Below are 56,684 nucleotides of genomic sequence, written 5' to 3'. Positions count from 1 at the left end.
CGGGGGCCGGAGGTGCGGCCGGTGACGGCTCGTCGAGCACGGGGGCCTCCACCACGGAGGTCCCCTGCGTACCGATGGCCTCCCCCCGGACCGGCGCCTGCGCCGGCACCAGGCTCGGCTCCCGCACGGCGGCCGGGCTGCGCAGCGGCTCGCCGCGCCGCTCCGTCCAGCGTCGCAGCACGGGGCGCACGAACTCGCCCGCGAGCACCCCCAGCAGGAGGTAGAGGGCGAGGGCGAGCCAGAGGAACCCCGGCCAGGCCAGTGTCCGCTGGAGCCAGAACGGCGCGCCGACGCGCTCGGTCACCAGGGCGCCGATCATCAGCAGCGGTCCGGCGACGAAGACGGCCGTGCCCGCGCGGCGCAGCGGGCCCGGCCCCGCCGTGGTGTCGCGCACCAGGCGGCGCCACACGTAGAAGTGCAGCGCGGCGACCGTCACCAGGACGACGAGCACGACGAGGACCACGACGACGACCACTGGGCTGCTCCCCCGTTCGGGACCGGCTACGGAATCGGACTGCGGGACCGGGCGCGGGCCCCGGCGCCCGTGCGCCGCGGCGCGGACATGGCGCCCGGCGCCGATTGTCCCCGGCGTCCGGCGCACGGGCGCCCACGACGTGCGGAGGCGTACGTACGCGGCGTGCGGAGGCGAGGACGGACACCGTCCGCGGAGGTCTGCCAACGCCGCGTGCGGCACCGGGCGATGAGGCCCCTATGAGGTTCGGCGCAGTGCGCGCAGTCCGCGCAACCCGATGACGCCGATGACCGTCCCCAAGACAAAGGACACGACGGCGAGCGTCAGGTGGACCCAGAAGTACGCGGTGGGGTCGCCGGCGTCGTCGAAGGCGAGCCCGCTGCCGTCCTTCCAGAGGTTTTTGACGAAAGTGACCCAAATGACCCAGCTCCACACCCCGAAGGCGAGCAGGAACCAGGAGACGGGGCGGCTGAGCTTCATACGTTCAGTATCAGGGCCCCTCTCCCGTGACCGACGCCAGGGTGGGGACAGTCACAGCCCCCGGGGTGAGCGGGGTCACGGCCGCCGAGGTGGGGGCGAAGTGACACATGCCACCTCGGCGTCCTCGTCCCCGACGGCTGCCTGTACGTTCTCGTCCGTGCCCGCGTTGACGAAGATCGCCGCCATGACCACCGCCATGGCCGCCTCCGCCGCCCTGTTGTCCCTCTCGGCCGCAGCGCCCGCGCTCGCGGACGGCGAGCCGGGCAAGGACAAGGCGCACCCCCCGACCTCGATGTCGACGGTCGGCGGCACCCGGCTGGGCCGGCCCGGCACCCAGGTCCAGCTCGGGGCGGGCGCCCCGGTGCTGCCGAAGGAGAAGGACCTCAGCGCCCGTTCCTGGATCGTCGCCGACGCCGAGTCGGGCGAGATCCTCGCCGCGCACAACGCGCACTGGAGGCTGCCCCCGGCGAGCACGATGAAGATGCTGTTCGCGGACACCGTGCTGCCGAAGTTCCCGAAGACCACCGAGCACAAGGTGGAGCCCTCCGACCTGGCGGGCATGGGCGTCGGCTCCAGCCTCGTCGGGATCCAGGAGGGCCAGTCCTACAGCGTCCACGACCTGTGGCTCGGGGTGTTCCTGCGGTCCGGCAACGATGCCGTGCACGTGCTGTCGGCGATGAACGGCGGGGTCCCGCAGACGGTCAAGGACATGCAGGCGCACGCCGACGAACTCCAGGCCCTCGACACCCATGTCGTCAGCCCGGACGGCTACGACATGCCGAGGCAGGTCTCGTCGGCGTACGACCTGACGCTGTTCGCGCGCTCCGGGCTCCAGAAGAAGGACTTCCGCGAGTACTGCTCGACGGTGCGCGCGCAGTTCCCGGGCGAGGCGAAGAAGGGCAAGAAGCGCCCGACCTTCGAGATCCAGAACACCAACCGGCTGCTCAGCGGCGACTACGGGCTCTCCCCCTACAAGGGCATCGCGGGCGTGAAGAACGGCAACACGACGAACGCGGGTGCCACCTTCACCGGGGTCGCCGAGCGCAACGGCAGGGTGCTGCTGGTCACCGTGATGAACCCGTCCGAGCCGGTGCACGACGAGGTCTACCGGGAGGCCGGACGGCTGCTCGACTGGGGCTTCAAGGCGGCCGGGAAGGTCACCCCGGTGGGTGAGCTGGTGCCGCCGAAGAGCGCGCGGACGAACGCCGGGAGCGGCGGCAAGGGCAACCACGGGAGCAAGTCCTCCGAGAGCGGCACCTCGGGCGCCTCGCAGGCCGCCGGCCACGGGTCCGGCGGGATGGGCGTCGCCGCCGCCATCACGGGCGGCGTGCTCGTGCTCCTCGCGGGCGGCGCCTTCCTGGTCAACCGCCGCTGGCCGCGGCGCCGTCACCGGGGCTGACGCGGAATCCGGGGACGACGGGCCGAGCCACCGGCCGGGCGGCTCAGGAGCCCGTGGGCTCGGGAGCGGCGCCGTCGTCCCCGGCGGCCTCGGCCGTCCGTTGCGCCGCACCCGGCCCCGTCGCCGTCCATCCGGCGCAGTACAGGAGCAGCTTCGCGGTGAAGTTGATCCACAGCAGCAGCGCGACGGGCACCCCGAACGCGCCGTACATGCTCTTCGCCGCGACCCCCCTGATGTAGCCGCCGAGCAGCATCTTCAGCAGCTCGAACCCGGCCGCGCCCATCAGGCCGGCGGTCAGCAGCGACCGCCGGGTCGGCTGGACGCCGGGCAGCAGCGTCAGGACGTACAGCAGGATCAGGACGTCCGCGAGGACGGCCACCGCGAAGGCCGCCACCTGGAGCAGTACGCCGCCCCAGCCCGCCCGGTCGATGCCGAGCCGGTCCGCCGTCCAGCCGACCGCGGACGACGCGAGCGCCGAGGCGAAGAACGACGCGAGCCCCGCACAGCCGAGCCCGGCGAGGATCCCGGCGTCCTTCACCTTGCGCAGGAGCGGGTTCCCCTCGCTGTCGGGCAGCCTCCACACGGTGCGCAGGCACTCCCGCATGGAACCCACCCAGCTGATGCCGGTGAGCAGCAGCACCGCGGCGGCGATGACGCCGATGGTGGCGGCATTGGCGACGAGCGCCCCGATGTCGAGCTGGTCGGCGATGCCGGGCACCTGCTCGGCGAGCTTGTCCTGGAGCTTGCGCTGGCCCTCGGCGCCGAGGGTGGCGGCGGCGACCGCGGCGGCGACGGTGAGCAGCGGGAAGAGCGACAGAAAGCTGATGAAGGTCATCGCCGCGGCGAGCCTGGTCCACTTCACCTCGTCCAGCCGCTCGTACGCCTTCCAGGCGTGCGTGGTCATCAGCCGGGTGACGAGCGGCCCCACGACGGGCAGTTTCTTCAGCCAGTCCATGGTGTGTCCCTGCCCCCGATCGGGGCGGCGATCCCCGCCGTGCCCGGCGCCGCGATGCCACCCGGACCGGGCGCCGCGATGCCACTCGTCCCCGGCGTCACGGCCCCGCCCGCCTTCGGTGCGCCGAAGACCAGGGTGCGCGTGCCCCAGAAGCGCAGCACCGTCGCCAGGGCCATGCCGACCCCCGCGCCGGAGACCGTGTCCGCGCGCTGCGAGGTGAGGCCTAGGCCGTAGTGGGACACGCCGATGCACAGCAGCTGGACCAGGGCGCCCGCGACGTTCACGGCGAGGAAGACGCCGTACCGGCGCAGCCGGCTCTCCGGCTGCGCCGCCGCACGGCCGCGGTACGTCCCGAGGGCGTTGCCCGTGTACGCGACCGTGCACCCGGCCACGAACGACAGCGACTTGGCGGTGATCGGGTCGAGCCCGGCCGGTCCGCGCAGCCAGACGAAGAGCCCGAGGTCGGCCGCGTAGGCACAGATCCCGGCGGTGGCGAAGCCGGCGAGCTCAGGACCGAGCGACCGCAGCCGGGCCGCGGCCGCCGCCCCCAGCGACCGCAGCCGCACGACGGCGCCGGTCACCAGCCCGCGACCGCGAGCCCGTACATCGCCAGCCAGATCAGGCCGATGAACGCGAGTGCCCGGTCGTGCAGCACCACGTCCTCCGGCTCGCCCGCCGAGCCCCGGTCGGCGAAGACGGCGTAGCGCAGGACCGCGAGGATGAACGCGACCATGGACAGCTGACGCCACGGCAGCATCGCGCCGCTGTGCCCGCCGCCCTCCAGCGCCCACAGGCAGTAGCCGAGCACGGCGACCCCGGCCGCGAGCTGCCAGACGAACCGGAGGTAGCCGGTGGTGTACTCGGTGAGCAGGGCCCGGGTCGCGCCGCCGTGGCCCGCCATCTGGACGGCCTCCGAGTAGCGCTTGGCGGAGACCATGAACAGCGCGCCGAAGCCGGTGGTGATGAGGAACCAGCGCGACAGCGGGATGCCCAGCGCGAGGCCGCCGATCATCGCCCGCATCAGAAAGCCGGTGGTCACGACGGCCAGGTCCACGACGAGGACGTGTTTGAGGCTGAGGCAGTACGCGAGCTGCATGACGACGTACGCGGTCAGCAGCACCGAGGTGAGTGGGGTGCACAGCACCGCTGCCGCGGTGGGCGCGAGGACGGCGAGCAGGCCGCCGACGGTGTACGCGACGGAGACCGGGACCTGCCCCGCGGCCACCGGACGGCGGCACTTGACCGGGTGGGCGCGGTCGGCGGCGGCGTCACGCGCGTCGTTGATCAGGTACACGGCGGACGCGGCGGCCGTGAACAGGGCGAAGACGACGGCGAGTTGCTCGAGCGCCACACGGGTGAACAGATCACCGGCCGCCGCCGGGGCGGCCACGACCAGGGAGTTCTTCACCCACTGACGGGGGCGGGCGGTCTTCAGCAGGCCGAGCGGGAGGGCGAGCCGTCCGTGTGCGGGGCGGGAGGGGACACCGCCGGAGCGGTCACCGGCGCGGGGGGCGACAAGTACGGTGCGCTCAGGCATGGGCGGCGCTCCGGAGCGTCGCCGCGGCACTCGCCGCCGTTTCCGCCGTGGCCGCGGGCGCCCGCATCCACCGCGCGCCGACGCGGGCCGTGAGCGCGCCGAGAGCGGCACCCGCGGCCACATCCGTGGGGTAGTGGACGCCGACGACCAGACGGGCGACGCACATCGCGGCGGCTACCGGCGGCACGAGGCGGGCGCCGGCCGGGCGCAGGGCGCCGTACGCGACGGCCGCGGCCGCCGCCGACGTGGCGTGCGAGCTGGGGAAGGAGTGCCGGCCCGCCGTGCGGACCAGCGGCTCGACATGCCCGGGACGCGGTCGGCGCACGAGGCGCTTGACGCCCATGCTCGCCAGATGGGCGGCGGCGGTCAGGGCCGTGCCGCGCAGCCAGCCGGCGCGCCGCTCACGGTCGACGGCGGCTCCGGCGAGCCCCGCGGCGAGCCAGAGCGCGCCGTGTTCACCGGTCCAGGACAGGACGCGCGCAGCGCGCGCCACCCGCGGGTCCGTGCCGCAGTCGCGCAGCGCCGACACCAACCGGTGGTCCATGTCGTGCAGGTGCTCATACATAGCTCTACGCAACATCCGATTAATTGCGACCGTATTGAACGACACTCCCTGAATCGGCCATTTCGGTGAGCACTACTCCATATTCGACAAACGTCATGGGCGGGGCGATACGGTCGCGGTCATGCCTCCCGCGCAGTCCGCTCCCCCTGCTCCCGATTCCGGTCCCGTTCCCGAGTCCCTCCCCGTCCCCGTCACCGGCTGGGGCCGCACCGCCCCGACGGCCGCGCTGGTCGTCCGGCCCCGCAGCTACGAGGAGGCGGTCGCCGCCGTGCGCGCCTGCGCGGGCCCGGGGCGGCGCGGCGGCATCGCCCGGGGTCTCGGCCGTGCGTACGGGGACGCCGCGCAGAACGCGGGCGGCGCCGTGCTCGACATGACCGGCCTCGACCGCATCCACGCCATCGACGTGGCCGCCGGCACGGTGCTGTGCGACGCGGGCGTCAGCCTGCACCGGCTGATGGAGGTGCTGCTGCCGCTCGGCTGGTTCGTGCCGGTGACGCCCGGCACCCGCTATGTGACCGTCGGCGGGGCGATCGGCGCGGACATCCACGGCAAGAACCACCACGGGTCGGGGTCGTTCGCGCGGCATGTCCTCGCGATGGAGCTGCTGACGGCCGACGGCGAGGTGCGCGGCATCGAGCCCGGCACCCCGCTCTTCGACGCGACGGCCGGCGGCATGGGCCTGACGGGGATCATCCTCACCGCCACGGTCCGCCTCCAGCCCGTCGAGACGTCCCTGATGACCGTCGACACCGAACGGGCCGCGGACCTCGACGACCTGATGGCCCGTCTGACCGCCACCGACCACCGCTACCGCTACTCGGTCGCCTGGATCGATCTCCTCGCCCGCGGTACGTCGATGGGGCGCTCGGTGCTGACCCGTGGCGACCACGCCCCGCTGGACGCGCTGGGGCCGCGCGCCCGCCGGGACCCGCTGGCCTTCCGGCCCGGGCGGCTGCCGGCCGCGCCCCGGTACGTCCCCGAAGGGCTGCTCGGGCGCCGCACGGTGGGGCTGTTCAACGAGCTCTGGTACCGCAAGGCCCCCAAGTGCCGCACCGGGGAACTGCAGAGGCTGTCCACGTTCTTCCACCCGCTGGACGGCGTCCCGCACTGGAACCGCGTGTACGGGCGCAGCGGCTTCGTGCAGTACCAGTTCGTCGTCGGGTACGGCAAGGAGGAGGCGCTGCGCCGGATCGTGGCCCGTATCTCGGAGCGCCGCTGCCCCTCCTTCCTCGCGGTGCTGAAGCGGTTCGGGGACGGCGATCCGGGGTGGCTGTCCTTCCCGATGCCGGGCTGGACCCTGGCCCTGGACATCCCGGCGAACCTGCCGGGGCTCGGCGCCTTCCTCGACGAGCTGGACGAGGAGGTCGCCGCCGCCGACGGACGGGTCTACCTCGCGAAGGACGCGCGGCTGCGCCCGGAACTGCTCGCCCCGATGTACCCGCGCCTCGCCGACTTCCGCGCCCTGCGCGCGGAACTGGACCCGCACGGCACGTTCACCTCGGACCTGTCCCGCCGTCTCGCCCTCTAGGGGGTGTCTCGTCGACCATGCCGGATCAGGGAGCCTGCCAAGCCCCGCGAGCCCGGCCTGATCGGCAGGACACCCCCTGGGCATCCGCTCGCTGGTCCGACCCGATCCGCACGACACCCGCTAGGAGCCGGCACTCATGAAGGACGCCTTCGGTACCCCCCAGTCCCTGCTCGTCCTCGGCGGGACCTCCGAGATCGCGCTGGCCACGGCGCGCCGTCTCGTCGCCCGCCGCACCCGCACGGTGTGGCTCGCCGGACGGCCCTCGCCCGCGCTGGAGGCGGCCGCCGAACATCTCAGGTCCCTGGGCGCCGACGCCCGCACCGTCGCCTTCGACGCGCTGGACACCGAGGCGCACGAGGAGGTCCTCGGCAAGGTCTTCGCGGACGGGGACGTCGACATGGTGCTGCTCGCCTTCGGCGTCCTCGGCGACCAGGCACGGGACGAGTCGGACCCGGGATCGGCGGTGCGCGTCGCCCAGACCAACTACACGGGGGCGGTCTCGGCGGGCCTGGTCTGCGCGAAGGCGCTCCAGGGGCAGGGTCACGGCTCCCTGGTGGTGCTGTCGTCGGTGGCGGGCGAGCGGGCGCGCCGCTCCAACTTCATCTACGGGTCGAGCAAGGCCGGCCTCGACGCGTTCGCCCAGGGCCTCGGCGACGCCCTGCACGGCACCGGGGTGCACGTGATGGTCGTACGTCCCGGCTTCGTCCGCTCCAGGATGACCGCGGGCCTGGCCGAGGTGCCGCTCGCGACCACCCCCGACGCGGTGGCGGCGGCCATCGAGACGGGTCTGCGCCGCCGCTCCGAGACGGTGTGGGTGCCGGGCGCGCTGCGCGTGGTCATGTCGGCGCTGCGGCACGTGCCGCGGACGGTCTTCCGGCGCCTGCCGGTGTGAGGCCGGGCCGCCCGTGCGGCGCCGGGCGCACGGGCGGCGCCGCTCAGCGGGGCGACGGCAGCGTGGTGCTCTGTTCCTCCGGTGCCGACGCCTGCGCCGGGACGGTCGGCCCGCCGAAGACGAACTCGCGCAGCTTGCGCCACACCCCGTCGGCACCCTGCTCGTACAGCGCGAAGCCGGTGCAGGGCCAGGCGGCCTCATACTGCGCCAGCTCCTCGTACGCCCGGTCCATCGCCGCCTCGTCGATGCCGTGCGCGACGGTCACGTGCGGGTGGTACGGGAACTGCAGCTCGCGGGTGACGGGCCCGGAGTCGTCCCGGACCCGCTGCTGGAGCCGTGTGCACTCCGCCGCGCCCTCGACGACCCGGACGTACACGACCGGCGAGAGCGGCCGGAAGGTACCGGTCCCGGACAGCCGCATCGGGAAGGGGCGCCCCGCCCCGGCCACCCGCACGAGATGCGCCTCGACGGCGGGCAGCTCGGACGCCTCGATCTCGGTCGGCGGCAGCAGCGTGACGTGGGTGGGGATACCGTGCGCCGCGGCGTCGCCGAAGCCCGCACGCCGCTCCTGGAGCAGGCTGCCGTGAGGCTCCGGGACCGCGATCGACACACCGATCGTTACGGTCCCCACGTCGTACTCCCGTCGTCCGTGTTGTGGCAGGGGTGGCTTCTGGTGGTGCTGCTTCCCGTGGCTGGAGCTCAGTGCTTGGCGGGCAGGAAGCCCACCCTGTCGTACGCCTGGGAGAGGGTCTCCGCGGCGACGGCGCGCGCCTTCTCGGCGCCCTTGGCCAGGATCGAGTCGAGGGTCTCCGGGTCGTCCATGTACTGCTGCGTACGCTCCCGGAACGGGGTCACGAACTCGACCATGACCTCGGCGAGGTCCGTCTTGAGCGCACCGTAGCCCTTGCCGGTGTACTTCTCCTCCAGTTCCGGGATTCCGAGCCCGGTGAGCGTGGAGTAGATGGTCAGCAGATTGCTGACGCCGGGCTTCTCCGCGGCGTCGTAGCGGATCACCGTGTCGGTGTCGGTGACCGCGCTCTTCACCTTCTTGGCGGTGGTCTTCGGCTCGTCGAGGAGGTTGATCAGGCCCTTCGGCGTGGATGCCGACTTGCTCATCTTGATCGACGGGTCCTGGAGGTCGTAGATCTTCGCCGTCTCCTTGAGGATGTACGGCGACGGGACCGTGAACGTCTGCCCGAAGCGGCCGTTGAACCGCTCGGCGAGGTCCCGCGTGAGCTCGATGTGCTGGCGCTGGTCCTCGCCCACCGGGACCTGGTCGGCCTGGTAGAGCAGGATGTCCGCGACCTGGAGGACCGGGTAGGTGAAAAGGCCGACGCTCGCGCGGTCGGCGCCCTGCTTGGCCGACTTGTCCTTGAACTGGGTCATGCGGGAGGCCTCGCCGAAACCGGTGAAGCAGTTCATCACCCAGGCGAGCTGCGCGTGCTCGGGGACATGGCTCTGGACGAACAGGGTGCAGCGGTCCGGGTCGAGTCCGGCGGCGAGCAGCTGGGCCGCGGCGAGCCGGGTGTTGGCCCGCAGCTCCTTCGGGTCCTGCGGCACCGTGATCGCGTGCAGGTCGACCACCATGTAGAAGGCGTCGTGGGTTTCCTGCAGGGCCACCCACTGGCGGACCGCACCGAGGTAGTTGCCGAGGTGGAACGAGCCCGCGGTGGGCTGGATTCCGGAGAGCACGCGGGGACTGTCAGAAGCCATGCTCACCATTCTCTCAGGTGCGCGCGACAGCTCGGGAACGGATCGTCCACAGCTTCGGAACCGATCTTCACGACGGGTACCGGAGGGGCCGGGCCTGCCCCCGCCGCGCCGCGGCCGCTCCGTCCCGGCGCCGGACGCACGCCAGCGGCCCGGGCTGTGCCGGGCCGCCGGCGTGTTCGGTGCGGCAGGTGCGGTGCGGACGGTCAGGCGAGGTCGATGCCCGGGTAGAGCGGGAAGCCGTCCAGCAGGTCGGACGCGCGCCGGGAGATCTCGTCGGCGACCTTCGCGTCCAGCGTGTGCTGGGCCTTCGACGGGGTGCCCTTCGGGGTCGTACCGGGCTCCGTCGCCGTCAGCACCCGGTCGATCATGGCGGCGATCTCGTCCATCTCGGCGGTGCCGAGACCACGGGTGGTGAGCGCGGGGGTGCCGATCCGGATGCCCGAGGTGTACCAGGCGCCGTTCGGGTCCTGCGGGATCGCGTTGCGGTTGGTGACGACGCCGGAATCCAGGAGCGCGGCCTCGGCCTGGCGCCCGGTGAGGCCGTAGGAGCTCGCCACGTCGATCAGGTTCAGGTGGTTGTCGGTGCCGCCGGTGACCAGGGTCGCGCCGCGCCGCATCAGCCCCTCGGCGAGGGCGCGCGAGTTGTCCACGATCGCCTGCGCGTAGTCGCGGAACTCGGGGCGGCGGGCCTCGGCGAACGCGACCGCCTTGGCGGCCATGACGTGCGGCAGCGGGCCGCCGAGCACCATCGGGCAGCCCCGGTCGACCTGGTCCTTGAGGGACGCGTCGCACAGCACCATGCCGCCGCGCGGGCCGCGCAGCGACTTGTGCGTGGTGGTCGTGACGATCTGGGCGTGCGGCACCGGGTCGAAGTCGCCGGTCAGCACCTTGCCGGCGACCAGGCCCGCGAAGTGCGCCATGTCGACCATCAGGGTCGCGCCCACCTCGTCGGCGATCTCCCGCATGATCCGGAAGTTCACCAGGCGCGGGTACGCGGAGTAGCCGGCGACGATGATCATCGGGCGGAACTCGCGGGCCGTCGCGCGCAGCGCGTCGTAGTCCAGGAGGCCGGTGGCCGGGTCGGTGCCGTAGGACCGCTGCTCGAACATCTTGCCGGAGATATTGGGCCGGAAGCCGTGCGTGAGGTGGCCGCCCGCGTCCAGGGACATGCCGAGCATGCGCTGGTTGCCGAGGGCGCTGCGCAGCTCGGCCCAGTCGGCCTCGGTGAGGTCGTTGACGTTGCGCACGCCCGCCCGCTCCAGGGCCGGGGCCTCGACGCGCTGCGCGAGGACGGCCCAGAAGGCGACCAGGTTGGCGTCGATGCCGGAGTGCGGCTGGACATAGGCGTGGGCGGCGCCGAAGAGCTCCCGGGCGTGCTCGGCGGCGAGGGCCTCGACGGTGTCGACATTGCGGCAGCCGGCGTAGAAGCGACGGCCGACGGTGCCCTCGGCGTACTTGTCGCTCATCCAGTTGCCCATGGCCAGGAGGGTGGCCGGGGACGCGTAGTTCTCGCTGGCGATGAGCTTCAGCATGGCCCGCTGGTCGGCGAGTTCCTGGCCGATCGCGTCGGCCACACGGGGCTCGACGGCCCGGACGACGTCGAGTGCGGCGCGGTACGCGTCGGTCTCACGGGAGGAAGGGGTGCTGGACATGATGGCGGGACCTCCGGATTCCACTACGGCTCACGGGTCGGCCCAGGCGCGCGGCACTGGATCGCCCCGCCTTCTCGAAGGCACGGCGCGGACCGCTCCCTGATGGTCATTCCCATCCCAGCACGCCAGTCACGGTCCGCCCTCACTCTACCGGCAGGGTTCGGCCGCCCAGGTGGTGCCCGGCAAGATCGGCCGGAACGGGGAGCCGGCTGATCCGCGGGAGACACGGCCCCGGGGTCCGACCGGCCTTCGACGTGGCGTTCGAGAGGGCGTTCGACATCGCGCGCCCGCGGCGGACGCGTGCCGGGACCCGGGCCCCCTCGGGCGGCCGGAAGACGCCCCACCAGTGGCGTGAGAGGGCTTCCCGACCGAATGGGTGCTGCCTTTGTTGGTGACCTATTCAGTTTGGCGAGCGACGATACATGTCAGTCAGAACTTCCGACGTGCGGCCGGGTCCCACCCTGCCCGCTGCGGCCACGAGGCACAGAACGGAGATCCCGTTGTCTGCTAGGGATGCAACGAACGCGACGGACCGGGCGATCGCGGGCGCCGAGGCGCACAGCGCCCACAACTACCACCCGCTGCCCGTCGTGGTCGCGACGGCGGAGGGCGCCTGGATGACCGACGTCGAGGGGCGCCGGTACCTCGACATGCTCGCCGGCTACTCGGCGCTCAACTTCGGCCACGGCAACCGCCGTCTCATCGACGCGGCGAAGGCGCAGCTGGAGCGGGTCACGCTGACGTCGCGGGCGTTCCACCACGACCGGTTCGCGGACTTCTGCACGCAGCTCGCCGAGCTGTGCGGCATGGAGATGGTGCTGCCCATGAACACGGGCGCGGAGGCCGTGGAGACGGCCGTGAAGACGGCGCGGAAGTGGGGCTACCGGGTCAAGGGCGTGCCGGACGGCGCGGCGAAGATCGTCGTCGCGTCCGACAACTTCCACGGGCGCACCACGACGATCGTCAGCTTCTCCACGGACCCGGAGGCGCGGGCCGACTTCGGTCCGTACACGCCCGGCTTCGAGATCGTGCCGTACGGCGACCTGGCGGCGCTGCGCGCGGCGGTCACCGACGACACCGTCGCGGTGCTGCTGGAGCCGATCCAGGGCGAGGCGGGCGTACTGGTGCCGCCGGCCGGCTATCTCGCCGGGGTGCGCGAGGTGACCCGCGAGCGGAACGTCCTGTTCATCGCGGACGAGATCCAGTCGGGTCTCGGCCGCACCGGCCGTACCTTCGCGTGCGAGCACGAGGACGTGGTGCCGGACATGTACGTGCTCGGCAAGGCGCTCGGCGGTGGTGTGGTGCCGGTGTCGGCGGTGGTGTCGAGGGCCGACGTGCTGGGGGTGTACCGGCCGGGCGAGCACGGTTCGACGTTCGGCGGGAACCCGCTGGCCTGTGCCGTGGCGCTGGAGGTGATCGCCATGCTGCGCAGCGGCGAGTACCAGCAGCGGGCCGCCGAGCTGGGCGAGCACCTGCACCACGAGCTGCGGCTCCTCACCGGCGGGCCGGGCAGCGCGGTACGGGAGGTGCGCGGCCGGGGCCTGTGGGCCGGTGTCGACATCGACCCGGCGTACGGCACGGGCCGGGAGATCTCCGAGAAGCTGATGGCCCGGGGCGTGCTGGTGAAGGACACCCACGGCTCGACGATCCGTATCGCGCCCCCGCTGGTGATCAGCAAGGAGGACCTGGACTGGGGCCTGGACCAGCTCAGGGCGGTGCTGAGCTAGCCCAGCGCAGCGCTCCCGGGCAGGTCCGCGCCCGCCCGTCCGGCGGCCCGGCGCGGCCCGGGAGCTCGGCGGCCTCCCGGGCCCTGGGTCGCCCGGGGCCCGGGGTCGCGCCCGGTACCGGGCCTAGAGGATCACGTGGGGCAGGAAGCGGGCGTACTCGTCCGTGACCAGCCCCGACGACTCCCGGATGCCGAGCCCCGCCGCCTCGTCCTCGACGACCCACGCGCCGAGCACCACCCGGTTGCCGTCGAAGTCGGGCAGCGGGGCCAGTTCCTGGTAGCAGCAGGCCTCGTCCCGGCGCACGGCCGGGGCGCCCGGTTCGTGGACGGTCACCCCGGCGCCCTCGCGGCCGAGCAGCGGTTTGGCGACGTACCCGCGCGTCGTGGCCAGCTCGCGGGGGCCGTCGAGGTACGCGGGGAGCAGGTTCGGGTGGCCCGGGTACAGCTCCCAGAGGATCGCGAGGAGCGCCTTGTTGGACAGCAGCATCTTCCAGACGGGCTCGATCCACATCGTCGTACCCGTGCCGCCGCCGTTGTCGAGCGTGTCGAGGACGTGGCGGCCGAAGCGGTCGGTGGTGAGCCACTCCCAGGGGTAGAGCTTGAAGCAGCTGCGGATGAACCGGAGCTGTCGGTCGACGAAGCGGCCGGAGAGCCGGTCCCAGCCGATGTCCTCCATCGAGATCGCCTCGGTGTCGAGCCCGGCCTGTTCGGCGGTCTCGCGCAGATACGCAACGGTCATCAGGTCCTCGCCGAGCACGTCGTCGGAGGAGTGCGCGAAGTACAGCGGGCTGCCGGGCGGGAGCAGCGCGGCCTGGCGCTTCCACGCGGCGACGAGGCGTTCATGGAGCGAGTTCCACTGGTCGGCTCCGGGGAATCGTTCCTCCATCCAGAACCACTGGGGGCTCGCCGCCTCCACGAGCGACGTGGGGGTGTCGGCGTTGTACTCCAGCAGCTTCGCCGGGCCGCCCCGGCCGTCGTGGCGCAGGTCGAACCTGCCGTAGACGGACGGGAGTTCGGCGCGGCGCCGCCAGGCCTCGGCGACCAGCGAGGCGAGGCGCGGGTCGGTGATGCCGAGGTCCGCGAACCGGTCGTGCTCGACGATGTGCCCGGCCGCGGCCAGGCACATCACGTGCAGTTCCTGGACGACCTCCTCCAGCGCCTCGACCTCGGGCAGCGAGAAGACGTAGTAGGCGCTCTCGTCCCAGTAGGGGCGCAGGGAGTCGTCCGGGTAACGGGTCAGCGGGTAGACGAGACCCTGCTCCTCGACGGTGCGCTGCCAGTCGTCCCGGGGCTCTGTGGTGCGGCGTTCCACGGCTTCGTCCTCCGGCTCAGCCGCCGTAGCTTCCGTGTCCGCCGCCGAAGCCGCCGCGGTCGACGCCTCCGTGGTAGCCGCCGTGATGGCCGCTGCCGCCGCCGGAACCTCCGGATCCGCCGGAGCCCTTGCGGGGCCTGGTGAAGGAACCGCCGTAGACCCAGCCCTGCTTCTTGTCGCCGCCGTAGTACCAGGCGTCGTCCGCGTTCGACTTGACCGACGAACCGCTGCCGTTGCAGTTGCGGTCGGCGATGACCTTGTAGCCCTTGGCGACGTCGTAACTGTCGCGGTCCACGCAGCGCTTGTCGGGCTCGGACGAGCAGGCGGTCAGCGCCGCCGCGAGTATCCCCATCCCGCCGAGCACCACGGTGCCCGACCTCAGCTGCCGTCGTACGTCCGTCATCGTCCGCTCCCCCGTTGTGTGCCGTCCGGTCTCCTGCTGGTGACCGGCGCCCAGGGTAAGGAGTGGGTAAGGGCTTCGTACAACCGGTTCTCCCTCCCGGTCCTCAACTACAGTCCCTTTGTGCTGCTTGGAATGATCTGTGCCCTGGCCTCGGCGGTCTGCTACGGAACGGCGACGGTGCTGCAGGCGATGGCCACGCGCGCGGCGACCCGTCCGGCGGACTCCGCCGAGAGCTCGGGGGTCGACCCCGCGCTGCTGCTGCGCGCCCTGCGCCAATGGCGTTATCTGGCCGGCCTCGCGCTCGACGGCCTCGGCTTCGTCCTCCAGATCGTGGCCCTGCGCTCGATCCCGATCTACGCCGTGGGGGCGGCCCTCGCGGCGAGCCTCGCCGTGACGGCGGTGGCGGCGTCCCGGCTGCTGAAGGTGCGGCTCAGCGGCGTCGAATGGGGCGCCGTGGGGGTCGTCTGCGCGGGGCTCGCGATGCTGGCGCTGGCCTCCGGCGGCGAGGGCGAGCTGGGCGGGACGCCGGCCCTGCGCTACGCCATGCTGGCCACCGCCCTCGTGATCCTCGCGCTCGGCGCCACGGCCGGGCGACTGCCCGACCGGGGGCGGGCCCCGGCGCTCGGGCTCGGCGCCGGGCTGGGGTTCGGGGTCGTGGAGGTGTCGGTGCGTCTGATCGACGACGTGTCGCCCGCGAGCCTGCTGACCAACCCGGCGACGTACGCGCTGCTCATCGGCGGCGGCGCCGCGTTCCTGCTCCTCACCTCGGCGCTGGAGCGCGGTTCGGTCACCTCGGCCACTGCGGCCCTGGTCATCGGCGAGACGATCGGCCCCGCCCTCATCGGCGTCGCCTGGCTCGGCGACCGCACCCGCGAGGGGCTGACCTGGCTCGCGGTCCTCGGTTTCTCGGTCGCCGTGGCGGGAGCCCTGGCCCTGGCCCGCTTCGGGGAGGCCCCGGCCGAGGCCGCCGTCACACCGTGACGGCGACCCCGAACCGCCGGGTCCCGGGTCCGGGCGCCGGTCCGGCCGCAACGGCCGGGGACGCACCGGGCGTTCAGTAGGCGGCCTTGGCCATCCGCTTGCGCTCCCGCTCGGACAGCCGGCTGCCCGACTCCCGCCGGGCCATGCGGCGCAGCAGGCCGGGCGCCAGCAGGAAGCCCGCGACCGCCCAGGCCGCCAGCACGACGAGGGTCGTCATGTGCTGCCAGCCACCGGCCATTTCGTGCACCCGGGCACCGTCCGGCAGCAGGGCCGAGCGGACCCGCTGTGCGATCCAGCGCAGCGGGAAGAGGGAGGCCAGGTCCTGGAGCCAGCCGGGCAGGTTCCGCAGCGGCGTGAAGGCGCCGGAGACGAGCATCAGCCCCATCGTGGGCATCATGTAGACGGCCAGGGCCTCCCGGGCGGGCGGCAGCACCGAGCCGATGGCCGCACCGATCGGGACGACCGCCACGATCCCCAGGACGATCACCCAGCAGAGGGTCAGCCACCGGGCTGCGCTGCCGGGCAGGGGGGTGTCCAGGAGCAGCGCTCCGCCGACGAGCAGCAGCGCCACCGCGACGACGATGTTGACCAGGACGAACAGGGCCTTGGCCGTGAGATAGGCCGCCATGGCCCCCGGGATGCCCCGCAGCCGCAGCAGCGTCCCGTCCTCGCGGTCGCCGCACAGGAACTGCGGAACGGTCATCAGCCCGAACATGAAGACCGTGGCGCCCACACCGCCCGTGAGCATCAGCTGGGTGGCTTCGGGGCTGCCTCCGCCGGACCGCCAGGACGCCAGTACCAGGAAGAGCACCGGGGTCGTGAGGTACGAGAAGAGGTCCTTGCGGCTGCGCAGCATCTGGCGCAGTTCCAGCAGCCCGCGGGCGACCCCGAGACGGAAGGAGTTCACGACGCCTCCTCTGCGGCGCTGATGTCGGCGGCGACCATGCCCAGGTAGGTGTCCTCCAGGGTCGGGCGGCGCACCTCGAGTCCGGGTATGGGCCCGCCGTGCTGCTGGTGCAGCTCCCAGACGGCCTGGGAGGGATCGGGGGTCACGAGCCGGCGCGCGGCGCCGGTGTCGTCGGTCCAGCGGACCTCCGAGGCGGCGCCGATGGCCGCGGAGAGCTCCTGGAGTGTTCCGCAGGCGGTGAGCCGGCCGCGCTGGAGTATGCCGATCCGGTCGGCCAGTTGCTGTGCCTCGGCCATGTCGTGGGTGGTGAGCACGACGGTCATGCCGCGCTCGTCCCGCAGGCCGCGCAGGAGCGTGTGGAAGTCACGGCGGGCCTCCGGGTCGAAGCCCGTGGTCGGCTCGTCGAGGAAGAGCAGCTCCGGCCGGCCGACGATGCCCAGGGCGACGTCGAGCCGGCGGCGCTGGCCGCCCGACAGCTTGGCCGTCTGGTCCTCGGCCCGGTCCGCGAGGCCCACGATCCGCAGCAGGTCGTCCGGTGCGAACGGGTCGGGGTAGTAACGGGCCAGGTGCCCCAGGAGTTCGCCGACCTGCCAGCGGCCGTGATCGCGGCTGGACTGCAGGACGATGCCGATCCTGGCCCGCCAGGCCGCGTCGTCGGACTGCGGGTCCCGGCCGAGCACGGTCACGTCGCCCGCGGACCGGCGGCGGTACCCCTCGAGGATCTCGATGGTGGTGCTCTTGCCCGCCCCGTTGGGGCCGAGCAGGCAGAACAGTTCGCCTCTGCGGATGTCCAGGTCCACCCCGTCCAGGACGTCACGTCCGCCGTAGCGCATGCGCAGGCCGGTGGTCCGCACGACGGTGTCCCGGGTCTCGTTGTCGTTGCGGGGCGCACCATGCTCCGCCACGGACGGTTCCGTGGCGGGCGGGCGGCCCGTCTGTCGTACCGAATGCATTCATCTCCCCGTTGGTCACGGCCCGTTCGCGCAGCGCGCGAGGCCACGGAGCCCCTGTTCCCGGCCCGTGGCGTCGAGCGGCCGGACCGGTGATCTTCACCCTACGACGGGCGGCTCGGGGCGGTTCCCTCGGGCGAGACCCCGGCCGGTCCGCCGCGTCCGGGGCGGGGCGGGCACGGGCCCCACGGCCACGGCCGGCTCAGGGCAGCGCCCTGCACAGCGCGTCCAGCGCCCCGGCCCACGCGTGGTCCGCCGGGGTGCCGTATCCCACGACCAGCGCGTCCAGCGGCGCCGTGGCGGCCCCCGGGTGGCGGAAGCGGGACAGGCCCTGGACCGCAAGGCCCTGCCAGGCGGCGGCGCGCACCACGGAGTCCTCGGCGCCCTCGGGGAGTTCGAGGACGGCGTGCAGGCCCGCGGCGATGCCCCGGGCACGGACCTCCGGGGCCCGCTCGCGCAGGGCCGCGACGAGCTGGTCGCGGCGGCGCCGGTAGCGCAGCCGCACGGCCCGTACGTGCCGGTCGTAGGCGCCGGAGACGATGAACTCGGCGAGTGTCAGCTGGTCGAGCACTCCGCAGGACCGGTAGCCGGCGTTCGCGTCGACCACGTCGGCGGCGAGAGCGGGCGGCACGACCATCCAGCCGAGGCGCAGGCCCGGCGCCAGGGACTTGCTGGCCGTGCCCAGGTAGACGACCCGGTCGGGGTCGAGCCCCTGGAGGGCGCCGACCGGCTGGCGGTCGTAGCGGAACTCGCCGTCGTAGTCGTCCTCCAGGATGAGCGCCCCGGTGCGCCGGGCCCAGTCCACGGCGGCGGCCCGCCGGTCGGGCCGGAGCGGGACACCCATGGGGAACTGGTGCGCCGGGGTCGTCAGCACGGCGCCGCACCGCGGCGACGCCCCCAGTTCCCGTGTGGACGTGCCGAGTTCGTCGAAGGCGAGCGGCGCGGTCCGCAGACCGGAGCGGTGCAGCAGCTCCCAGTGCACGTCGAGGCCGTACGACTCGACGTGCACGTCCCGCACGCCGCGCTCGCGCAGCACCGCGCCGAGCAGCATCAGCCCGTGCGTGAAGCCGGAGCAGACGACGACCCGGTCGGGGTCGGCGCGCACGCCCCTGGCCCTGGCCAGATATCCGGCCAGGGCGGTGCGCAGCTCGACACGGCCACGCGGATCGCCGTAGCCGAGGGCCTCGTTGGGTGCGGCGGTCAGTGCCCGACGGGCCGCCCTGAGCCAGTCGGCACGCGGGAACGACGCCAGGTCGGGGGTGCCGGGCGTGAGGTCGTAGGCGGGCCGGCCGGGCGTACGACGGCGGGGCGCGGGGGCCGACGGCACGGGGATGTCCCGCTCGGCGACCCGGGTGCCGGAGCCCTGCCGCGCGGTGAGCCAGCCCTCGGCCACCAGATCGGCGTACGCGTCGGCGACGGTGTTGCGCGCGATGCCCAGGTCGACGGCGAAGACGCGCGAGGAGGGCAGCCGGGTGCCGGGGGCGAGGCGCCCGCTGCGCACGGCCTCGCGCAGGGCGTCCGTCAGCCCCCTGCGCACCCCGGAACCGGACGGTTCCAGATGCAGATCGACGCCGAGCGCCGCGGAAGTGGCCCATGATTCCGTCACGTAAATGGACCATACTCTTGGGCTGCCCCGTTCGTAGGCTCGCCCATATGACGACGAACGAGACTCTTGCGAACAGCACGTACGCCCCCGAGCACAGTCCGCGACTGGAGCTGGCCAAGCTCGCTCCCGACGTCTACAAGGCCATGGCCCGGCTGGACGCGGCGGCCCGCCAGGGCGTCGACCCGGTGCTCCTGGAGCTGGTGAAGATCCGCGCCTCCCAGCTCAACCACTGCGCCTTCTGCCTGGACATGCACACCAAGGACGCGCTCGCCGCGGGCGAGAGCGTGGAGCGGATCATCCAGCTCGGCGCGTGGGAGGAGTCGCGGCACTTCTACACCGAGAAGGAGCTCGCGGCGATCCGGCTGACCGAGGCGGTCACGGTCCTCACCGACGGCTTCGTGCCGGACGAGGTGTACGAGGAGGCGGCCGGGCACTTCGACGAGACCGAGCTGGCCCAGCTGATCTCCGCGATCACGGTGATCAACGCCTGGAACCGCTTCGCGGTCACCACGCGCATGGTGCCGGGGCACTACACGGCGGGAGACCACAGGTGACGGCCCGGATCCGCGGGGGGAGCACCCGGTGGTGACCCGTGCGGAGACGTTCCGCCGGCTGCATCTGCGGCGCCCGCCGGGTGACCCCCTGGTGCTTCCGGGTCCGTGGGACGCGGCCAGCGCCCGGGTGTTCGCCGAAGCCGGCTTCCCGGCCCTCGCCACGCCCAGCGCGGGCGTCGCTGCCTCGCTGGGCTACGAGGACGGGCTGACCCCGGCCGACGAGATGTTCGCGGCGGTCGCCCGGATCGTGCGGTCCGTCGGCGTCCCCGTCTCGGCGGATCTGGAGGGCGGCTACGGGCTGCCCCCGAAGGAGCTGGTCGAGCGGCTGCTGGAGACCGGCGCGGTCGGCTGCAACCTGGAGGACTCGGGGCCGGACAAGGCCCTGAAGGACCCGCACGAGCACGCCGCATGGCTGGCCGAGGTCCGGGCGGCCGCCGGTGACCGGGTCTTCCTCAACGCGCGCGTGGACACCTTCATCCGCGGCGTCGCCGACCCTGACCGGGCGATCGAGCGGGCGCGGTTGTACGTCGAGGCGGGCGCCGACTGTGTGTATCCGATCGGCGCGCCCCACGACGTCCTGCCGCTGCTGCGGGCGGGCATCGAGGGTCCGCTCAACGCGGCGGCGAAGCCCGACGGCGCCTCCGTGCGCGAGCTCGGCGAACTCGGCGCCGGCCGCATCACGTTCGGGCCCGGCCTGCAGCGGCTGGCCACCGAGTCGCTGCGCGGGATCACGAAGGCCCTCGGAGCGCCGTAGGGGTGCCGTGCGGAGGGGCACCGGGCCCGCGGGCCCGGCCCGGTCCGTGAGTCACCCCGGGCGCCCCGGCCGGTCCCGGGCGATACGGGGGTACGCCCGGGACCGGTCTCCGGCGGCTACTTGGGCATCCAGGCCCGCCATGTCGACTCGTGGGTCTCGACCCACTTCTTGGCCGCCGCCTCGGGCGTCAGCTTCTGGTCGGCGATCATCAGGGAGACCTGGTTCTGGTCCTCGGTCGTCCACTTGAACTTCTTCAGGAACTGGGCGGCCCTGCCCCCGTTCTTGGCGAAGTCGGCGTTGAGGTACTTCTGCAGGGGGGTGTGCGGGTAGGCGCAGGCGACCTTCTTGGGGTCGGCGTCGCAGCCCGTCTTGTACTCCGGCAGCTTCACCTCGGTCATCGGCACCTTCTTGAACAGCCACTGGGGCTCGTACCAGTAGCTGAGGAAGGGCTTGTGCTGCTTGGCGAACTGCTTGATCTGCGTGATCTGGGCGGCCTCCGAACCGGCGAAGACGACCTGGAAGTTCAGCTTGAGATTGCCGACCAGCGCCTTGTCGTTGGTGACGTACGACGGGGAGCCGTCCATGAGCTGGCCCTTGCCGCCGCTCTCGGCGGTGCGGAGCTGACCGGCGTACTTGTCGAGGTTCTTCCAGTCGGTCACGTCCGGGTGCTGCTTGGCGAAGTACGTCGGGACGAACCAGCCGATGTGGCCGGTGACCCCGAGGTCGCCGCCGGGCACGATCGTCTTCTTGTCCTTGACGTACCGCTTCTCCTGGTCGGGGTGGCCCCAGTCCTCCATGATCGCGTCGACCCGGTCCTGGCTGAGCGCATCCCATGCGGGGATCTCGTCGACCTGGACGGTGTCGACGCGGTAGCCCATCTTGTGTTCGAGCAGATACTTCGCGACGGCGACGTTGGACTGCGCGCCGACCCAGGACTGGATGGACAGGGTCACCGTGTTGGCGCCCTGCGCGTTGGCGAACGGCGACCTCTGCTTGGTCATGTCGGCGGCACCGCAACCGGAGAGGGACAGCGCGAGCGCCGTCGCGCTCAGCCCCGCGGTCAGCAGCTTCGTGCGTACGCGCATGTCACGCTCCCTTCTTCGCGCGGCGTTCGGTCGGCTGGGTCACCCGGTCGAGCATCAGGCCCAGGCAGACGATCGCGGCACCGGCGACCAGACCGGTCGCGAGGTCACCCCGGGCGAGCCCGGTGACGACGTCGTAGCCGAGTGCGCCACCGCCGACCAGACCGCCGATGATGACGACGGCGAGGACCAGGACGACGCCCTGGTTGACGGCGAGCAGGAGCGACCGGCGGGCCAGCGGGAGCTGGACCTGGCGCAGTTGCTGCCCGGGCGTCGCGCCCAGCGAGCGCGCGGACTCCAGCGCGGCGGGATCGACCTGACGCAGGCCCTGCGTGGTGATCCGGACGACGGCGGGGAGGGCGTAGACGACCGCCGCCGCCACGGCGGGGGCACGGCCCACGGCGAAGAGGGCGACGACCGGAATCAGGTACACGAACTGCGGCATAGTCTGGAAGACGTCCAGGACCGGGCGCAGCATCCGCTCGACGCGCTCGCTGCGCGCCGCCGCGATGCCGATGCCGAAGCCCAGCACGAGCGTGACCGCGACCGCCGCCAGCACCTGCGACAGGGTGTCGAGGGACGGCTTCCAGACGCCGAGCACACCGATCGCGGCCATGGCGAGGACCGCGGTGAGCGCGGTCCGCCAGGTGCCGATCACCCAGGCGAGCGCGGCGACGATCAGCAGGACCGACCACCAGGGCAGCCACAGCAGGCCGGAGCGCAGCGGGTCGAGCACCCAGGTCGTGAAGTGGCCCGCCCAGTCGGCGGTGCCGCCGATGTACGGGACGCCGCTGTAGAGGTGGTTGGTCATCCAGTCGACGGCGGTGTTGACGGGCTCGGCGATGTGCACCGTCCAGGAGCCGGGCCAGTCGAGCCGGCCGGCGATGCGGCCCACGACGGCCACGGCGACGACGGCCACCGCGGTGACGGCCCACAGCACACGGCGGTTCCCGGTGTCGCCCTCGTCGCTCCCGAGGCGCTCCCCCGCCGCTCCCGTGACCCGGTCCAGGACGACCGCGAGCAGCACGATCGGGATGCCCGCGGCGAGCGCGGCGCCGACGTCGACGGAGGCGAGCGCCTGGTAGACGCGGTCGCCGAGACCGCCGGCGCCGATCACCGACGCGATGACGGCCATGGACAGGGCCATCATGATCGTCTGGTTGAGGCCGAGCAGGATCTCCTTGCGGGCCAGCGGCAGCCGCGCGGTCAGCAGGCGCTGACGCCCGGTGGCGCCGAGCGAGGCGACGGCCTCCATGACGCCGTGGTCGGCGCCGCGCAGACCGAGCGAGGTGAGCCGGGCCATCGGCGGGGCGGCGTACACGACCGTCGCGAGGACGGCCGCCGGGACGCCGATGCCGAAGACCAGGACGACCGGCAGCAGGTACGCGAACGCCGGCAGCACCTGCATGGTGTCGAGTACGGGCCGCAGTGCGCGGTCCGTACGGTCCGACAGGCCCGCCGCGAGGCCGAGCAGTGCACCGAGCACCACGGACGCGACGACCGCGACCACCATGAGCGCCAGCGTCTGCATGGTGGGCACCCACATGCCCAGCAGTCCGCAGGCGAGGATCGCGACGGCGGTGCCCGCCGCGAGCCTGACGCCCGCGACCCGCCAGGCGACCAGGGCCGCCAGCGCGGTGACGCCGGCCCAGCCGATCGCGAGCAGCACGAGGTAGACGCCGCGCACGGACAGGACGACGGCGTTGGAGATGTAGCCGAAGAAGTACAGGAAGATCGGGTGGCTGTCCCGGTTGTCGATGATCCAGTCGCTGGTCTTGCCGAGCGGCCCGGAGACGTCGACGGTCAGCGCGTGCGGCCAGGTGCCGCTCGCCCAGTGCGCGTTGGCGAGCGGTACCAGGACGGCGGCGGCGACGGCGAGCATCAGCAGCTTGCCGAGGGTGCGGTGTCTCAGCAGCCCCGAGAGCCCGGCGGGCGCGCCGGCCGTACCGTCGGGGGCGGTCGTGGCGGCAGCCATCAGACCACCTCCTCACCGCGCGGGTCCGCGGCACCGGGCACCGTCCCGGCCGCCGTGGCGGCGGGCTCGTCACCGGTCTTGTCCACCGGTACGGCCTTCGGGCCGGGGCGGCCCGGGCGCGCGCCCGGGATCGCCTGTGGGTCACCGGCCGCGGCGTCCCCGTTCGAGTCCGCCGTGCCCGCCACCACGCCGAGCAGCTGCTCGTGGTCGACCACGCCGAGGCAGCGCCCGTCGTCCATGACGCGGGCGGGGAACCCTGTGCGGGCGACCGCCTCGATGGCCTCGGAGACCGTGGCGCCGGGAGCGACGGCCGGGCCGCGGCCCACCTCGTCGGAGTCCGCGGGGCGCATGGCCGTCCGTACGGTCATGACCTGCTCGCGGGGCACGTCCCGGACGAACTCCCGGACGTAGTCGTCGGCGGGCGAGCCGACGATCTCCTCGGGCGTGCCGAGCTGCACGATGTGGCCGTCGCGCATCAGCGCGATGCGGTCGCCGAGGCGCAGGGCCTCGCTCAGGTCGTGGGTGATGAAGACCATGGTGCGGCCCTCTTCGTGGTGCAGGCGGACGACCTCCTCCTGCATGTCGCGGCGGATCAGCGGGTCGAGCGCGCTGAACGGCTCGTCGAACAGGAGGACCTCCGGGTCCACCGCGAGCGCCCGGGCGAGGCCCACGCGCTGCTGCTGACCGCCGGAGAGCTGTCCGGGCCTGCGCTGCTCCAGGCCCTCCAGGCCGACCTTGGCGACGACCTCGGCGGCCTTGGCCCGCCGCTCGGTCTTGCCCATGCCCTGGATCTCGAGCCCGTAGGCGACGTTGTCGATGACCGTCCGGTGCGGCAGCAGCCCGAAGTGCTGGAAGACCATGGAGGCTCGATGTCTGCGCAGGTCCCGCAGCCGGTTCTTGTCCATGGCGAGGACGTCCTCGCCCTCCATGGAGAGCGCGCCCGACGTCGGCTCGATGAGCCGGGTCAGACAGCGCACGAGCGTGGACTTGCCGGAGCCGGACAGGCCCATGACGACGAAGACCTCGCCCTTGTGGACGTCGAAGCTGACGTCACGTACGGCGGCGGTGCAGCCGGTGCGGGAGCGCAGATCGGCCGGGGCGAGCCCCGCGAGGTCGGGGTCGCCGGGGATCCGGTCGGCCTTCGGTCCGAAGACCTTCCACAGATTCTGGACGGAGAAAACGGGCTGCGTGCTGGTATTCATCACGCCTCACCTCCCAGCAGCTCGGCACACTTTTCCCCGACCATGAGCACCCCGATCATCGGGTTGACGGCGGTCATCGTCGGGAACACGGACGCGTCAGCGATACGGATGCCGTCCAGGCCGCGGATCTTCAGCTCCGGGTCCACGACGGCGAATTCGTCGGTCGGCGCGCCCATCCTGCAGGTGCCCGCCGGGTGGTAGACGGTGTGCGCGACCTTGCGCGCGTACTCACTCAGCTCCTCGTCCCCCGTGACCTCGGGGCCGGGGGCGACCTCGCGCTTGAGCCAGCTCGCCAGCGGCTCGGCCTTCGCGATCTCACGGGCGATACGGATGCCGTCGACCAGGGTGCGACCGTCGTAGTCGTCCTCGTCCGTGAAGTAGCGGAAGTCGAGCGCGGGCTTCACCGACGGGTCGGCGCTGGTCAGGTACAGACGGCCGCGGCTCTTCGGCTTGGGGATGTTCGGGGTCATCGACACACCGTGGGCGGGGCGTTCGTAGCCGAGCCGCTCCGGGTTGTCGGTGAACGGGACCTGGTAGAAGTGGAACATCAGGTCGGGGCCCTGGTGTTCGGGGTCACGGCGCACGAAGAGGCCCGCGTCGCTGTCCATCGCCGAGTTCTCCGGGATGGGCCCGTCGGTCTCCCACACGATCACCGACTCGGGGTGGTCGAGCAGGTTCTCCCCGACGCCCGGCAGGTCGTGCACGACGGGTATGCCGAGCTTCTCCAGGTCGGCCCTGGGGCCGATGCCGGAGTGCATCAGCAGCCGCGGCGAGTCCACGGCGCCCGCGCACAGCAGCACCTCGCGCTCCGCGCGGACGAGGATCTCCTCGCCGTCCTTGGTGCGCACGTGCACGCCGTCCACGTGCGTGCCGTCCAGCTCAAGCCGGTACGCCCAGGTCTCCAGCATGATGTGGAGGTTGGGACGGTCGAGGAACGGGTGCAGATACGCGACGGACGCGCTGGACCGCTTGTTGTTCTCCGGGTGGTACGCCAGGTCGAAGAAGCCGACGCCCTCGTGGAACGGCTTCTTGTTGAAGCCTTCGACGCGGGGCACGCCGATGGCGTTCTGCGCGGCGTCGACGAAGTCACGGGCGATCGCGTTGCGGTCCTTCTCGTCGACGGCGACGACGTTGTTCCGGAGCCGCGCGAAGTAGGCCTCCATCTGCACGGCGCCCCAGCCCTTGGCGCCGGCGGCCTCCCACTCGTCCCAGTCGGACGGCAGCGGCTTGAACGCGATCAGCGTGTTGTGCGAGGAGCACCCGCCGAGCACCCGGGCGCGGCTGTGCCGGATGTGCGAGTTGCCGCGCGGCTGCGGGGTGGTCGGGTAGTCGTAGTCGAGCTCTCCGCCGAGCAGCCCCATCCAGCGGCGCAGGGTGAGGACGTCCTCACGGTCCACGTCGGTCGGGCCGCCCTCGATGACGGCAACCGTGACGTCGGGGTTCTCGGTGAGGCGGGATGCGATGACGGATCCGGCGGTTCCACCGCCGATGACCACGTAGTCGTAGGTCTGCTCGGGCTGGGACATCAGACGTGCTCCAAAAGGGGTTGTGCAATGGGGGGTACGTCGCGGGGCGTACGTTCCGGGGACCGTGGGGTGTGCGTCCCCGGGGTGCGCCGCGCGGGGTACGTCCCCCGGGGACCGGGTCAGGGTGGACACGGTCCCCGGGGGCTGCGGCTGCCGGCTCAGTCCGAGAACCAGCGCACCGGTGCGGGTGCCAGGTTCTGGTAGACGTGCTTGCTCTCCCGGTACTCGGCGAGGCCGGCCGGGCCGAGTTCGCGGCCCACTCCGCTCTTGCCGAATCCGCCCCACTCCGCCTGCGGCAGATAGGGGTGGAAGTCGTTGATCCAGACGGTGCCGTGACGAAGCCGCCCGGCGACGCGGCGGGCGCGGCCCGCGTCGGCGGTCCACACGGCGCCCGCGAGCCCGTATTCGGTGTCGTTGGCGAGGGCGACGGCCTCGTCCTCGGTGCGGAAGGTCTCGACCGTGAGGACCGGTCCGAAGACCTCCTCCCGGATCACGCGCATCCCGCGGTGGCACTGGTCGAGCACCGTCGGCTCGTAGAAGTAGCCGGAGGCCGGCCGGGCTTCGGACGGCTCAGGACGCTTGCCGCCGCTGCGCAGCACCGCGCCCTCGGTGAGCGCGGACGCGACGTACGCCTCGGTCTTCTCCCGCTGCTGCTCCGATACGAGCGGTCCGCACTCGACGCCCTCCTCGGTGCCGCGCCCCAGCCTGATCCTCCCCGCCCGGCGGGCGAGTTCGGCGACGAAGCGCTCCCGGACGGACTCCTCGATGATGAGGCGGGAGCCGGCCGAGCAGACCTGGCCGCTGTGGATGAAGGCCGCGTTGAGCGCCTGGTCGACGGCGGTGTCGAAGCCCTCCTCGGTCTCGACGGCGTCCGCGAACACGACGTTCGGGTTCTTTCCGCCGAGTTCCAGCGCGACCTTCTTGACGGTGACGGCCGCCGCCTGCGCCACCTTCGTGCCGCTGACCAGGCCGCCCGTGAAGGAGATGAGGTCGACGTCCGGGTGCTCGGAGAGGCGGGCGCCGACCGTGTGGCCGGGGCCCGTCACGATGTTGGCGACGCCGTCGGGCAGTCCGGCCTCAGCGAGCAGACGGATCAGCGCGACCGTGGTCAGCGGGGTGATCTCGCTCGGCTTGATGACGAAGGTGTTGCCGGCCGCGAGGGCGGGCGCGATCTTCCAGCTGGCCTGGAGCAGCGGGTAGTTCCAGGGCGTGATCATCGCGCAGACGCCGACGGGTTCGTGCACGACGACGCTGTGGATGTCGGCGGAGCCCGCGTCGACGACGCGGCCGCCGCCCTCGCCCACGACCAGGTCGGCGAAGTACCGGAAGGCGTCGGCGACGCAGTCGATGTCGACCCGGCCCTCTTCCACGGTCTTGCCCGCGTCCCTGCTCTCCAGGAGGCCGAGCTCCTCGCGGTCCCGCACCAGCAGGTCCGCGACCCGGCGCAGCAGTGCGGCCCGCTCCGCGACCGGCGTACGGGGCCACTGCCCCTCACCCGCGCCGAAGGCGTGCCGGGCGGCCTCGACGGCCGCGTCGGTGTCCTTCTCGTCCCCCTCGGCGACCACCGCGAAGGGCTTGGCGTCCGCGGGGTCGATGATCTCGCGCGTCGCCCCGGACGTGGCGTGGCGCCACTCACCACCCACGTGAATCGTCTTCTGCGCCTCAGGTTCCGCCATGTCGCGCCTGTCCTCTTTCCGTTTCCGCTGAGCAGTCGCCGCTCGTAGGCTTCCGCGGGCAGACGCGCCCGGGGCGCGCGCCCCAGCGGCGACCGTCGGCGCCTGCCCCCGAGACGCGGAAAGCATGCGCAATCCGTAAGCGAAAGTGCGCTGTGTCACTGAAAATGCGGTCAGAAGTGGACAAAAGTCTACGCCTCGCGGTCAGCGGCAGAGGCTGCGGGGCAGGCCTGGGGCCTGGGCGCGGGGAGAGGGAGGGCGCCGGGCCCGGAGGCGCCGTTGAGGCGGGACCAGTGAGCCGGGAGGGGCAGGAGGGGGCGCGGGTGCGGGGCCACTGTGCAGCGCGCCGGCCGCTTGGTGCCCGTGGTCCCGTGGTCCCGTGGTCCCGTGGTGCCGTTGATCTCGCGGCACTTGTGACTCTTGTGGTGCTTGTGCTGCTGGTGATTCCCGTGATGCTCGCGGTGCTTGTGCTGCTTACGGTGCGCTTGTTGCTCATGGTGCTCACGGCACTTGTGGTGCTCACGGTGCTCGTGACATCTGTGGGCCACAAGAGATCCGAGAGGCCTGTGATGCCGGAGAGCGGCGAGGGGTCGCGGCGGGCTCAGCCCGGGGTCGGCTCCCCACAGGTCGCGCCGGGCGCACAGAACCACTTCAGTGCGGTGTTCAGCAGGGCGAGCTCGTCGTCGCGGCCGTCCGCATCGGGGCCGTACGCCGCCACCGCATAGATCTTGCCGTCCGGGGCCTCGAAACGCTCGTCGACGGCGTGCCAGGTGCCCACGTCGGGTTCGCCCTTGATGGAGTCGGCCAGGTACTCCAGCCGGGAACCCACGAAGTCCCCGTCGTCGAGCCTGTCCAGGGCGAGCTTCTCGAAGCCGTCGGGCTTCGGCGTCCCGGGGGACAGATACAGCTCGAAGGACGCGTCGGGGGACTCCTCCGCCACCTCGTACACCTGGAGCCGCTGCCTGCTGTCCGGGCTGCGGAAGTTGACCACGTCGATGCCGTGCTTGGACGGGACCGTGCTGCGCTTCCAGCCCTTCGGCACGGCGATCCGGAACCCCTCGACGTCGTCGTGGGTCTCGTAGTCCGCGGGGAGTGCGGTGGCCGAGGGGGACGGCGACGACGGCTGGTCGGTGGCCGCCTCCGTCGCGTCCGTCTGCTGCTGCGCGGGCTTGTGCGTCGCGGTGGTGCCGGCGGCCCCGCGGTGGCCCGCCCCGTCGTCACCGCCGCCGACCACCCGGACCAGCACCAGACTCGTGGCGACGCCGACCGCGGCGGCCACGGCCACCACGGTCCACACGACCCGGCGGCTGTGCCCGCCGGCCGCTGCGGGCACCGACGGCCGGTCCGACGGAGGCCACGAGACGTCCGCGGCCGGGGGGCCCGACGGGTGCCAGGAGGCCCCCGCGCCGCCCGGCGGGTCCGACGGTGACCAGGACACCTCGGTGGCGACGGGTGGGACCGAAGGAGGCCAGGAGGTGCCCGCCCCGCCCTGCTGCTGCCCGGGGCCGGCCCCGGGCCACGGTACGGCCGGGGGCGAAGGCCGGACCGGAGACGCCGACTGGACCGGGGCCTGCGCGGACGGGTCGGCCGGGGCGGGCGGGTCGGTGGACTCGGCCTGCGCGGACGGGTCGGCCGGAGCGGTGGGCTCCGTCGGGGGCGGCACGTGGTCCGGCCGGCCCGGAGGCGGCGGAGTGACCGGGGCCGCCCCCTGGTCCGCGTCCTCCCAGCGCTGGGCCTCCTCGTTCCAGTACCGCTGTCCCCCGCTCATCGGCTCCCTCTCACATTCCCAGCAGGCCGGCGACGGACCCGGCCGACGCGATCAGGGTCAGCAGGGCCTGCGAGTCGGACAGCAGGTCCCGCAGCCGCTGCCGCCGGCCCTCGCCCGCCGTGCCCGTGCGCGTGATCTCGTCCTCGGTCTCGGCGAGCGCCGTGTCCAGGGCGGCCGTCTGCTCGGTCGCCCGCAGCCGGGTCAGGTCCGCGCGCAGCTCGCGTACCGCCTCCAGCAGCTCCTCGGCAGCCTCGTCACGCTGTGCGGCCGTACCGTGGTGGTGGCTCTCGGCGTGTGCGTGGCTGCCGATGGCGAAGGTGCTCTGCGAGACGTCACCGATCCTGACGTTCGGCTCATCCGCTGTTGCCATCGCTGTCCGATCCCTTCTGCGGCCCGGGGCCGCCGGTGGTGGCCGAGGCGCGGGCGTGGTCGCCGACGGCGAAGGTGGAGCCCTCGACCTTGCCGATGTTCACGCCGCCGTTGCTGATGTTCACGATCTTCTGGACGAACTCGCCCGTCTGGTAACCGCATTCGGCGAGCGCCGCGCGCACACCGTTGGCGATCCGGTCCTGCACGCTCCTCAGGTAGCGGTCGACGTCCATCGACTGGAAGAGCGATGCCGACGGCGCCGCGCCCAGCTCCCGCACCGACAGGGCCGGCCCGTCGGGCAGCGCTCCCGCATAGCCCCCGGTCAGCAGCCGCCATCCGTACACCACGGCCCTGACCAGCGTGACGAGGGAGCGGGCCGCGGAGCCGGGCACCCGGGCGACGGCCCACGCGGCCTTGCCGAACACGTTGTTGTTGCGGAACCGGTGGGCCGTGCGGTCGGCGTTCTTGAAGTCCTCGCGCACCGGGGTCAGCACATGCGGGGCGACCTCCAGCATCAGCATGCGGCCCTGCGTGTGGATCCGTACGAAGACGGTGACGACCAGCTCCTCCTCCCAGCCGCCGACGCGGATGCGCAGGAAGTGCCGCCGCTTCTCGGCGCCCTCCTCGACGGCGCGCTCCCGGTGCTCCTCGAAGGCCTGCTGGTGGTAGGGGGCGTCCTCGCGGCGCAGCAGCCCCTCGGCGGGCAGGAAGACGCACTCGTCGATCTCCAGCCAGCGCAGCCGGTCGCGCACCCCGAGGCCCGCGTACTCGGCGGGCAGCCGCAGCTGTTCGAGCAGCGGCCGGATCTTCTCCAGGACCGTCCGGTTGCTGAGCGGCTGCTGCTGCTTCTTCATGCCGTCGGGCCGCAGCTCGACGGCGAGCACCCAGGTGTCGTAGGCGCCCCCGGCCCCGCAGAACGGCCGCGCCTCGTGGTACATGATCAGCGGCGCGTGCTGTTCGGTCCTGATGCGCTGCTTCAGCCGCTGGAAGCGCTGCCCGTCGGCCTGCTCCGCGGGGTCGCCGGAGGCGTCCATGAAGCGCTGCGGGGCGAGTTCGCCCGCCAGGGCGCGGGCGAACTGGTTGCGCTGCGCGGCCGTGCACAGCGCGATGAGCACGAACACGGCGAGCGCGAGCCAGGCCTGCCAGGGCTTGATCACCGCGCCGATGTCGGAGAGCTTCGGGAGCAGCAGGTCGGACACGCTCGGCGAGCCGGAGGAGCCGCCACCGTACGCGTCGTAGGAGTCGTACGACCCGTAGGACGTCTCGGGCGAGGAGTCGTCGCCCGCGCCGAACCCGGCGAGGACGGTGACGGCCAGGAAGATCGCGAACGCGATGCGGCCCCACCAGCGCAGGAAGAACGCGGGCACCCGCCGGTACAGCGGCTGTTCGCCGACGCCCCTGGTCCAGGACGCGATGGCGAGCAGCAGGCTGGGCACCAGAAAGCCGGCCAGCAGGCCGCCCGTCAGCGGCACACCCACCACCCACAGGCCCACGATCGCCGCCGCCCAGCCCAGCTCCAGACGGCGGGCCCGCAGCGCGTGCGCGAGCACGCGGGCGGCGTCGAGACCGAGCGAGGGGGCCACGATCCGCTGCTCGTTGAGGTGCAGCTGCTCGATGACGCGGTCCCGGTAGCCGGCGTCGAGATAGGTCCCCGCGCACAGCAGACGAGTGGCCTCGCTGGCGTGCGGCGGGGTGGGGGGCGTCGGTGGTGCGCCTGTGGGTGTCGGCTGCGGCTGCTGCGGCACGTACGCGGTACTCACACCACTCCCGATGGACCAACCGGCTTTGTTCTCACCGTATGTGAGGGGCCATCAGCATAGAGGGACGGGTGGGGCCGCGGAAACCTGTGGCCGAGGGCCGGTGAGCCGGTCAGCCCGCGGCGGGCGTGGTGGCTGCCGCCGCCTTCGTCAGTTGCACCGCGCTCAACAGGCTGAGGCCCGGCATGGCCTCGCGCAGCACCTTGATCGCGGCCACCGAGTCGCTGGGGCCCTCGTGACCCGCCTCGGCGAGCTGCCGGTGCACCCAGCGGGCGCGGAGCTCGTCGTCGCTCTCGCGCGCGGCGTCCTCGGCGATCGCCAGCGCACGCTCGAGGCCCGGACGCAGTGTGTCGTCGGCCTCGGCGACGGCCCGGTACAGCTCGGTGGCGATCCGGTCCGCGTCGCGCAGGACCACGACGTGCAGTTCATGCTTTGTCATTCCGAACATGCGCCCATGGTCGCCCGGACGGTGCCTCCGGGGCACGTCACTTGAGCGAGATCTGAGGGCGGACCTGTTCCGGAACGGGGCGGGACCCGGGAAGGCCGCGGCCGCTGCACCTACGCCATCAGCTCCGCCACGCACCTGCGCAACCACGCATGCGCCGGATCCGCGTCGTGCCGCGGATGCCACGCCATGCTCAGCGCCAACGGAGGAAGGTCCAGCGGCACTTCGAAGGTGACCAGTCCCAGGCTCTCGGCCAGCGGCCGGGACCACCCGCCGACGAGGCCGACCAGATCGGTGTCGCGGAGCACGAAGAGCGACGAGGGAAAGGTGCCCACGCTGCCCACCACCCGTCGCTCCAGACCCAGTTCGGCGAGCGCCGTGTCGACGGGCCCGTGGAGGCGCCCACGCCGCGAGACGACGAGGTGGTCGGCCTCGACTGCGAACCGTTCCGGAGTCAGCTCCCCTCGCAGCAGCGGATGTCCGGCGCGCACGACCCCCAGCATCCGGTCGTCGCGCAGATACTCCCTGCGGATCTCCGGCTCCCGGGCGTCGATGATGCCGACCTCGAGGTCCGCCGTGCCCTGGCGCAGCGCGGGTGCGTCGACATGGCTCTCGTTGAGGAAGCGGAGGCGGATTCCGGGCGCCTCCGCCGCGGCGCGGCCGTAGAGCCGCGGGCCGATCAGGGCGGCCATCGCGTCGTGGCCGAGGACCGTGAGCGTGCGCCGTGCCGTGCGCAGGTCGGTGGAGGCCCCGGGGGCGGCGAACAGGGCCCGCGCCCGCTCGACCACCGCGCTCACCTCGGCCTGGACGGCGAGCGCGTGCGGCGTCGGGACCATCCGGCGGCCCGCCCGGACGAGGACGGGGTCGCCGAGCGCCTTGCGGATACGGCCGAGGGTGCGGCTCATCGCCGGCTCGGACAGATGGAGCCGGTGGGCCGCGCCCTGGACGCTCTGCTCCTCCAGGAGCACATCGAGGGCGACCAGGAGGTTCAGGTCCAGGTTGCGGTCGGAGCCCGGGTCGTGCGCCAGGACGGCACCGTTCAATTGCGCCACACGCATTCATCTCCTGCATAAGTTGCACTGGAAGGCAGGACGGGGTCGAGCCTACGGTGACGGTGCATCCCACACCACCGCATCGCTCTGAGGAGGAGCCTTGTCCTCGCCTGCCCGGAAACCGTCCGCCGCGGCCACAGCCTCCGTCCCGGCCCCGGCCGCACCGCCCGACGCGACGCCCTCGCCCTCGCCCACGCCCTCGCCCACGCCCTCGCCCTCGCCCGGGGCACCGTCCGCCGCGGGCCTGAAGCGGTCCACGCTCCTCGCCCTCTGCGCCTGTGTCCTGGTCGCGCAGAGCATGGTCGCCGCCATCAACCTGCTGATCCCGCAGCTGACGTCGTCCTCGGTGCACCCGTCGCCGACCCAACTGCTGTGGACGGTCGACGCCTACGTCATCGTCTTCGCCGGGCTCCTGATCCCGGCCGGCGCGCTCGGCGACCGGTACGGCCGCAAGGGCGCCCTGCTCACGGGACTCGCCCTGTTCGCAGCGGGCGCCGCCACCAGCGGGCTCGCGACCATGCCCGCGGTGCTGATCGCCGGGCGCGGCCTGTCCGGTGCGGGGGCCGCCCTGATCACGCCCGCGACGATGTCGATCCTGGTGCGCCTGGCGGCCCCCGAGGACCGCGCCCGGGCACTCGGTGCCTGGACGCTCGCGATCGGACTCGGCGGGCTCGCCGGGAACCTGGGAGGCGGTCTGGTCGGGCAGTTCCTGTCCTGGCGCTTCCTGTTCTGGGCGATGGTCCCGCTCGCCGCGCTCCTGGCGCTCGCGGTGGTCCGCACGACACCGCGCACGGAGCGCTCCCCCGGCAGCCACCCCGATCCGCTGGGCGCACTGCTGCTGACGGCAGGGCTCGTCGCGTTCCTGTTCGGGATCATCGAGGGCCCCACGTACGGCTGGTCGTCGGCGCGGATCCTCGTCGCCTTCGCTGCCGGTGCCGTCCTCGTCGCCCTGTTCACGGCACATGCGCTGCGCTCGCCCGCGCCCCTGCTCGACCCGCGCGTCTTCGCCCCGCGCACACCGGGCTCGCGCCGCCTGCGCGCCGCGACCCTCGGCACTGCCACCGGCTTCTTCGGCCTGTTCTCGCTGTTCTACGTCAACTCGCAGTACCTGCAGTACGTGAAGGGGTACGACGCCGCGCTCGCCGGCCTCGCCATCGTCCCGCTGCCCTTCGGCATGGCACTGACCCAGCGGCTGGCCACCCGGTGGTACGCCCGTCCGCGGCCCGTCGTCGGCGCCGGACTCGCGCTGATCGGCCTCGGTCTGCTCGGCACCTCCACCGTGGACGCCGGGACGTCCTACCCGGTGTACGCATGCTGGCTGCTCGTCATCTCGGCCGGCACCGGGCTGTGCATGCCCGCGCTCACCCTGGGCGTGGTCTCGTCGCTGCCGCCGCACCAGGCCGGGCTGGGCTCCGGCCTCGGCACCTCGGCGCGCGAGATCGGCGCGGCGCTGGGCGTCGCCGTCACGGGCACCGTCCTGGACTCGCACGGCGGTGCGGCCCGCTTCACGGACGGGATGGGCACGGCCCTGCGCGTGGTGTCGCTGCTCGTGCTCGCGGCCACCGTGCTCGTCGTGACCGGCTACGGAAGGACCGGGTCCCGGTCCGAGGCCGGGACCGCGGGCGCCGCCACCGCCAGGCCGGATGCGCAGGAGCACCGGACGGCGGAGCCCGTCGTATGACGGCCCCGCGCGCGGATACGGAAACGCTCCCGGCGGCCGGTGCCGCGGGGAGCGTTTCCGTTGTGAAGCGGGTGACTCAGATGAGGCCGAGACCGCGGACGGCCTCGCGCTCCTCCTCGAGCTCCTTGACGGAGGCGTCGATGCGGGCGCGCGAGAAGTCGTTGATGTCCAGGCCCTGGACGATCTCGTAGACGCCGTCCTTCACGGTGACCGGGAAGGAGGAGATCAGGCCCTCCGGGACGCCGTAGGAGCCGTCCGACGGGATACCCATGGAGGTCCAGTCGCCCTCGGCGGTGCCGTTGACCCAGGTGTGCACGTGGTCGATGGCGGCGTTGGCGGCCGAGGCGGCGGAGGACGCGCCACGGGCCTCGATGATCGCCGCACCGCGCTTGGCGACGGTCGGGATGAAGTCGTCGGCCAGCCACTTCTCGTCGTTCACGAGCTCGGCGGCGTTCTTGCCCGCGACCGTTGCGTGGAAGATGTCCGGGTACTGGGTGGCCGAGTGGTTGCCCCAGATCGTCAGGCGCTTGATGTCGGCGACCGAGGAGCCCGTCTTCTTCGCGAGCTGGGTCAGCGCGCGGTTGTGGTCGAGGCGGGTCATCGCGGTGAAGCGCTCGGCCGGTACGTCCGGCGCGGCGGCCTGCGCGATGAGGGCGTTGGTGTTGGCCGGGTTGCCGACGACGAGGACCTTGATGTCGTCCGCGGCGTGGTCGTTGATGGCCTTGCCCTGCGGCTTGAAGATGCCGCCGTTGGCCTCCAGCAGGTCGCCGCGCTCCATGCCCTTGGTGCGGGGGCGGGCGCCGACGAGGAGCGCGACGTTCGCGCCGTCGAAGGCGACGTTCGGGTCGTCGCTGATCTCGATGCCCTGGAGCAGCGGGAACGCACAGTCGTCCAGCTCCATGGCCGTGCCCTCGGCGGCCTTCAGCGCCGGCGTGATCTCCAGAAGACGCAGCTTGACCGGCACATCCGCGCCGAGCAGCTGGCCGGAGGCGATGCGGAAGAGCAGTGCGTAGCCGATCTGGCCGGCCGCGCCGGTGACGGTGACGTTCACGGGAGTGCGGGTCATGGCGTTCTCCGTATGACTGGTGGTCCCTCCCAGGCCATCGGGGCCCTGGGGGGCGGGTTAGATGATCGATCTCTTGGCATCAAGATAGATCCATCCGTCAGGCTATCGCGCCCCGGGCACCCCGCACCGCCGGGTCCCTGTGGCCCGCCCCACAGCCGTGCCCGGAAAACCGGGCCCCCGTTCACGCGTACGAGGGAATCTCGCGCGCAATCGGCGAAGACTGGATTGCTTCCCGCAGAACGGGGCAAGCGGACGGTACCCCCACGGGAGTGGCCAACACCCCCACACACGGCGGCCGCCCTCGTCCTCCCCCCGGCGAATGGGCGGCCGCCGGTCTTTTCCGGCGGCGCCCGGTGCGCGCCGTTCCTACTGCGTGCACGCCGTGCGGCCGGACGTGAGCGTGGCGCAGGCCTTGGCCTCGGCGGCGCTCTTCACGGCGACCATCGGCGTGTAGGCGTCCGTGCTCGTGTCGACCGTGCCGCTCCGGCTGGCCGCGCCCGGCGTCGCACCGGCCCGGATCACCACCTTGTCACCGGCGGCGGCGCGGGTGACGCGGGCCCAGGCCGCGCCGCACGTCCTGCTGTAGCGGACCTCGACGAGTGCGGTGCCGACGGTGACGCTGCCGGTGGTCTTCGCCAGCTCACCGCCGCAGCCCATGGTCTGCGGGTCCTTGCCGGTGCAGTCCTTGCCGCTGCACTGCACGCCGGCCGGCAGCACCGGCGCACTCGTGGTGGGTTTCGCGGTCGGCGCCGGCTTGGCCCTGGCCGCGTCGCCGTCGCCCTTGCCGACGCCCGTGAGGAGCACCGCGGCGGCGATGACGACGAGGGCGCCGACGATGCCGACGAGGAACATCGTCGCCTTGCGCCGCTGCCGCTGCCGGTCCGGCGAGCCGCCCTGCGGCGGGGCGGCGACGGGCGGCAGGCCGCCGTGCGGGGCGCTTTCGGCGCCGGGCGGGCCCGGCTGCTGCGGCACCGACGGCGGGAAGGCGGGGGCCACGCCCACGGGTCCGGCCGTGCTCGTGGCTCCGCGCTGCGCCGCCCGTCCGTTCGCCTCCGATGCCGCCTGGGCTCCGAACTCCCCCAGCGCGGCCCGCGCCTGGGATATCCGTATCGCCTCCATGGTCATGTCGTGGCGCATCTCGGAGCGGCTCCAGGCGCGCTCGGCGAGTTCCCACATGGTGTTCAGATGGACCGGATTGGTGCCGGTCACCTCGGCCAGCGAGACGATCGCGCGCTTGGGCGCGAGCAGCCGGCCGTTCAGATAGCGCTCCCACGACGTCTTGCTGTATCCCGTGCGGTCCGCGATTGCGGCGATGCTCAGCCCGCTGCGGTCGACGAGCCGGCGCAGCTGGCTCGTGAACTCACGAACCTCCGGGTCGAGTTCGTCCGGCAGTGCCTTCCAGCGAGGCATTGCTGTCCCCCATTCCCCCCATACGTGCCTGTGTGCACCCCCGTGCGTGGTGCCCGGTTCCGCCCTGGTCTGGCTACCCACAGGGATGCCCGGAGCCGAGGTCTCAGTTCCGCAGGCGGGGGCGCACGGGAGCATTCGGGCCAGAGGAGGTGCTCCGTCGCACCCGAGGGCCCGCCGTCAGTCTCCCACGGAGGGCAACCCCGCCAGGGAAACGGGGGTTTGAATTCCGCCTGTCAGGACGCGACTACGCACTCCGTACGACCCGCGCGGCGACACCGTCCGTAGGTCCCGGCAGCCTCGGCACGACCCTTGGCGGCACCCTCCGTACGGTCCGAGGACGACGTCCTCCGCGCGGCCCTACGGCGACATCCTCCGTACGACCCGGACATCAGTACGGACGGGGCGGGCCGCCTGCTCAGACGGCGGCGGTTTTCCCCACCACGGCGGCGCGCCGGGCAACGCGCTCCCGCGCCGACCGGGGGACACGGCTCCCCACGGCCCCCGCGCCGCGCGCGGGGAGCCGACTCAGCTGACCGTGTAGTGCAGGGTGTCCTTGAGGAACGGGAGCTCCAGCCACGGGTTCGGCTGCGCCATCAGCGCCAGCAGCACGATCGTGACGCCCAGGACGCCGTACGTGATCATGTCCGTGAAGCGGGAGCGCACCGCCAGCATGCCCACCGAGGGCAGCGCCCAGCGGAGCACGGCACCCGCGATCAGCGCACAGCCGATCAGGATCGTGCCGATCCGGAACGCGTCGAGCGCCGTGAGCAGCAGCCCGAGTCCGGTGGCCCCCAGGACCGTGAGCACCGGCCACTGCCGGGCGGGCGCCGGCGCGTCGCCCGGGGCGGCCCGGCCGCCGCCCTCCGGCCGCGCGGTGTCCCGCGTGACGGAGGGGAAGCGGCGCGTCGTGCGGTGCGGTCCGGCCGCGGCCTGCGCCCCGGTGTCCGCGGGCGCGGCGTTCTCCGGCGTCCCGTTCTCCGCGGGGCGCGTGCCGTCGTCCTTGCCGCTCTCAGCCGACACCGTTCGCGTTCCGTTCGGCGGCCTCGACGACATTGACGAGGAGCTGGGCGCGGGTCATCGGGCCGACGCCGCCGGGGTTCGGCGACAGCCAGCCGGCCACCTCGGCGACACCGGGGTGCACATCGCCGACGATCTTGCCGTTCTCGTCGCGGGAGACACCGACGTCCAGGACGGCGGCGCCCGCCTTCACGTCCTCCGGCTTGATCAGGTGCGGGACACCGGCGGCGGCCACGATGATGTCGGCGCGCTTGAGGTGCGCGGACAGGTCGCGGGTCCCGGTGTGGCACTGGGTCACGGTCGCGTTCTCGGAGCGGCGCGTGAGCAGCAGCGGCATCGGGCGGCCGATGGTGACGCCCCGGCCGACCACGACGACCTCGGCGCCCTTGATCTCGACGCCGTGCTGGCGCAGCAGCCGGATGATGCCGTAGGGGGTGCAGGGCAGCGGGGCGGGCTCGTTGAGGACAAGACGGCCGAGATTCATCGGGTGCAGGCCGTCGGCGTCCTTGGCCGGGTCCATCAGTTCCAGGACGCGGTTCTCGTCGATGCCCTTGGGCAGCGGCAGCTGGACGATGTAACCGGTGCACGCCGGGTCGTCGTTGAGCTCGCGGACGACCGCCTCGATCTCCTCCTGGGTGGCGGAGGCGGGCAGTTCACGCTGAATGGAGGCGATGCCGACCTGGGCACAGTCGCGGTGCTTTCCCGCGACGTACTTCTGGCTGCCCGGGTCTTCGCCGACCAGGAGGGTGCCGAGGCCCGGCGTGACACCCTTCTCCTTCAGCGCCGCCACGCGGGCGGTCAGATCGGACTTGATCGCGGCTGCGGTGGCCTTGCCATCGAGAATCTGGGCGGTCATGGACCCCATCCTCGCGGATGAGGGGGTCCTGGTTCCAATCCGGGTGCAAGTCGATCATGGTCCCGGGGGCGGGACGACCACCGCACAGGGCACCGGACGGCCATGACTCCGGGCACCGGGTGATCATGACGCCGGGGGCGGAACGATCACGGTCGCAACCGGCTTCCCCATGCAGACGATCTTGAACCGCCCTCCGCCCCTTGATCAGCGATGTTGCACTTGCACAACACCCGCGGAATGCGGCTGGACAAATATGCGGATTCTTTAGAACGATGAACTACACAGTGCCGCGGGCAGTGCCGGGGGGACGTGCACGTGTCGAACCTTCCTCCGTTGTGTGCACCGCGTCGTCCCCGCACTACCAACGGAGGAACACCGCCATGAGTTTCGGCGACCAGAACAACCCCTACGGGGCCCCGCAGAGCCAGCAGCCCGGCTACCCGCAGCAGGGAGCGCCCCAGCAGCCCGGTTACGGCTACCCGGCCGCCCCGCCGGTCAACCAGGCGTACGGCTACCCCGCCGGGCCGATGGAGATGCCGGGCGGGGTGAAGGCGGCCCGCGTCATGATGTGGGTCATCGCCGGCCTCCAGGTCGTGGGCGTCGCCATCCTGTTCCTGGCCGCCGCCGCGGTGAACAAGCTCAAGGACGACCCGAACTTCCAGACGTCGTCGGCGTACGACGAGTTCGCCAAGTTCTCGACCGGCGTCATCTTCGGACTCGTGGCCCTGGCCGTGGCCTACATGGTGGCGTCGATCGTGCTCGCGATCCAGGTCGGCAAGGGCGGCAACGGCGTCCGGGTCGGCATCATCGTCTACGCCTCGATCGGCCTCGCGCTGAGCCTCTACCCGTTCTTCCCGCTGAGCATCGTGCACCTCGTGCTGCTCATCCTGGTCATCGTCTTCGTGGCCAAGAAGGACGGCGCGGCCTGGTTCCAGCGCCCGCGCGGCTGAACTCCCGCAGGCTGACGTGAAGGCCGCCGCTCCCGTTCGGGAGCGGCGGCCTTCGCGCTGTGCGCACGGACGGACTCCGGCCCTTCAGGCGGAGAACGCCGGCCGTCCTCAGTGGAAGAAGTGCCGCGTCCCGGTGAAGTACATCGTCACGCCGGCCTTCTGCGCGGCCTCGACCACGAGCTCGTCACGGATCGAACCACCGGGCTGGACCACGGCCTTGACGCCCGCGGCGACCAGGATCTCCAGACCGTCGGGGAACGGGAAGAACGCGTCGGACGCCGCGTAGGACCCGCGCGCCCGCTCCTCGCCGGCCCGCTCGACGGCGAGCTTCGCGGAGTCGACGCGGTTGACCTGGCCCATGCCGACGCCGACGGAGGCGCCGTCCTTGGCCAGCAGGATCGCGTTGGACTTCACCGCCCGGCAGGCCTTCCACGCGAACGCCAGCTCGGCGAGCTCGTCCTGGGACAGCGCATCGCCCGTGGCGAGGGTCCAGTTGGCGGGGTCGTCGCCGTCCGCCTGGAGCCGGTCGGTCTCCTGGAGCAGCACGCCCCCGTCGACCTGCCGGGCCTCCACCCGGTTGCCCGGCGCCTGCGGGGCGCGCAGCACACGGATGTTCTTCTTCTTGGTGAGGGCCTCGAGCGCACCGTCCTCGTAGTCGGGCGCGACGATGACCTCGGTGAAGATCTCCGCCACCTGCTCGGCCATCTCCTTCGTCACCGGGCGGTTGACCGCGATGACGCCTCCGAACGCGGAGAGCGGGTCGCAGGCGTGGGCCCTGCGGTGGGCGTCCGCGACATCCGCACCGACGGCGATGCCGCAGGGGTTGGCGTGCTTGATGATCGCGACGCAGGGCTCGTCGTGGTCGTACGCGGCACGGCGCGCGGCGTCCGTGTCCGTGTAGTTGTTGTACGACATCTCCTTGCCGTGCAGCTGCTCGGCGTCGGCGAGGCCACCGCCCGCGGCGGAGCCGCTCATGGACGCGGTGTCGAGGTAGAGGGCGGCGCCCTGGTGCGGGTTCTCGCCGTAGCGCAGGACGTTCTTGCGCGCGTACGTCGCGCCCAGGAAGTCGGGGAAGCCGCTCTCGTCGGCCGGGGCGTACTGGTTCGCGAACCAGTTGGCGACGGCCACGTCGTACGCGGCGGTGTGCTGGAAGGCCTCGGCGGCCAGCCGACGACGGGCGCCCAGGTCGAAGCCGCCGTCACGGACGGCGGCGAGCACGTCCGCGTACCGCTCGGGGCTGGTGACGACCGCGACCGACGGGTGGTTCTTGGCGGCGGCGCGCACCATCGAGGGGCCGCCGATGTCGATCTGCTCGACGCACTCGTCGGGGCTCGCACCGGAGGCGACGGTCTCGCGGAACGGGTACAGGTTGACGATCACCAGCTGGAACGGCTCGACGCCCAGCTCGCCGAGCTGCTGCCGGTGGGACTCCAGGCGCAGGTCGGCGAGGATGCCGGCGTGCACGCGCGGGTGCAGCGTCTTGACCCGGCCGTCCAGGCACTCGGGGAAGCCGGTCAGCTCCTCGACCTTGGTGACCGGGACCCCGGCGGCGGCGATCCGCGCGGCCGTGGAACCGGTGGAGACCAGTTCGACGCCGGACTCGTGCAGCCCGAGCGCGAGCTCTTCGAGACCCGTCTTGTCGTAGACGCTCACGAGCGCACGCCGGATGGGCCGCTTCCCCTCCTGCCCGTCCTGCGTACTGTGCGTGGCCTGCGTACCTTCGGCGGTCACGGGATCCGTACCTTTCGTCCCTCGATGCGGTAGCCGTTGCGGGCGAGGCGCCCCACGACATCGACGAGCAGCCTGCGCTCGACTTCCTTGATGCGCTCGTGCAGAGCGTGTTCCTCGTCCTCGTCCCGGACCTCCACCACGCCCTGCGCGATGATCGGGCCGGTGTCGACTCCGTCGTCGACGAAGTGGACGGTGCATCCGGTGACCCTGGCGCCGTACGCGAGCGCGTCACGCACCCCGTGGGCCCCGGGAAAACTGGGCAGCAGCGCGGGGTGCGTATTGACGAACCGCCCCCCGAACCGGGCGAGGAATTCCTTCCCCACGATCTTCATGAACCCCGCGGAGACGACGAGATCCGGCTCGTACGCGGCGGTGGCCCCGGTAAGCGCCGCGTCCCACTCCTCGCGGCTCGCGTGGTCCTTGACCCGGCACACGAAGGTGGGCAGCCCGGCGGCGCGGGCGCGGTCGAGTCCGACGATGGAGTCGCGGTCGGCGCCGACGGCGACGATCTCGGCCCCGTAGGCCTCCGCGCCCTGCGCCTCGATGGCGTCGAGCAGGGCCTGCAGATTCGTGCCTGATCCGGAGACCAGCACGACGAGGCGCTTGACGGCCACGGTGGGGCCCTTTCTCACGGGAGCGTTCGTCTTTGTACGGTCGTACGAAGGCATCGCGTCCCTCGATACGGGGAACTCTACGAACCAGCCGACCGTCAGCAACGATACCGGCACACGGAGCGGCCCCCACGGGACGGGGGCGTGGCCGGAAGGTAGCGTCTGGGAGGAGTCCGCCCCCGGGAACGAGACCGGAACACGGGACGTTCATCCACAGGGCGGGTGGCCCACCGCTCCGACCCACCGCACTACGCAACGCACCGACGACGCAGCGCCGTACACAGACCGCTTCGCACCATCGGATCCGGCCCACCGGTTCCGACCGGGGCCGACCGGTTCCAGACCACGGGAAGACACACACCAGATGCCGGACCGCACTCTTCGCCCGCAGCTTCCGCTCCCCCTGCCCTCGACCGGGGCGGCGGCCCGGGGGCCGGTGCCGTGGCGCGAGACCGGGTCCGCCGGAGCCGGCACGAGACCCGGGGTGTCCGTGGTGTTCCGCCGGCAGCGGCCGTCGCCACCGCGGGAGGGCGAGGACGGATCGGGCTCCACGGGCGGCAACGGATCGGGGTCGGGACCTGCGGGCGGATCCGGACCGGGGGGCACCCCGGACGACGACAACCCGTTCGCGCCGCCGCCGGAGGGGGCGCCGGACCAACCGTGGCGTCCGCGCCGCCCGGTCGACGGCTCGGACCACGGCCACGGCGGCGGCTCCGCCTGGGGCAGCCAGTGGAGCGACCGGCAGCCCGGCCGCTCCCAGGGCGGCGGCTTCGGCGACCGCCCGGGAGGCCCGTCCGGCGGACCCGAAGGGCCGCCTCAGGGCGGCGGTATGCGCTGGGACCCGACGGATCCCGTCCAGCGCCGAGCGCGGTACGCGCTGCTCTCCGGCATGTGGGCGTTCTTCTTCGTCCTCTTCGGCTGGTCCTACGTGGCCCTGCTGCTCGGTGCGCTCGCCCTGTACTGGGGCATCAGCTCCCTGCGCGCCAAACCGCGCACCCCGGACCCGACGGCCCCGGCGCCGGCCCCCGAAGCACCGGGCCGGCCGCAGACCACCGCGGCGGTCAGCGGCCTCGTCACCGGCGCGCTGGCCCTCGCCCTGGTGGCGACCACGTTCACGGCCCAGCTCGTCTACCGCGACTACTTCACCTGCGTCGACGACGCCCTCACCAACTCGGCCAAGCTGGAGTGCAACAAGCTCCTCCCCAACGAACTCCGCACCTTCGTCGGGCCTCGCGACTGAAGCAGAACCGGTAGGCGGTGGGCCGTCGCCCCCACCGCTGTGAGCCGTCGCCCCCACCGCTGTGGGCAGTCGTTCCGCTGGGGCGGAACGGGTGGGCACAGCCCCGGTGCCGGGCGCCGTGCGGGAGACGCCCACCGATGCACCAGGCGGACGCCGTACGGCACTGCGCGAGGAACGCTCAACGCCGGGCTGGGTCACTCCCGCTCGGGCGGCGCCCCCTGCACCGAGGGCGGCGCGACTTCGCCGGGACCAGGGACCTCCGGGTGAGGCGGCTGTTCGGCTTCCGGGGCCGACGCGGCGCCCCCGGTGACCGGGAGCTCCGGGGCGGCCGGCTGCCCGGCCTCCGGGGCCGCAGCGGCCCCCCCGGCAACGGCGTCCCCCGGGGCGGGCGGCTCCCCACCCCCCGGCACCGACTCGTCACCCCCCGCACCGGGAACCCCCGAGGCAGACGCCTCCACCGCGACGGTGGCCGACCCGACCTCGGCCACGGTGGGCGCCGCGTACAGCAGGTCGTACAGCGGCGCCTCACCCTCCACCGGCACCGCGGCCCCCGCGGCCCCCGCGGCCTCCACCGGCACCGCTGCCTCCACGGCCTTCCGCCCCCGCCCCCACACCCGCGACACCCGCGGACGCCGCCCCCACAGCGCCTTCAGGACCTCGCGCCGCAGCAGCACCCCGGGCACCCCCATGGCCACCACCCACGCCGCCGCGGCCCCGCCGATCTGCCACCACACCGGTCCGAAGCTCTTCAGCACCCCCACGCCCATCGCCCCGCCGGCGAACCACCCCGCCACCGCGAGGATCCCGCCGCACACCGCCGCGGCCCCGAGCACGACCAGCATCCGCCGCCCCACGCCCCAAGCGGCCCCGGCACGGGCGTCGGCACCGGTATCGGTTCCGGCCGCACCACGCGGCCTGGCGGCCCTCGCCACGAACCACGCCACCGTGCCCCCGGCGACCACCGGAACCACCCCGGCCGCCCACCGCACCGGCGACCCCGGCCCCGCATCCGGCACCGCCGCGAGCAGCGGGAACGGCGGCAGCAGAGGCGCAGTCGCCGCCCCGAGCGGCCCCACCACCCGTCCCGCCCCCAGCATGAATCCGGGCCCCAGCGCGAAGGCGGCACCCCACACCGCCGCGTTCGGCACCAGCGCCAGCGCCAGCAGCAGCACCGCGAACCGCCCCGACAAGCCCTCGGTGAGCTGCGTGAACGACTCCTGAACCGCGTCTCCGTGCCACACCAGCGACACCGCCACGAGCAGCGCCCCTCCCCCGACGAGTGCCGAGGCCCCGGCCGCCGCGGCCCGCACGGCGACCCCGATCGACCGCCGTGCACCCTCCGTCGTCCGCCGGCTCCCGGCTCCCTGCTCCGGTTCCGTCGCGTCGACGAGCCCGCGTACCCATCCGGGAAGCCGCGCCACCACCCGCCGTGCGGCCTTCGGGAGCGGCCCGAGCGGCCGGCCGTACACCGTCCACACACCTGACCCCGCCGCGACCATGGCGAGCAGCGGGACATGCACGGCCACGCTCGGCCAGGACGGCCGCAGCTCCCCTGCCTCCGCGTACACACTCACGGCGGCCCCGACGATCAGATACCCCATGACCACCCCCCACCAGGCGATGCGCGGCGCCGGCGCGGGCTTCCGGTCCGGGTCGGCCGCATCCCGCGCGGCGCGGTGCACCAGCCACACCGGCAGCACGACGAGGAGCAGCGGTGTGACGCCGACCGGGGCGGGCGCCCCGGAGAGCGTGTCGGTGCGGACCAGGTCGGCGCCGTGGGCGAGCAGCCACAGCGCGGCGGCGACGTGCATCGCTCCGGCGGGCCCGCTGTCCGGGTACGGCGAACTGATCCACAACAGCGTCACCAGCGCCGCGAACGTGCCGAGCCCGAGGCCGGCCGCGATGCCGCCCCCGGCCAGACAGGCGGCGAGCCCCGGTGTGCGGCGGCGCAGGCGGGCGAGCAGGCGGGGCAGAGGCGGGAGGGCGCGCTGCGTTCCGGACTGCGCCGCGGGCGGCTCCGATGTGCGGCGCCGGGTGCGATCGGTGATGTGGCTCACCCCGCCATGCTGCCAACGACACGCGCTTTCTCCGCGTAACGCAGGAACACCGGATGTGTCGCTAAAAATACGGTTATGTACTTTTCGGTGTGCGGGGTCGCGGGCGGGGCCGGTCGGCCCGGCCGTGCGGCCACACGTCCCTGCCCGCGCACGGAACACGGTTCGACGGGCCACCGCACGACGGCCCACGGTGTGGAGCGTCCGACATGAGCCTGCCCCCTGCCACCCCGCTGCCGCCGCCGAAGGAATGCCGACGGCTGCGCGAGGCCCTGTCCTGGAGCCAGTCCGAGGTCGCCGCCAAGCTGGGCGTCACCCGCGAAACGGTGCGCTCGTGGGAGACGGGCCGCTCGAAGCCCCGGGGCCGTATGCGCGACAAGTACGCCAGACTGCTCGCCACCATGGCGACGGAGGCGCACGCCGAGACCGAGGCCGACGCCCTCGACGCCGTGTCACCGGGCGGCCCCGAACCGGCCGCTGCGGGCCACCCCGACGCTGCCGAGGCCGCCGTCCCCCGCAGACAGAGCCGGCGCGCCCTGAAGCGCGCCGCGAAGTCCCGGAAGTCCGCCGTGCCCGCGGCCGCCGCGCCCGCGGACCACGCCGGTGCGGACCGCTCCCCCGTGGCCACGGCGACGGGCACCCGGCCGGAGCCGGCCCTTCCGGACGGCACCCTCGGCGCCCCGGCCCGCACCGGCGGCCAGGCGTCCGGGCCGGCCGGCCCGAGGCCGACCCCCGCCGAGGCCTTCGACTCGCTCTACGCCCACAGCGCGCCCGGCCTCGTACGCCAGGCGTATGTGCTCACCGGGCGGCGCCACCTCGCACAGGAGTCCGTCGAGCAGGCCTTTTCGCAGGCCTGGCTGCGCTGGCCCGAGGTCGCCGTCGACCGCGACCCGACGGGCTGGGTGCGGGCGGCGGCGTACGAATACGCGATGTCGCCCTGGCACCGCTTCCGGCGCCGCCACCGGCAGCCGGAGGCGCCGCCCGCGCACCCGGACGACCGGCAGCTCCTCGACGTCCTGCTGGGCCTGCCGCCCGTGTACCGCCGCACGCTGGTGCTCTACGACGGTGTCGGGCTCGACCTGCCCGACACCGCGGCGGAGACGGAGGCGAGCACGCCCGCGACGGCCAGCCGGCTGCTGCATGCGCGCCGGTCCGTCGCCGAGCGCCTTCCCCAGCTGTCCGACCCGGCCGCGCTGCACGCCGCCCTCACCCATCTGGCCCGGGGCGAGAAGCTCCAGGCCGGGCGTCCCGCCCAGGTGCGCGACCGCTGCGAGCGCCGCACCCGCTTCTGGACCCGGACCGCGATCGCCTTCACGGCCCTGATCATCGGCGCCACGGCTCTCACGGTCCGTACCGCCCCGACCGAGTACGACCCCCCGCAGGCGCCGGGCGTCACCGTCAGCGGCGTGCCCCCGCGGATGGGCCCGGGCCCGATGAACATCGAGCGCAAGCTGCTGCACATCAGGCTCACCACGGGCCTGACCGCAGGCCCCTACCGGCTGCAGCCGCTGCCGGGATAGCCGGCACCGGACGGCACTTGCCGGAAGAGCCCGTGCGTACGCGAGTGGGCCCGCACCCCCCGAGGGTACGGGCCCACCGTGTGCCTGAGAGGCGCCGTTACGCGAGGATCTCGCGCGCCAGCTTGGCCGTCTCGGTCGGCGTCTTGCCGACCTTGACGCCCGCGGCCTCGAGGGCCTCCTTCTTCGCCTGGGCGGTGCCGGAGGAACCGGACACGATCGCGCCGGCGTGACCCATGGTCTTGCCCTCGGGGGCGGTGAAGCCCGCGACGTAGCCGACGACCGGCTTGGTGACGTTGGCCTTGATGAAGTCGGCCGCACGCTCCTCGGCGTCGCCGCCGATCTCACCGATCATCACGATCAGGTCGGTGTCGGGGTCGTCCTGGAACGCCTTCAGCGCGTCGATGTGGGTGGTGCCGATGATCGGGTCACCACCGATGCCGACGCAGGACGAGAAGCCGATGTCACGGAGCTCGTACATCATCTGGTAGGTCAGCGTGCCGGACTTGGACACGAGACCGATGCGGCCGGGCTTGGTGATGTCGGCCGGGATGATGCCGGCGTTCGACTGACCCGGCGTGATCAGACCCGGGCAGTTCGGGCCGATGATGCGGGTCTTGTTGCCCTTCTCCTGGGCGTGTGCCCAGAAGCTGGCGGTGTCGTGCACCGCGACGCCCTCGGTGATGACGACCGCGAGCGGGATCTCGGCGTCGATGGCCTCGAGGACCGCGTCCTTGGTGAACTTCTCCGGAACGAAGATGACGGTGACGTCAGCACCGGTCTTGTCCATCGCGTCCTTGACGGAGCCGAAGACCGGCACCTCGGTACCGTCGAAGTCGACCGTCTGGCCGGCCTTGCGCGGGTTGACACCGCCGACGATGTTGGTGCCCGAAGCCAGCATGCGCTTGGTGTGCTTCTGGCCCTCGGATCCGGTCATGCCCTGGACGATGACCTTGGATTCCTTGGTGAGGAAGATAGCCATGGTGTGTCTTGACCTCGTCCCTTACTTGGCGGCCGCAGCCAGCTCGGCGGCCTTGTCGGCCGCGCCGTCCATCGTGTCCACGCGCTGAACGAGCGGGTGGTTGCGGTCGTCGAGGATCTTGCGACCCAGCTCCGCGTTGTTGCCGTCGAGGCGTACGACCAGCGGCTTGGTGACCTCTTCGCCCTTGCTCTCCAGGAGCTCCAGGGCCTGCACGATGCCGTTCGCGACGGCGTCGCAGGCGGTGATGCCGCCGAAGACGTTGACGAAGACGGACTTGACGTCCGGGTCGCCGAGGATGATCTCCAGGCCGTTCGCCATGACCTCGGCGGACGCACCGCCACCGATGTCGAGGAAGTTGGCGGGCTTGACGTTCTTGTGGTTCTCACCGGCGTACGCGACGACGTCGAGGGTCGACATGACCAGACCCGCACCGTTGCCGATGATGCCGACCTCGCCCTCGAGCTTCACGTAGTTCAGGCCCTTGGCCTTGGCGGCAGCCTCGAGCGGGTTGGCTGCGGCCTTGTCCTCGAGCTCGGCGTGCTGCTCGGCGTGACGGAACTCGGCGTTGGCGTCCAGCGAGACCTTGCCGTCGAGGGCGATGACGCGGCCGTCGGCGACCTTGGCCAGCGGGTTCACCTCGACCAGGAGGGCGTCCTCCGCGATGAAGGTCTTCCACAGGGTCACCAGGACCTCGGCGACCTGCTCGGCCACCTCGGCCGGGAACTTCGCGGCCGCGACGATCTCGCGGGCCTTCACGATGTCGACGCCCTTGTTGGCGTCCACCGGCACCTTGGCGAGCTTCTCGGGGGTCGTCGCGGCGACCTCCTCGATGTCCATGCCGCCGGCGACGGAGGCCATGGCCAGGAAGGTGCGGTTGGTGCGGTCGAGGAGGTACGAGACGTAGTACTCCTCGGCGATCTCCGGAGCGGTCTCGGCGATCATCACCTTGTGGACCGTGTGGCCCTTGATGTCCATGCCGAGGATGTCCGTCGCACGGGCGACGGCCTCGTCCGGGGTGGCGGCCAGCTTCACGCCACCGGCCTTGCCACGGCCACCGACCTTGACCTGGGCCTTGACGACCGACTTGCCGCCAATACGCTCGGTGGCCTCGCGCGCCGCCTCAGGCGTGTCGATGACTTCACCGGCCAGCACCGGTACACCGTGCTTGGCGAAGAGGTCCCTCGCCTGGTACTCGAACAGGTCCACGCGCGTCCGTCCCTATCAGTGATCTCGCGGTTCGTTGTCTGCGTGGGCGTGCCGCGAAGGGCAACGTGACGTCCGCTGTCACTAGGGAGGCGTACACGGAGACCGAGTACGCGGCATGTCCGTCCCGCAGGTTATCGCCGCGGGCGGTGGGTCCCTAAATCACAGCTCACACCTGAGCGGTGATAACGGTCACAGGCGCCCCCCTCAGGGAACCACGAAGGGCGGCCCCCGCAAGCGCGGGGACCGCCCACAGGACACTCGTTCACCCCTGCGGACAACAGTTCCGCCCACCGCTGCGGGCAGTCACTCCCACCGCCGTGGGAGCCACAGGCAGCCACCCCTCCGCCCGGGGAGTCCCCTCCGCTAGGGGGAGTCCCCTCCGCTGGGGGGCAGTCCCCTCCGCTGGGAGCCACAGGCAGCCAGCCCCTGCTGTGGGCAGTCGTTCCGCCCAGAGCCACGGGCAGCCACCCCCTGCGCCGGGGGCCGTAGGCAGCCGGCCTCTGCTGTGGGCAGTCGTTCCGCTGGGGCGGAACGGGTGGGCACAGCCCCCGGTGCCGGACACCGGGCGGGAAACGCCCACCGAGGTACTGGGCGGGCAGGGCACCAGGCGCACCGGGCACCAGGCGGGAAGCGCCCACCCAAGCACCGGGTGTGTCGAGCACCGGGTGTGTCGAGCACCGTGCGCACCGAGCACCCAGCACCGGGCACCCGGCACCCGGCACCCGGCACCCGGCGGAAAACGCCCACCACCGCACCGGGCGGACGCCCCCGGCACCGGTGAGGCGCCGCCCACCGCACACGCGGCGCGGACGGCGCCCACCCGCACGCCGGTCAGCCGTGGAACGCCACCCCGTGGACAGCCCCCTGCGCGTAGCTGGGGGCAACCGACTCGGCAACCCCGGACACCCCGGACACCGCGTTGCCGGCCAGCGGCCCCGCATCCCCGCCGACGGTCGAGGTGACGTCCCCGGCGAACGGCGCGACCTGCCCGACGACACCGCCCGCGAACGGCGTCACATCGCCCGCGACCCCGTACGCCAGCGTCGTGGCGCTGCCCCCGACACCGTGCACCACGGGCCGCACCTGGTCGGTCACGGCCTGCACCACCGGGTCCACCGCGCCCACGACGCCCCCGGCGAACGGCGTCACATCGCCCGCCACGACACCCTGCGCGAACGGCGCGACCTCACCGACGACCCCGCCGGCGAACGGCGCCACGTCTCCGACGACCCCCTGCGCGAGGTACGTCACATCGCCCACGGCCTGCCCGGCGACCGGCACCACTCCGTGCACCGCGGTCGCGGCGATGGGAGGCAGCACGGCAGCGGTGGTCTCGTCGAGGACAGGCCCCGCGGCCGACACCGCGCCCTGTGCGGTGCCCTGCGCGCCGGCGACGGCGCCGCCGGCCCACCCCTCGGCCTGTCCCGGCACCCCGGCGACCGCACCCTGGACCCGGCCCACCCCACCGCGGGCGTCCCGGACCTGCCCCGGCACCCCGGCGCGGGTGTCCTGCACATCCCCCTGCACTCCGTGGACCTGGGCCTGCGCCTGCGCGAGCGCCGCCTCCAGCTCCGGCGCGAAGTCGCCCAGCGGCCCGAACAGGTAGTCGACGGCGTCGAGCGCGCCGGTCGACGTGTCGTGCACGGTCGACGCGTCCACGCCCGGCACCGCGTCCTGGGCCTCCGCGGCCCGTCCCAGCGCGTCGGACACGAGCGGCCCGTACCCGGGCAGCTCGCCGTCGACGAAGTGGCGGGCCTGCGCCGCCCGCCGGTCGGCGTGCGCCACGGCTCCGGCGGCGTCCGCGCCGTGCACGGTCCGCTCGGCGCCGGTCACCGCGGACTTCGTCCCGGACGTGACCCCGGACGCCGTGGAGGTGGCCTTCGCGGCGGTCCCGGAGACGGTGGACCCGGGCTTGGCGGCCGTGCCCGAGACGGCCTGCGTGGCCTCACCGGTGACACCGGACACCGCGTGCCGGGCGCCGGAGACCGTGTCCTGCACCTGGCCGAGGTCACCCTCGACGCCGTCGACCACGCCGGCGGTCGCGTCGGGGAGGGAGACCGAATGCGCGGGCAGCTCGTCCGCGCTGGCGACGGCGGAGCCGAGCGCCCAGGCGCCGGTGACTCCGGCGGCGATGACTATGGAACGGCGGATGTTCTTGTTCATGCGTTCGTCAGTTCCTTCGAGACGTCGAGATTCGAGATGCCGAGATGTCGAACGCCGCTTCGCCGAGGGGCACGTGGCCCGGTGGCGGACGACCGTACGGCGCTGTGCGCCCGGGCGGCGATCGACGGAATTCCGGTGCCGGTCGGTGGAGGTACCTGACCGGCGGCTTCCGTCCGGATGCCTGATGTCGGAGGGTGTCCGGACGGCGGGCAGACCTGTCCCGCCCCCGCGCGGCAGGTCTTCAGGCGCGGGGAAGGGGCTGTCCTAGCCGGGGAATTCGGGGATGTCCCGGTACCTGTCGCGGGTCGGCCCCACGACGCTCGCGGCCGTACCGCCGGGCACGGGCCGGAAGGGGGCATGCGCGCCGAACGTGACCGCATGGAGATCGCCGTGCCGCGGCGCCCCCGTGTCGACCGCCGCCTGGCTGCCGAGCGCACCGCCCGGCACGCCCCCGCCCATCGGCAGCGGCGCACGGCCTGTGTCGGCGTGGACGGCCGTATGCCGGTCGATCGGGGCGACGTGCCCCTGGAACCCGCCCGGCAGAGCCGAGCTCACCGGCTCGTGGGCGGCGCGGTGCGCGGGGCGTGCGGTTCCCTCGGTGATCCGGTGCGCGCCGGCACCGGCCGGCCGGTCCGCGGATCCGCCGTGCGACGGCGCGGACGGCTGAACCGCTGCGGGGCCGCCGGGCAACTGGGGCGCGGGCAGCCCGGGAAGGCCGGGCAGTCCGTGCCGCGGAGGCTCGGCGAGTCCGTCATGGATCGTGCCGAGCAGCTTCCCTGCAGGACGGACGACCGGTTCCACGGAGTGCTCGGCCCCGGGACGTTCGACGTACCGGCCGGCCGTTCCCACGACGTGCCGGACATGCCGGACGGCCGGCCCGGCCACGCGTCCGGAGTCGACGGGGTCCGCTGTCGCGACGGTCCGTTCGACCGGCGCGGGTCCGGCGACGCGCTCCGCCGCGTGGGCCTGCTCCCCGCAGAGGAACCCCAGCACGAACAACCCTCCGAGCAGCAGCGCCACCTGAAGCACACGCCTACCGGCCGCCGTGCGCGCGATGCGCAGGGCGGCACTCGGGAGTGCTGCTGGAGAGGTCAAGATCGGGGAGGGTCCTCCCGTGCGAGGGGCGAGCGGAACGACGAACGGAACTCAGCGTTCCGTTGACGACGCGTCGATCCTTGCACGGGACTCCCGAGGTTGCGCAAGCCCCCCTGACCGTTGCTACCGATGGGTAGTCATGTCCGGTATGGGAAGAGGGCGTTTTTCGATCGCCGCCGCCATCACCTCCGGGAACAGGTCGGGCGTACAGGCGAACGCCGGTGCGCCCAGCGCCGTGAGCGCCGCCGCGTGCTCACGGTCGTACGCAGGCGCCCCTTCGTCGGAGAGCGCGAGCAACGCGATGACCTGCACACCGGAGGCCTTCATCGCCGCGACCCGCTTCAGCATCTCGTTGCGTATGCCCCCCTCGTAGAGGTCGGAGATGAGCACGACGACCGTGTCGGCGGGCCGGGTGATCTGCGACTGGCAGTAGGCGAGCGCCCTGTTGATGTCCGTCCCGCCGCCGAGTTGTGTGCCGAACAGCACATCCACCGGGTCGTCCAGCTGGTCGGTCAGGTCGACGACGGCCGTGTCGAAGACGACCAGGCGGGTCGCGATGGACCGCATGGACGCGAGGACCGCACCGAACACCGAGGCGTAGACGACCGACGCCGCCATCGAACCGGACTGGTCGATGCAGAGGATGATGTCCTTCTTGACGGACTGTGACGCCCGCCCGTACCCGATGAGCCGCTCCGGGACCACGGTCCGGTACTCGGGCAGATAGTGCTTCAGATTGGCCGCGATCGTGCGGTTCCAGTCGATGTCGTGGTGGCGGGGCCGGCTGACGCGGGCACTGCGGTCGAGGGCGCCGGTGAGCGTGGCCCGGGTCCGGGTGGCGAGCCGCTTCTCCAGATCCTCGACGACTTTGCGCACGACCGCACGAGCGGTCTCCTTGGTCGTCTCCGGCATCGCCTTGTTGAGCGAGAGCAGGGTGCCCACCAGATGCACGTCCGCCTCGACGGCCTCCAGCATCTCCGGTTCGAGCAACAGCGACGAAAGGCCGAGCCGTTCGATCGCGTCCCGCTGCATCACCTGTACGACGGACGCCGGGAAGTAGGTGCGGATGTCCCCGAGCCACCGCGCCACGGACGGCGCCGAGGCTCCCAGCCCCGCGGACCGCCGCCCCGTGCTCCCCTTGCCGCCGCCCCCGTAGAGCGCCGTGAGCGCGCTGTCCATGGCCGCATCCCGCCCGGCGAGCGCATGCCCGGTGCCGTCGGCCGCGTCCCCGCCGAGCACCAGCCGCCACCGCCGCAACCGCGCGTCGCCCGCCGCGTCCGTGTCCGCCGTGTCCAAACCTGGCGTGTACCTGCCCGTGGTCATACCGTCGCCTCCCTTGAGCGGTCGTGCCGAACTCCGGGTACCGGTTCGAGACCGAGCAGCAGCGACAGCACGGGAAGCACCGCGTCCGCCCGCCCGGGATCGAGGTCCGGAGCGAACCCCGGCACCGGCCCGCCCGCCCCGGCGGACGCCACCGGCCCGGCCGGTCCCCTGCGCACGAGCTCTCCCAGGGTCCGCCGCACCCCCGGTTCGTACGCCGAGAACGTGCGCCGCAGCAGCGGCAGTACGTCGACGAACGCGTCCTCCGGCACTCCGCCGAGCCACCCGTCCACCAGCCCCAGCAGGCGCTCGTCGTGCACGAGCAGCAGCCCTCCGGAGCCCCCGCCCACGAACCCGTCGATCCACGCGGCCGCGTCGGCCGGCTCGGACCCCGCCGACAGCGCGAGCCCCATGACCCGCGCGGCCTCCTCCTCCCCCAGCTCCCCCTCGTCCAGCAGGATCCGCGCGCTGCGCCCACGCACCGAACCGGGCACGCTCTCGCGCCGGGCCAGCAGACCCAGCACGGCCGTCCACCGCCCCTGCACCCCGGATGCGGACATCGATTCGCTCAGCAGGGCGATCGCCCCGTGCACCGCGTCGACATGACGCCGCATCTCGTCCGCCGCGTCGGCGTCGAGCGACACACAGGCGGGCGGCAGCCCGACGAAGATCCGCTCGGCCAGCCCGGCGGCGACCTCCGTGAGCGCCCCGGTGTCGGTGCCCCGGACGTCGCCGTACCGGAGCGACCGCACCAGCGCGGGCAGCGCCCGGGCGAGATGACCCACGTCGGCGTCGAGCGCCGCCCGCTCGGCGAGTACCCGCATCACTGTCGGCAGCGCCTCCGCCAGCGCTCCGAGCAGGCACCGCTCGGCGAGGGCCGTGACGTCGGCGAGCGCGGTCGCCCCGAGCGCGTCCGCCTCCGCCCTGGCGGTGGCCGCCGCGTGCACCGTGGTCCCCCACACCCCGGCCTCCGCGACCCGCACGGCCAGTTCGGGCTCCCAGCACAACCGCCAGGTCTCCCGGAACGTCCCGGTGCTGCCGCGCGAGGGCCGCGCAGGCTCGCCCCAGTCGACGCCGAGCAGCCGGAGCCGGTGCAGCAGCACGCTCCGCGCGGCATCGGTCTCCTTGCGCAGATCGAGCTCCAGCTCCCGCTCCTGCGCCTCCGGCTTCAGCCGCAGCGTCCGCTGCAGCCGGGCGAGGTCCCGCTGCAACGGCACCGCGGGCGCCGTGCCGGGCACCTCCCCCAGTACGTCCCCGACGACGAGCCTGTCGCGGACGAGGGCGAGCGGCACGTCGGAGCCCTCGCACATGACGGCCCGTATCGCGTCGGTCGTCTCGGAGAGGCCGGGCAGGGGCCGTCCGCGCATCACGGCGAGCGTCTCCGCGAGCCGCACCGCCTCGATGACGTGCGCCGACGACACGGCCCGGTCCTCGTCCCGGAACATCCGCGCGACCTTGGTCATCCACCGCTCGACGGGCCGGTCGGGCGAGCGGAACAGATGCCCGTACCACCCCGGCGAGTCGATGCCCGCGCCGTAGCCGCCGGCCCGGGAGAGCCTGCGGTGCGTCCACGGCACCCAGGTCAGCTCCGCCTTCACCTTGGGGAGCCCCTTGAGCATCGCCCGGTCGGCGCCGACCGTGCTGCGCCGTCGCAGCGCCGGTACGTGCCAGGCCCCGCACACCACGGCCACGGCGTCGCCGAACTCCTTCACGGCCGCGCGCACTTGGAGCCGCATGTACGCCTCCCGCACCGGGTCGCGATCGTGGCCGCCCGCCCCGTGCTCCTCGCGCAGCGCACCCATGGCGTCGCCGAGCACCTCGAACGGTGCGAACACGTCGCCCGCCGCGCCCCGGTGCTCGACGACGTCCTCCCACCAGCGCTCGGGATCGTCGTATCCCCCCGCTTCGGCGAGCACGGCCAGCGGGTCGACCCGCACGGCCGCACCCCCGTCCGTGCCCGGCGCCCGGCCCCCACCCTGGGGGTCGCCCGTGCCATCCGCCCCGGGCCCGCCTGCGCCGCCGCCCGCTCCGGCGTCCCCACGCCCCTCCGGGCCGTCGCCCCCGCTTCCGTCCTCGCCGTCGCCCTCGTTCGGAGTGAGGTCCTCCTCCGGGCCCGCTCGGTGCCACGCCAGCGTGTGCGCCGCCGGCAGATCGATGAAGCGGACCGGAACGTCATGCTCCAGCGCCCAGCGCATCGCCACCCACTCCGGCGAGAACTCGGCGAACGGCCAGAACGCAGAACGACCGGGCTCACCGACGACATGCGCCAGCAGCGCCACAGGCGGCCGCATCCCCGCGTCCGCCGCGAGCGGCACGAGCGCGTCCGCCTCCGGCGGCCCTTCGATCAGCACCACTTCCGGCCCGGCCGTCTCCAGCGCGGCGCGCACCGCCCGGGCGGAGCCGGGCCCGTGGTGCCGCACCCCGAGGAGCCAAGGCCCCCGCGGCCCTCCCGTCACGCTCATGCGCTCACCTCGCGGCAGGCGCGGTAGAAGTCCTTCCACCCGTCGCGCTCGCGGACCACCGCTTCGAGGTACTCCTGCCAGATGACCC

Annotated in this window: 49 protein-coding genes and 1 riboswitch (2 of these 50 only partly in view); of the genes, 11 read left to right on the top strand and 38 right to left on the bottom strand. The window is 73.0% G+C overall.

The features are described from left to right. Positions 1-475, bottom strand: partial view of a metallophosphoesterase gene (locus ACWCP6_RS04520; protein ID WP_450930827.1) — the beginning only. Its footprint begins 842 nt before the window's first position; 475 of the gene's 1,317 nt are visible here — the first part of the coding sequence; it begins with the start codon at positions 473-475; its stop codon lies beyond the left edge, outside the window. Positions 476-709: 234 nt separating this feature from the next. Beyond that, entirely contained in the window at positions 710-952 is a 243-nt protein-coding gene (locus tag ACWCP6_RS04515) for an SCO4848 family membrane protein (protein WP_450930826.1), read from the bottom strand. Positions 953-1,109: 157 nt separating this feature from the next. On the opposite strand from ACWCP6_RS04515, the gene ACWCP6_RS04510 reads away from it, so the two are divergent. Beyond that, positions 1,110-2,351, top strand: a complete 1,242-nt coding sequence (locus ACWCP6_RS04510) for a D-alanyl-D-alanine carboxypeptidase family protein (RefSeq protein ID WP_450930825.1) — start codon at positions 1,110-1,112, stop codon at positions 2,349-2,351. A 43-nt stretch (positions 2,352-2,394) separates the two neighbouring features. On the opposite strand, the gene ACWCP6_RS04505 is transcribed toward ACWCP6_RS04510, so the two are convergent. The 4 genes from ACWCP6_RS04505 to ACWCP6_RS04490 are packed head-to-tail and all read right to left on the bottom strand — an operon-like array spanning position 2,395 to position 5,408. After that, positions 2,395-3,306 (bottom strand): YihY/virulence factor BrkB family protein, encoded by a 912-nt coding sequence (locus tag ACWCP6_RS04505; protein ID WP_450930824.1) that lies wholly within the window; start codon positions 3,304-3,306, stop codon positions 2,395-2,397. Further along, the gene (locus tag ACWCP6_RS04500) at positions 3,294-3,872 is read right to left on the bottom strand and encodes a GtrA family protein (protein ID WP_450931103.1); all 579 of its coding nucleotides are present in this window, start codon (positions 3,870-3,872) and stop codon (positions 3,294-3,296) included. Before ACWCP6_RS04500 ends, ACWCP6_RS04505 begins: the two co-directional genes overlap by 13 nt. 11 nt (positions 3,873-3,883) lie before the next feature. After that, positions 3,884-4,843, bottom strand: coding sequence for a decaprenyl-phosphate phosphoribosyltransferase (locus ACWCP6_RS04495; RefSeq protein WP_450930823.1), 960 nt, complete (start codon positions 4,841-4,843; stop codon positions 3,884-3,886). Next, positions 4,836-5,408: a phosphatase PAP2 family protein gene (locus tag ACWCP6_RS04490; RefSeq protein WP_450930822.1), complete on the bottom strand. Its 573-nt coding sequence runs from the start codon at positions 5,406-5,408 to the stop codon at positions 4,836-4,838. The genes ACWCP6_RS04495 and ACWCP6_RS04490 overlap by 8 nt, the downstream gene beginning before the upstream one ends. 121 nt (positions 5,409-5,529) lie before the next feature. On the opposite strand from ACWCP6_RS04490, the gene ACWCP6_RS04485 reads away from it, so the two are divergent. After that, on the top strand, positions 5,530-6,936 hold the full coding sequence (locus tag ACWCP6_RS04485) for an FAD-binding protein (RefSeq protein WP_450930821.1): 1,407 nt from the start codon (positions 5,530-5,532) through the stop codon (positions 6,934-6,936). A 136-nt stretch (positions 6,937-7,072) separates the two neighbouring features. Next, positions 7,073-7,828 (top strand): decaprenylphospho-beta-D-erythro-pentofuranosid-2-ulose 2-reductase, encoded by a 756-nt coding sequence (locus ACWCP6_RS04480; protein WP_450930820.1) that lies wholly within the window; start codon positions 7,073-7,075, stop codon positions 7,826-7,828. A gap of 43 nt (positions 7,829-7,871) precedes the next feature. Here the strand turns inward: ACWCP6_RS04480 and ACWCP6_RS04475 are convergent, their stop codons facing one another. From ACWCP6_RS04475 to ACWCP6_RS04465, 3 genes are all read right to left on the bottom strand, one after another. Beyond that, entirely contained in the window at positions 7,872-8,459 is a 588-nt protein-coding gene (locus tag ACWCP6_RS04475) for a 2'-5' RNA ligase family protein (protein ID WP_450930819.1), read from the bottom strand. Positions 8,460-8,527: 68 nt separating this feature from the next. Beyond that, positions 8,528-9,541, bottom strand: coding sequence for a tryptophan--tRNA ligase (trpS, locus tag ACWCP6_RS04470; protein WP_450930818.1), 1,014 nt, complete (start codon positions 9,539-9,541; stop codon positions 8,528-8,530). A gap of 203 nt (positions 9,542-9,744) precedes the next feature. Beyond that, a complete protein-coding gene (locus ACWCP6_RS04465; RefSeq protein ID WP_450930817.1) occupies positions 9,745-11,193 on the bottom strand; it encodes a glycine hydroxymethyltransferase in 1,449 nt (482 codons plus the stop codon). Between the two features lie 33 nt (positions 11,194-11,226). Then, positions 11,227-11,336: riboswitch (ZMP/ZTP riboswitch) on the bottom strand. Positions 11,337-11,693: 357 nt separating this feature from the next. On the opposite strand from ACWCP6_RS04465, the gene rocD reads away from it, so the two are divergent. Continuing rightward, complete coding sequence (gene rocD / locus ACWCP6_RS04460) at positions 11,694-12,920, top strand: ornithine--oxo-acid transaminase (protein WP_450930816.1); 1,227 nt, start codon at positions 11,694-11,696, stop codon at positions 12,918-12,920. Positions 12,921-13,043: 123 nt separating this feature from the next. Here the strand turns inward: rocD and ACWCP6_RS04455 are convergent, their stop codons facing one another. Beyond that, on the bottom strand, positions 13,044-14,231 hold the full coding sequence (locus ACWCP6_RS04455; protein WP_450930815.1) for a glutathionylspermidine synthase family protein: 1,188 nt from the start codon (positions 14,229-14,231) through the stop codon (positions 13,044-13,046). Positions 14,232-14,247: 16 nt separating this feature from the next. Beyond that, positions 14,248-14,634: a hypothetical protein gene (locus ACWCP6_RS04450; protein ID WP_450930814.1), complete on the bottom strand. Its 387-nt coding sequence runs from the start codon at positions 14,632-14,634 to the stop codon at positions 14,248-14,250. A 132-nt stretch (positions 14,635-14,766) separates the two neighbouring features. Here ACWCP6_RS04450 and ACWCP6_RS04445 point away from each other — a divergent pair, with 132 nt between their 5' ends. Continuing rightward, positions 14,767-15,615, top strand: coding sequence for a hypothetical protein (locus tag ACWCP6_RS04445; RefSeq protein WP_450931102.1), 849 nt, complete (start codon positions 14,767-14,769; stop codon positions 15,613-15,615). 73 nt (positions 15,616-15,688) lie between these two features. Here the strand turns inward: ACWCP6_RS04445 and ACWCP6_RS04440 are convergent, their stop codons facing one another. The 3 genes from ACWCP6_RS04440 to pdxR all read right to left on the bottom strand — a co-directional run bounded on the left by ACWCP6_RS04440 (position 15,689) and on the right by pdxR (position 19,078). Next, complete coding sequence (locus ACWCP6_RS04440) at positions 15,689-16,522, bottom strand: ABC transporter permease (RefSeq protein WP_450930813.1); 834 nt, start codon at positions 16,520-16,522, stop codon at positions 15,689-15,691. After that, positions 16,519-17,355 (bottom strand): ABC transporter ATP-binding protein, encoded by an 837-nt coding sequence (locus tag ACWCP6_RS04435; RefSeq protein WP_450931101.1) that lies wholly within the window; start codon positions 17,353-17,355, stop codon positions 16,519-16,521. Before ACWCP6_RS04435 ends, ACWCP6_RS04440 begins: the two co-directional genes overlap by 4 nt. Before the next feature lie 319 nt (positions 17,356-17,674). After that, on the bottom strand, positions 17,675-19,078 hold the full coding sequence (pdxR, locus tag ACWCP6_RS04430; RefSeq protein WP_450930812.1) for a MocR-like pyridoxine biosynthesis transcription factor PdxR: 1,404 nt from the start codon (positions 19,076-19,078) through the stop codon (positions 17,675-17,677). A 47-nt stretch (positions 19,079-19,125) separates the two neighbouring features. Here pdxR and ACWCP6_RS04425 point away from each other — a divergent pair, with 47 nt between their 5' ends. Both ACWCP6_RS04425 and ACWCP6_RS04420 read left to right on the top strand, forming a co-directional pair. Beyond that, on the top strand, positions 19,126-19,632 hold the full coding sequence (locus ACWCP6_RS04425; protein WP_450930811.1) for a carboxymuconolactone decarboxylase family protein: 507 nt from the start codon (positions 19,126-19,128) through the stop codon (positions 19,630-19,632). A gap of 31 nt (positions 19,633-19,663) precedes the next feature. Next, positions 19,664-20,386 (top strand): isocitrate lyase/PEP mutase family protein, encoded by a 723-nt coding sequence (locus tag ACWCP6_RS04420; protein ID WP_450931100.1) that lies wholly within the window; start codon positions 19,664-19,666, stop codon positions 20,384-20,386. A gap of 116 nt (positions 20,387-20,502) precedes the next feature. Here ACWCP6_RS04420 and ACWCP6_RS04415 read toward each other — a convergent pair whose 3' ends face one another. The 10 genes from ACWCP6_RS04415 to ACWCP6_RS04370 form a co-directional block, all read right to left on the bottom strand. Beyond that, positions 20,503-21,471 (bottom strand): ABC transporter substrate-binding protein, encoded by a 969-nt coding sequence (locus ACWCP6_RS04415; protein ID WP_450930810.1) that lies wholly within the window; start codon positions 21,469-21,471, stop codon positions 20,503-20,505. 1 nt (position 21,472) lies between these two features. Next, positions 21,473-23,443: an ABC transporter permease gene (locus ACWCP6_RS04410; RefSeq protein ID WP_450930809.1), complete on the bottom strand. Its 1,971-nt coding sequence runs from the start codon at positions 23,441-23,443 to the stop codon at positions 21,473-21,475. Then, the gene (locus ACWCP6_RS04405; RefSeq protein WP_450930808.1) at positions 23,443-24,645 is read right to left on the bottom strand and encodes a quaternary amine ABC transporter ATP-binding protein; all 1,203 of its coding nucleotides are present in this window, start codon (positions 24,643-24,645) and stop codon (positions 23,443-23,445) included. Before ACWCP6_RS04405 ends, ACWCP6_RS04410 begins: the two co-directional genes overlap by 1 nt. Further along, positions 24,645-26,171: a GMC family oxidoreductase gene (locus tag ACWCP6_RS04400; protein WP_450930807.1), complete on the bottom strand. Its 1,527-nt coding sequence runs from the start codon at positions 26,169-26,171 to the stop codon at positions 24,645-24,647. The genes ACWCP6_RS04405 and ACWCP6_RS04400 overlap by 1 nt, the downstream gene beginning before the upstream one ends. 158 nt (positions 26,172-26,329) lie before the next feature. After that, positions 26,330-27,847: an aldehyde dehydrogenase family protein gene (locus ACWCP6_RS04395; protein ID WP_450930806.1), complete on the bottom strand. Its 1,518-nt coding sequence runs from the start codon at positions 27,845-27,847 to the stop codon at positions 26,330-26,332. A 598-nt stretch (positions 27,848-28,445) separates the two neighbouring features. Next, a complete protein-coding gene (locus tag ACWCP6_RS04390) occupies positions 28,446-29,612 on the bottom strand; it encodes a hypothetical protein (protein WP_450930805.1) in 1,167 nt (388 codons plus the stop codon). A gap of 10 nt (positions 29,613-29,622) precedes the next feature. After that, positions 29,623-29,982: a hypothetical protein gene (locus tag ACWCP6_RS04385; RefSeq protein WP_450930804.1), complete on the bottom strand. Its 360-nt coding sequence runs from the start codon at positions 29,980-29,982 to the stop codon at positions 29,623-29,625. Then, entirely contained in the window at positions 29,966-31,741 is a 1,776-nt protein-coding gene (locus ACWCP6_RS04380) for a hypothetical protein (protein ID WP_450930803.1), read from the bottom strand. The genes ACWCP6_RS04385 and ACWCP6_RS04380 overlap by 17 nt, the downstream gene beginning before the upstream one ends. 109 nt (positions 31,742-31,850) lie before the next feature. Continuing rightward, positions 31,851-32,186, bottom strand: coding sequence for a hypothetical protein (locus tag ACWCP6_RS04375; protein ID WP_450930802.1), 336 nt, complete (start codon positions 32,184-32,186; stop codon positions 31,851-31,853). Between the two features lie 110 nt (positions 32,187-32,296). Next, positions 32,297-33,241, bottom strand: coding sequence for a LysR family transcriptional regulator (locus tag ACWCP6_RS04370; RefSeq protein WP_450930801.1), 945 nt, complete (start codon positions 33,239-33,241; stop codon positions 32,297-32,299). Positions 33,242-33,479: 238 nt separating this feature from the next. On the opposite strand from ACWCP6_RS04370, the gene ACWCP6_RS04365 reads away from it, so the two are divergent. Continuing rightward, positions 33,480-34,916, top strand: coding sequence for an MFS transporter (locus ACWCP6_RS04365; RefSeq protein WP_450931099.1), 1,437 nt, complete (start codon positions 33,480-33,482; stop codon positions 34,914-34,916). A 76-nt stretch (positions 34,917-34,992) separates the two neighbouring features. On the opposite strand, the gene ACWCP6_RS04360 is transcribed toward ACWCP6_RS04365, so the two are convergent. The 4 genes from ACWCP6_RS04360 to ACWCP6_RS04345 all read right to left on the bottom strand — a co-directional run bounded on the left by ACWCP6_RS04360 (position 34,993) and on the right by ACWCP6_RS04345 (position 39,265). Next, positions 34,993-35,982 carry a malate dehydrogenase gene (locus tag ACWCP6_RS04360; protein WP_450930800.1) on the bottom strand — a complete coding sequence of 330 codons (990 nt, stop codon included), beginning with the start codon at positions 35,980-35,982 and terminating at the stop codon, positions 34,993-34,995. Between the two features lie 366 nt (positions 35,983-36,348). Beyond that, the gene (locus ACWCP6_RS04355; protein ID WP_450930799.1) at positions 36,349-37,392 is read right to left on the bottom strand and encodes a DUF2690 domain-containing protein; all 1,044 of its coding nucleotides are present in this window, start codon (positions 37,390-37,392) and stop codon (positions 36,349-36,351) included. 525 nt (positions 37,393-37,917) lie between these two features. Beyond that, positions 37,918-38,412, bottom strand: a complete 495-nt coding sequence (locus ACWCP6_RS04350; protein ID WP_450930798.1) for a DUF3017 domain-containing protein — start codon at positions 38,410-38,412, stop codon at positions 37,918-37,920. Then, positions 38,402-39,265 carry a bifunctional methylenetetrahydrofolate dehydrogenase/methenyltetrahydrofolate cyclohydrolase gene (locus ACWCP6_RS04345; RefSeq protein WP_450930797.1) on the bottom strand — a complete coding sequence of 288 codons (864 nt, stop codon included), beginning with the start codon at positions 39,263-39,265 and terminating at the stop codon, positions 38,402-38,404. The genes ACWCP6_RS04350 and ACWCP6_RS04345 overlap by 11 nt, the downstream gene beginning before the upstream one ends. A gap of 380 nt (positions 39,266-39,645) precedes the next feature. Here ACWCP6_RS04345 and ACWCP6_RS04340 point away from each other — a divergent pair, with 380 nt between their 5' ends. Further along, a complete protein-coding gene (locus ACWCP6_RS04340) occupies positions 39,646-40,215 on the top strand; it encodes a hypothetical protein (protein ID WP_450930796.1) in 570 nt (189 codons plus the stop codon). 108 nt (positions 40,216-40,323) lie between these two features. Here ACWCP6_RS04340 and purH read toward each other — a convergent pair whose 3' ends face one another. Beyond that, entirely contained in the window at positions 40,324-41,946 is a 1,623-nt protein-coding gene (gene purH / locus ACWCP6_RS04335; protein WP_450930795.1) for a bifunctional phosphoribosylaminoimidazolecarboxamide formyltransferase/IMP cyclohydrolase, read from the bottom strand. Next, complete coding sequence (gene purN, locus ACWCP6_RS04330) at positions 41,943-42,614, bottom strand: phosphoribosylglycinamide formyltransferase (protein ID WP_450930794.1); 672 nt, start codon at positions 42,612-42,614, stop codon at positions 41,943-41,945. Before purN ends, purH begins: the two co-directional genes overlap by 4 nt. 307 nt (positions 42,615-42,921) lie before the next feature. Here purN and ACWCP6_RS04325 point away from each other — a divergent pair, with 307 nt between their 5' ends. Continuing rightward, positions 42,922-43,797, top strand: a complete 876-nt coding sequence (locus tag ACWCP6_RS04325; RefSeq protein WP_450930793.1) for a hypothetical protein — start codon at positions 42,922-42,924, stop codon at positions 43,795-43,797. Positions 43,798-43,991: 194 nt separating this feature from the next. Here the strand turns inward: ACWCP6_RS04325 and ACWCP6_RS04320 are convergent, their stop codons facing one another. Next, positions 43,992-45,854 carry a cell division protein PerM gene (locus ACWCP6_RS04320; RefSeq protein ID WP_450930792.1) on the bottom strand — a complete coding sequence of 621 codons (1,863 nt, stop codon included), beginning with the start codon at positions 45,852-45,854 and terminating at the stop codon, positions 43,992-43,994. Positions 45,855-46,060: 206 nt separating this feature from the next. Here ACWCP6_RS04320 and ACWCP6_RS04315 point away from each other — a divergent pair, with 206 nt between their 5' ends. Then, complete coding sequence (locus tag ACWCP6_RS04315; protein ID WP_450930791.1) at positions 46,061-47,371, top strand: helix-turn-helix domain-containing protein; 1,311 nt, start codon at positions 46,061-46,063, stop codon at positions 47,369-47,371. A gap of 97 nt (positions 47,372-47,468) precedes the next feature. On the opposite strand, the gene sucD is transcribed toward ACWCP6_RS04315, so the two are convergent. The 7 genes from sucD to ACWCP6_RS04280 form a co-directional block, all read right to left on the bottom strand. After that, positions 47,469-48,350, bottom strand: a complete 882-nt coding sequence (gene sucD, locus ACWCP6_RS04310) for a succinate--CoA ligase subunit alpha (protein ID WP_450930790.1) — start codon at positions 48,348-48,350, stop codon at positions 47,469-47,471. Between the two features lie 21 nt (positions 48,351-48,371). Then, positions 48,372-49,556 (bottom strand): ADP-forming succinate--CoA ligase subunit beta, encoded by a 1,185-nt coding sequence (gene sucC / locus ACWCP6_RS04305; protein WP_450930789.1) that lies wholly within the window; start codon positions 49,554-49,556, stop codon positions 48,372-48,374. Positions 49,557-50,387: 831 nt separating this feature from the next. Beyond that, entirely contained in the window at positions 50,388-51,719 is a 1,332-nt protein-coding gene (locus ACWCP6_RS04300; RefSeq protein ID WP_450930788.1) for a hypothetical protein, read from the bottom strand. 264 nt (positions 51,720-51,983) lie between these two features. After that, positions 51,984-52,814 carry a hypothetical protein gene (locus ACWCP6_RS04295; protein ID WP_450930787.1) on the bottom strand — a complete coding sequence of 277 codons (831 nt, stop codon included), beginning with the start codon at positions 52,812-52,814 and terminating at the stop codon, positions 51,984-51,986. 123 nt (positions 52,815-52,937) lie between these two features. Next, positions 52,938-54,137 (bottom strand): vWA domain-containing protein, encoded by a 1,200-nt coding sequence (locus tag ACWCP6_RS04290; RefSeq protein WP_450930786.1) that lies wholly within the window; start codon positions 54,135-54,137, stop codon positions 52,938-52,940. Further along, positions 54,134-56,596 (bottom strand): DUF5682 family protein, encoded by a 2,463-nt coding sequence (locus ACWCP6_RS04285; protein WP_450930785.1) that lies wholly within the window; start codon positions 56,594-56,596, stop codon positions 54,134-54,136. The genes ACWCP6_RS04290 and ACWCP6_RS04285 overlap by 4 nt, the downstream gene beginning before the upstream one ends. Then, on the bottom strand, positions 56,593-56,684 hold the 3' end of the coding sequence (locus ACWCP6_RS04280; protein ID WP_450931098.1) for an ATP-binding protein. Its footprint extends 1,066 nt past the window's final position; only the last 92 of its 1,158 coding nucleotides appear in the window; its start codon lies off the right edge, out of view; its stop codon occupies positions 56,593-56,595. Before ACWCP6_RS04280 ends, ACWCP6_RS04285 begins: the two co-directional genes overlap by 4 nt.

Source organism: Streptomyces sp. NPDC002004 (assembly GCF_053593975.1).
The sequence above is the reverse complement of the archived record's forward strand: the minus strand, read 5'-3'. Positions and strand labels throughout refer to the sequence as shown.

What these genes read in the sequence shown, in the direction of transcription:
- ACWCP6_RS04360 (WP_450930800.1), bottom strand. Translation starts at nt 35,982, where the DNA reads ATGACCCGCACTCCCGTGAACGTCACCGTCACCGGCGCGGCCGGCCAG.
- ACWCP6_RS04370 (WP_450930801.1), bottom strand. Translation starts at nt 33,241, where the DNA reads ATGCGTGTGGCGCAATTGAACGGTGCCGTCCTGGCGCACGACCCGGGC.
- trpS (WP_450930818.1), bottom strand. Translation starts at nt 9,541, where the DNA reads ATGGCTTCTGACAGTCCCCGCGTGCTCTCCGGAATCCAGCCCACCGCG.
- ACWCP6_RS04405 (WP_450930808.1), bottom strand. Translation starts at nt 24,645, where the DNA reads ATGAATACCAGCACGCAGCCCGTTTTCTCCGTCCAGAATCTGTGGAAG.
- ACWCP6_RS04490 (WP_450930822.1), bottom strand. Translation starts at nt 5,408, where the DNA reads ATGTATGAGCACCTGCACGACATGGACCACCGGTTGGTGTCGGCGCTG.
- ACWCP6_RS04315 (WP_450930791.1), top strand. Translation starts at nt 46,061, where the DNA reads ATGAGCCTGCCCCCTGCCACCCCGCTGCCGCCGCCGAAGGAATGCCGA.
- ACWCP6_RS04485 (WP_450930821.1), top strand. Translation starts at nt 5,530, where the DNA reads ATGCCTCCCGCGCAGTCCGCTCCCCCTGCTCCCGATTCCGGTCCCGTT.
- ACWCP6_RS04425 (WP_450930811.1), top strand. Translation starts at nt 19,126, where the DNA reads ATGACGACGAACGAGACTCTTGCGAACAGCACGTACGCCCCCGAGCAC.
- ACWCP6_RS04395 (WP_450930806.1), bottom strand. Translation starts at nt 27,847, where the DNA reads ATGGCGGAACCTGAGGCGCAGAAGACGATTCACGTGGGTGGTGAGTGG.
- ACWCP6_RS04495 (WP_450930823.1), bottom strand. Translation starts at nt 4,843, where the DNA reads ATGCCTGAGCGCACCGTACTTGTCGCCCCCCGCGCCGGTGACCGCTCC.
- ACWCP6_RS04340 (WP_450930796.1), top strand. Translation starts at nt 39,646, where the DNA reads ATGAGTTTCGGCGACCAGAACAACCCCTACGGGGCCCCGCAGAGCCAG.
- ACWCP6_RS04290 (WP_450930786.1), bottom strand. Translation starts at nt 54,137, where the DNA reads ATGACCACGGGCAGGTACACGCCAGGTTTGGACACGGCGGACACGGAC.
- ACWCP6_RS04325 (WP_450930793.1), top strand. Translation starts at nt 42,922, where the DNA reads ATGCCGGACCGCACTCTTCGCCCGCAGCTTCCGCTCCCCCTGCCCTCG.
- ACWCP6_RS04300 (WP_450930788.1), bottom strand. Translation starts at nt 51,719, where the DNA reads ATGAACAAGAACATCCGCCGTTCCATAGTCATCGCCGCCGGAGTCACC.
- ACWCP6_RS04465 (WP_450930817.1), bottom strand. Translation starts at nt 11,193, where the DNA reads ATGTCCAGCACCCCTTCCTCCCGTGAGACCGACGCGTACCGCGCCGCA.
- ACWCP6_RS04355 (WP_450930799.1), bottom strand. Translation starts at nt 37,392, where the DNA reads ATGCCTCGCTGGAAGGCACTGCCGGACGAACTCGACCCGGAGGTTCGT.
- ACWCP6_RS04415 (WP_450930810.1), bottom strand. Translation starts at nt 21,471, where the DNA reads ATGCGCGTACGCACGAAGCTGCTGACCGCGGGGCTGAGCGCGACGGCG.
- ACWCP6_RS04410 (WP_450930809.1), bottom strand. Translation starts at nt 23,443, where the DNA reads ATGGCTGCCGCCACGACCGCCCCCGACGGTACGGCCGGCGCGCCCGCC.
- ACWCP6_RS04385 (WP_450930804.1), bottom strand. Translation starts at nt 29,982, where the DNA reads ATGGCAACAGCGGATGAGCCGAACGTCAGGATCGGTGACGTCTCGCAG.
- ACWCP6_RS04435 (WP_450931101.1), bottom strand. Translation starts at nt 17,355, where the DNA reads ATGCGCTACGGCGGACGTGACGTCCTGGACGGGGTGGACCTGGACATC.
- ACWCP6_RS04390 (WP_450930805.1), bottom strand. Translation starts at nt 29,612, where the DNA reads ATGAGCGGGGGACAGCGGTACTGGAACGAGGAGGCCCAGCGCTGGGAG.
- ACWCP6_RS04400 (WP_450930807.1), bottom strand. Translation starts at nt 26,171, where the DNA reads ATGTCCCAGCCCGAGCAGACCTACGACTACGTGGTCATCGGCGGTGGA.
- ACWCP6_RS04480 (WP_450930820.1), top strand. Translation starts at nt 7,073, where the DNA reads ATGAAGGACGCCTTCGGTACCCCCCAGTCCCTGCTCGTCCTCGGCGGG.
- ACWCP6_RS04375 (WP_450930802.1), bottom strand. Translation starts at nt 32,186, where the DNA reads ATGTTCGGAATGACAAAGCATGAACTGCACGTCGTGGTCCTGCGCGAC.
- sucD (WP_450930790.1), bottom strand. Translation starts at nt 48,350, where the DNA reads ATGGCTATCTTCCTCACCAAGGAATCCAAGGTCATCGTCCAGGGCATG.
- ACWCP6_RS04445 (WP_450931102.1), top strand. Translation starts at nt 14,767, where the DNA reads ATGATCTGTGCCCTGGCCTCGGCGGTCTGCTACGGAACGGCGACGGTG.
- purN (WP_450930794.1), bottom strand. Translation starts at nt 42,614, where the DNA reads ATGCCTTCGTACGACCGTACAAAGACGAACGCTCCCGTGAGAAAGGGC.
- ACWCP6_RS04285 (WP_450930785.1), bottom strand. Translation starts at nt 56,596, where the DNA reads ATGAGCGTGACGGGAGGGCCGCGGGGGCCTTGGCTCCTCGGGGTGCGG.
- ACWCP6_RS04450 (WP_450930814.1), bottom strand. Translation starts at nt 14,634, where the DNA reads ATGACGGACGTACGACGGCAGCTGAGGTCGGGCACCGTGGTGCTCGGC.
- ACWCP6_RS04515 (WP_450930826.1), bottom strand. Translation starts at nt 952, where the DNA reads ATGAAGCTCAGCCGCCCCGTCTCCTGGTTCCTGCTCGCCTTCGGGGTG.
- ACWCP6_RS04345 (WP_450930797.1), bottom strand. Translation starts at nt 39,265, where the DNA reads ATGACCGCCCAGATTCTCGATGGCAAGGCCACCGCAGCCGCGATCAAG.
- ACWCP6_RS04505 (WP_450930824.1), bottom strand. Translation starts at nt 3,306, where the DNA reads ATGGACTGGCTGAAGAAACTGCCCGTCGTGGGGCCGCTCGTCACCCGG.